This is a genomic window from Enterococcus sp. 125944, from assembly GCF_051909435.1.
GTDB lineage: Bacteria > Bacillota > Bacilli > Lactobacillales > Enterococcaceae > Enterococcus_D > Enterococcus_D gallinarum.
In genome coordinates this window covers 1-57,671 of the sequence record NZ_JBQASY010000011.1, presented here as the reverse complement: position 1 = coordinate 57,671, position 57,671 = coordinate 1, and the positions used below count along the sequence as shown (strand labels likewise).

Below are 57,671 nucleotides of genomic sequence, written 5' to 3'. Positions count from 1 at the left end.
TTGCTCTAGCTTATAACTTATTTACCAACATGGATTTCTATGAGTTTGAGGATGGGAAGAAATACTACATTTCTCCTTTGGAAATATTTTCTGGAGTTGATGAGGTGGGTTACAAGCTTGCGAAAAATGCGATCGATGTGAGACTGAAGTTTTATTAGTTTTGGAAGTACATTTATAAAAAACTAAAGGGCCATTGTTATTCTTAAATAACTTTGAAAAATAGTGTGTTTTCTCAAATTTTTTAATTATCTCAAACATTTGAAAAGGTGTAATTTTTTATGGAAAAAAAATATATAAAATTGATAGTAGCATTAGCAGGTGTTTTAACAGTAGTTTTAGCAGCTTTTTTCTTTTTTAGACCAAGTGGTTTCACTGGGTATTATGAAGGAGAAGACGATTTTGGAAATAATTATAGCCTATCAGTAAAAGATGATGAAGTAACACTACCGAATGATGGAGAAATCTCAACTCACAAGGGGGAATATAACGATATTGATAATTCAAATAAGAAATACCTGCTTGTAGATGACAAGCATATCAAACTCGACATGGGGGAAAATTTGGATGGATCAGATACATATACGATGTTTGTATCAGACAAGAATAGTGGTGATACTAGTCAAGTGATACTAAAGAAGGTAAGCAAGAAAGATAGTATGATTGGGTCTAATTAAATAGTAAAGTAGCTTGGCTTTCATAAAATATTTTATCAAGAAATAAAAATAAGAGACTCAGACTGTTTGGGTGTCTTATTTTTATTTATATCCACAAATTCTTTAACAGGCTCTTTTTAATTTAGCTATTTCTCTTTTGGATTTTAAATTATTATCTCAAAAGAGAATAGTAGATTTAACTTATAAATTATTTTACAATTTTTAGTTTAATTTTGAAATTATAGCGCTTTCATGTTATGATGACAGTGTAAAAATACTGTATTGAGAGTTGAGTAAATATGAGTAGAAAAGGTAAATGGATTTCTTGCTTTGTAATGGTCCTTTTTGGAATTACTTCATTTAACACTTTGGGTCAATCGGTTAGCGCTTCGGAAAATGTCATTGTTAGTAGTAGCGATAGAGAAATAACCGAGCCAAAAATCATAGAATTTGGGGAGCAAGGTGGTATCCAAGCTCGTGTTCAGGTTTTTAAGTTCAGTATATTATTTCCTCCTGGACAATATCCTTCAGCTGTATACTCAACTCATATGTACATTGGTCATTTAGAACGTGTAAGCTATGTCGGCGGAGCTCAGTATATCGGACATTATTCAACTGGAATCTGAGAAGGAGTCTGAGAATATGAATAACTTTGATCTATGGAAATGGGTTGCAGGAAAAAGGACAGATAAAGAACCCAACTATTCCAAAAAAAATTGGTTGTATGTAGGTTTAATGTTACTGCTGTTCATATTGATTGTCCTATCTTATTATTTCATTTCCGTATTATGGTAGATTCTAGATCTTTTGAATGAGTGTAACATGGATATTATAAAAATGAATAAATAGCAAAAAGCCTCTTGCATGTTCAAGAGGTTTTTAATTTACTAATTACTTGCAGCCAAATCTTGGTAGTACCTAATGAGTGTGCCAACCAAGTTGTAATTAAATTGTTCAAGTCAGTGTTTTAATCTGATTAAAATTTAGTTCCGGCGTATTACAAATTCTTATTAGGACATCAGAGTATACCTTGCTAGTCTGTTTTTCCTGTCATTTTTCTTTTTAAATGGCAATAATTTTATTTTCTAGATGGTAAAAAATCTATGTAATTTCGTGTAGTGATAAAAATATTTTTCGCTTTATTTGCAAAAAGATCAATCCCAATAAACGAGGATTGATCCTTTTTTCTAGTTAATATATTTCTTTAAAATAACCTCATCACCGTTTGTTTCACCAGTTAAAGTAAATCCAAATTTCTTATATAAGCGTAATGCATTGTCGTTATCTGATTTTGTCGATAAAGTAATGACTGGAACGGATTTGCTTCTAAACTGTTCAACAATGATTTCCAATGCTTTTGTTCCGTATCCCTTATTTTGATACGACTTATCAATGGTAAATTGCCATAGCCAATATCGATCTTCATCATTGGGAATCGATTGATCAAACACAAGCGCAGCGTAGCCAATGACTTCATTATTCAAACAAATGAAATAAGGTTCTGCATATTCAGTCATAAAAGCGGATTGAATTGCCTCTGGGATTGATAAAACTAAATTTGAATGTACCTGTTCACTGGTAACAACTACATTATTTCCTAAGAAAGAATTCTTTTCATCCACTGGAAGTAAATGAATCCAGTCTTCAGTTTCATTTGTAAGTTTTTTTTGAAGTTCAATTTCAACAGAATTTGTTTCTATTTGATTTACGTTATAGATGTTTATTATCTTATCGAAACCCGTGGATTTCCAAAATTTTAAACCTACGTAGTTATTGGTCGATACAACAAGCTCTGCTTTTTTTAGTTGTTTTTCAGCATAAAGATTCTCCAATTCTCTTATAGCAAGTTTACCAAATCCACAGTTTCTATATCTCTTACTTATATAGAAATGAAGAATATACATACTTGATGGATAGTCTTCAAATACCCATAAATACCCAATTATCGTATTTAAATAAAAAATACTCAAACAATGACAATCGTCATTCGAAAGTTCAGGGATTATGCTTTCGATATTTTCTAGAGGGGGTATGGGATCACGACCTTCCACATTGTTGAAATGTGGCTTTGCCTCTTCAAAGATGCAATTGAGAGCATTTTTTTCAACGGCTATTGAAGGTTTTAATGTTATTAAGCTCATAAATTTTTTCTCCTTATTAAATAATATGAAATTATTTAACAAAAAAAGTTGGTCTGCCCATATAGTTATCCTCCGTGTTCTTCTTTTAATTAATTCTACAGTACTTTCCCTTTTTTGAAACCCCTTTCTATATTGTGGGTTAGTGTCCAGAAAATCACGTATATAGACAAATTAGGAATGCAGTACCTGTGAACATGGGGCGTTGGATTAGAGAGCAATTGCAAAAATATTTTAGCAAGTAAGTCAACTATTAGAAAAAATAGCTGAGAGGATAAAAACAGTGAGAATTACAACATATGCGGCGATCATTGTGGAAGATTTTTTAAAGACTTAGAGTTACAATAATGTAAGAAGCTTATTTGTACAATCAGGATATAATAATAATGTATTAAAACACTATTATTATATCGGGAGTGATGAGTCAATGAAAACAGATCTAAGTAAATACTTATTATCAATTGTTGCTGCAGGGACTTTTTTAGTATGTTCTACTTCTGTGGCAGTAGCTGCAGAAAGTCAAAATGTTATTGAAGAAGAAAGTTTATACGCTACAGATGCTGGTATGCCAGATGATTTTGAAAATATGGAAAACATTGATCAAGTAATCTCAGAAATTGATTCCTTTTATATGCGAAACGAGAATCCATTTTTACGGGCAGCTGCGGGAACGAAGTGGGCCGAAGGACAAAAAGTATGGGATGGCGAAGTAGGTTATTGGGTTACTAGTTATTTTTGGGTTAAAGGAAGCGCTATGTCCCCTTATTTTGTTGTTGGTCAAGCTCAAAGAAAAGCTGTGATTGCTAAATATGGAAGTGTTAACAACAAAACTTCCTACAAGATGAAAACGAAGCAGCATATTACACTAAAAGGTAAATGGAGCTACAAGACTGTTTCAGCTAGTGCCGTTTGTTACGGTCGATAAAGAAAGTAGGGAAAATCATGAAAGATATCATAGTAATTTTAATTGCGCTTATTTCGATTGGTTTTGCAGCATGGGGAACAGTTGTTGAAGGCAATTGGATGAAAGATCAAATAAAAAAGAATAATGACAAGAAGCATTAAAGAATATCTTTCTTAAAAAAAGACACATTAATCTGTGTCTTTTATTTTCTCTATTTCTTTTGACAATTCTTTAAAGGGGTCAGAAACTTAAAAATTTCTGACCTGTTATATGATGATATTTTAAATGTTACATAGCGAATTTTATCAATATTCTTCAGTAGTTTTAGTATTTAGCTGTTCTTCCCTCAATAACAGATGGAATCTAAAACTGGTTTGAGTGATTGTCCTAAGATAGATAAACTATACTCTACTTTTGGAGATACTTGTGGAAACTCTTTTCGAATAATCAGCTTATCTTGTTCAATTTCTTTTAAAGTATCTATTAACTGTTTAAATGAAATCTTACCAATTCTACGTTTTAATTCATTGTATGGAAGGGAAGATTGGTCCATGGATAGGGCGTACAATATTAACGTTGTTTGCTAATTATTTATAATGAATTAAAAAGAATTTAGTCTAACAAAGATTCGTTTTTTCTTATTAATAAAAGTGCTAAATATGCAAACAAAAACACATAGGATTATGTAGTGTTCCCCCCTAAAAAGTTAAATCAAAAATCTAACTATTAGGGGGGAGATACATTAAACTACTTTACCCACGTATTTTTTTCACTTATTTTATTTAAAATGATTTACAATCATTGTATGTTGCTGATTTAATTACGTTATTTTTCAATCCAAGTACCATTTGTTAAACGAACACGTTTGATTTCATATGCCGCACTGATATTACTTGGATTACCCAGAATCATACCAATTTGAATACCATTACTAGGATCAGTATAGATACGACGTCGAAAAGTTACTTCAACTAATTGGTAATCTTTATTTGATTTCATAAAACTTTCTACTTGTTCGATTGCTTTACGTCCTGCGGTTAACGCATTTTTTTCATCATTTGCTGCCCCTTCGTCAATAATGTCGATCATTGAAACGCAAAGGTTTGCGAGCGTGACGTAAGGAGCGCTCGTTGTTATTCCTGCTAGAAAGAAAATTTTCTTTACACCTGCGTCTGCTAACATAGAAAGTGTATTTGATGTAAAGAAGTCAAGGGTTGTTTGATACGAGCTTTTTGGTTGTAACATACGATCAAGAAATGCTTGTTGAAAAGTTCGCATGCTCTCTAAATTTGCTGTTGTTAATTGATAGGTAGTCCATGATTCTGAACGAAATGCCATTTTTGTTCTCTCCTTTAAATTTAATATCAAATTTTGTATTGATCAATATTTATTTGATATGCTTATTATGGAGGAGATAGAAGGACATTATATTTTTTGTAAACTATAATTGATAAATTCTTTCAGGATTGAGGTTTATGACCAAAGTTACATTGATTTCTCTAAGAACTCCAGGATTTCTTTTTCCATACAATCTAGTCCAAGCTGCTTTGTAGTTTCAATAATTGGTTGTACCGGTTTTCCTGTTGTAATAGCTTCTAAAATTTTAAATTTATATAATTGTGAAACTGAAATGTCTTGTATCCTTTTATTAACTAAGGTAGACAGAAATCCGGTATATTTTTTTGCTAAAACATATGATTTTATTTCCAAGAAAAAGTATGACATGTTAGTATAAAACGAAATTATTTCTATGTCGTACTCGGGGATATGTTGAATAGAATTAATATATTTTTGTGTAATAGCAATCATATTGCTTACAAAATGATAATCGAAGAAACGCAAGTAATTATTGAATAAAGCAAATTCATAATGAAAAAATTCGTTCTTTTCAAACAGGTATTTCTTAATAGATTCTATATTGCTAAAGTTTTCATTTTTCTTTTCTAGGTAATGAGTATAGAAAAAATCTTTACTGTCGCCCTTTTTTGGTTTTATTATTTTAAGATGAAACATTTTTTTTTACAAGTTATATCAGAGTTGATCAGGATAGAAAATTCTTTATAAGAAACATTCATTCTGTCTAAAATTTCAAAAAGGAAATTGCTACTTATAAATGCTTGCCCACTTTCGACTTTGTAATAGTGCTGAGGAGATATCAAATCATCGGTTAAATACTTCACGGTAAGTTTTTTACCTTTTCTAATTCTATACAAGGTGTTTCCAATTATATGTTCATACATATTAATTATTGCCTCCCATAACATACTAAGAAACAAAGACTAGCAGAAGCTAATCTTTGTTTCTTTCTTTTATAATCTTCAACAATTCTTCGATCGATGATTGCAGACTAAGCATAGTTTTTTCTAATTTAGTTATTAGAAATATTGACAAAACAATTGGAAAACCTATATTTGCAATCATATCGCTTATCACTCCAAGCTATCCATAAAATTACCTCCCAATAATTTGTTGACCAAAAGGATCGATTTCAGTATACATATAAATTACCTCCTTGTTTCTTGAAAAAATATTAAGATTTTATGGACAAAAAAACTTAAAGTATCAGCTATAATTGATAGTGTCGCTGTAATTACATAAATGTATTTAGATAAGTCTCAGAGTGATATATAATAGACGAAAATAAATCATGGATGGTATTAAGTAAAATGAATAAAAATAAATTTAAAGATCATATTCTCCTTCCGCTTGTAGCAGTTAGTGGGTTGTTTTTTCTAGCGTATTCTGCCCGTTTATCACCTTCGGAACTAAAATATTTCACCGTTTGGACTTTCTTTTTATACTTGCTAGTAGCAATAGTTTTGGTTAGGATAGTGGACATATTACTGACGTTGCTTATAAAAATGATTAAAGCCCATAGAAAAAAATAAATTAACCTAGAATAAAAATTTGGATTTACGTTAACTGGTGAGACAAACGGTGATGAGGTGATCTTAAAGAAATATATAAACTATTCTGGTCGGTCAGATATGTTGAGCAAAATTAAAACTTGAACAACAGAATATGTAGGATGAAATTGTTAAAAAGAGTGTTCAGAAAATGACTAATTTCTGGACACTCTTTTTTAGATACCATAATTGATATGTATTACTCTATTTTTGTGTTCATAAACTCGCAACTAAATCATTGTTCAATTAAAATTTGGATTTACGAGTATTAGAAAATATTGGATGTGGTCAGAAACTTAAATAGTTTTTGACACATGATTAAATTCGCGATATAATAGGCTTGAGAGTGTTTCATAAACTTATGTCATAAAGTTAAGGGGATTTTACATGATTTTAGAGAATAAATTGGGTTTGACCAATCAAGTTGAGTTGGCCAAGGCTGAAGAAAAACTCAGCAAGCAAAAAGCAAAGGAATTATACGATTCGGGGAAAATAAATGGAATCGAAGTTGGCACGTTTAAAGGCTTATCTGAAATTCATGATTTTCTCTTTTCAGAAATTTACGATTTTGCAGGAAAAATTCGAACGGTCAATATTGCAAAAGGAAATTTTCGATTCGCACCGGTCATGTACCTGGAACATTCGTTAAAGCATATTGATCAGATGCCGCAAACTTCTTTTGACGAGATTATAAAAAAATATGTGGAAATGAATATCGCTCACCCCTTTCGTGAAGGAAATGGACGAAGCACTAGAATTTGGCTGGATCTCATTTTGAAAGAAGAGTTGCAAAAAGTTGTCGACTGGAACTTAATAGATAAATCAGACTATCTTTCCGCAATGGAGCGCAGTCCAATAAATGACTTAGAAATACGCTATTTAATTTCTAATGCTCTGACTGATAAAATTGATGATCGCGAGTTATATATGAAAGGAATCGATGTCAGCTATTTTTATGAAGGCTATTCTGAGTATACAATAGATGACTTGTAAGAGCAGGTGGATCAAATGACAAAATATGGCTATGCACGTGTTTCAACTGCTTCTCAAAGTACGAAAGAACAAATTCAACAGTTGCTTGAGAACGGTGTAGATAAGAAAAATATCTTTTCAGAAAGATTTACAGGGACGAAACGGGATCGGCCAAAGTTTAATCAGCTGTTGGCCGGTCTGAAGTCTGGAGACGAAATTGTCGTCACTAAACTTGATCGGTTCGCCCGTAACACACGGGAAGCTTTAGAAATCATTGAGCCGTTGCTCGATGATAACGTTACAATCAAGGTTTTGAATTTAGGGACGATTGAAAATACATCGATGGGGAGAATGATCGTTCGTACCTTGTTGAGTGTTGCTGAAATGGAACGTGACATGATCATAGAACGTACTCAAGAAGGAAAGATGTTTGCAAAAAAGAATAATCCGAACTTTAAAGAAGGACGTCCGAAAGCTACAATCACTCCAAAGAAACGCCATGCATATGAACTTCTTATTTCAGGTAAATCGTATAAAGAAGTTGAATCCATAACCGGTTTCAGTCGTAGTACGCTTTTCAGAATAAAGAAAAAAATTGAAGAGAGAAATTAGATGGAGATAAAAATTATAATTAGAAAAGCAATTTTTTGAAAATATATCAAACGCATGAAAGACAAGAAAAGAGAGAGCAATCCGCCTATGAGAAGGCGGTTTTTTTGTACCTCTTTGTCACATTCACACAAAAAAGACCTTGTAATTGCTATAATGAGGAATAAGCAGTGATGTTTATTTAAATATCATTACAAAGATTTTTTTGGCGGTGATTATTTGAGTGTAGGGATTACAGTAAAAAATCCATATGAAACAGAGAAAGGCTGGCTTAATGATGAACGGTTATGGACTGGATCGGGGGGATTGATATGAATCTTGCAACAGAGGAGAACGATATGGAGTTAACGATTCCGAGCTACAAGGATCTTTTTGAAGTAACACAACGCAGACTACGTAGACTTAGGAAAAGGGCAATTAAAAAAAGTGGAACGCTTGATGCTTGTGATGAGTTTATGTTTCAGATAGTAGGAAATATTAATCTCCGATTCAATTCTATGTGCTTGTTAATAGAGAATAATAATTGGGATGGCCTTTTCGCCTTCCAAAGAACAATATTTGAGTTACAGCTAGCTTTTGAAGTTTACATGAATTCAAAGGATAAAACTAAATTGGTTGAATTATATAAAAAAAAGGGAGATTTTGAAATTGCATTTAAATGGAATAAGTATATATCTGCAATTGATATCAACGAAGTTCCAATGTTTCCTAAAGAATATGGAAAATGGGTTAGTGATTGGCAATTTAGTACAACTCAGGCCTTAAAGCAATCTACGAAAAATAGAACCACAGATACGTGGTATGAACAAGCAACAAATAGATCAACTAAAGATCTAAGCTATGAATATCTTTCGGAATTAGATTACTATATTAGCTATGATGAACCTTCTAGTTGGATTCACCCTCAGAGTCTGGAGGAAAATCTAGACATGAATTTTAATCAAAGGTTAGAAGAAAAAAATCTTTGTATGCTATCAATAATGGTGAAAAGAGATCTTCAGTGGCTTATGAATAATATTTATAGAATTCAAAAATATTTAAAAATTGAAAAAAGTGTCAAAATTGCGGAATACTTCAATAAAATATGTCTATTTAATGATCAAATGCAATCTTTTCTTAATGAAATGCTAAATGAACGATGAATGACTTAGACTTGTGTTGCGCGTTATTGAAGATTCAAGCCTTCAAGTCGAACGTTTTCTAGCATCCCTTCTTCGTTGATTTACGTGCCATTGCATGTTAAAATTTAGTTGCAAATGGATTATTGGACATGAAAACACTACCAAACCCCAGAGAGGTCGGATTCTCTGGGGTTTCATTTTGTGGGCTGATGTCGCCTTAGTTTCTTTACTTCTTGTCTCGATTATTCAGCCAATACTCGAAGATGGCTACTAGCAAGCCGACAAGAAGGGGGCAAATGAAGAATTGAATCATGAAAACACCTCCCTCCAGTCGCAAGACTGTCGGATAGGCGACTATTAATTTTGACATACTAAAAAATTGCACTAGATTGATTAATCTAGTATGCGACTCAAATTAGTTTACAGTATTGATAAAGTGAGCAAAATAATCATGATTTCCTCTATTTGACCACACTATGAACGCGGATTGTGATAGGATAAACTTGCAGAGTTAGACTTGAGTTGCGCATTACTGAAGCTTCACGCAACGCTTTTTGGGGGGATTAAGCATGGATTGAAAAAGTATTTTTGATAAAGGCTGGCAGCTAGCTTCATTTGAGCAAAGAGCAAGATACAATAATCTGATGTCCTCCTCCCCTGCTATTGACTGGACCTACAAGGAAAAGAAATACTTACTTTGGATGTGTCAATTCGATATAGATACCTTTGAGACTTTCGAAGTGATACTGGATAAAATTAAACGGAGCAAGGACGAAGGAGCGAATTTATAAAAGGTCTGCTCTTTTTTATTTTATAACTTTGGCTCAATATGGTTTTAGTATTTGAACCATTCTAAGAAAAATTGGGATAATGATTAAATTTATTATTTATGTAATGGATGAAAATTAGGCATTTTGTAATTAGATAAAAAAATATTATAACGACACTTATTTAAATAAAAAATAAATTGTTTCAATAGATATATCGTATAATTTAAATATATTCATTATTTATGTATTAATAAATTTAAATAATATTCTTTTGAGAATGTGACACAATCTGATTCTGTCACATTCGTTAAAATCGCTCCATCCTTAGAGCCTCTAAGAGAAAATTACTTTTCTTTTAGAGGCTTTTTTCTATAGCTTGTTTAAATGTGACTTATTATCTGTTATAATCGTATTAAGTAACATTTGGGAGGCGGCTAAAAATGAAGAGCGTGGAACCGATTCGCGACAAAAAAAAGATCGATGCCATGAAGGCCATTTTGGCTTCCGGAAAATATGGGCAACGAAATTTGGTGCTTTTTTCGATTGGGATCAATACAGCATATCGAATCTCTGATTTAAGACAGTTAAAATTAAGTGATGTATTAGAAATTTCCCGTGGACGGGTGATTGTCAAAGAACGTCTGGCCATGAAGGAACAAAAAACGGCCAAACACAATTCGGTCTTCATTTCGAACAAATTACGAAGAGTGATTCTCGATTATGTTCAATCGGAATTTCCTGAACAGCTGCAAGTACATGATTTCAGTAATTATTTGTTTCCAAGTCGAAAAGGAGCAGATACGCCTTTGACCCGACAAAGCCTTTGGCGGATCATTCATGAAGCAGGAACGGCGGTTGGTTTAAAAGAAATTGGGCCCCATTCGATGCGGAAGACCTTTGGCTATTTTTTGTACAAGCAAGGGACCAAAACAGAGATCATTCAGTCGCTGCTCAACCATTCTTCGCAACGGGAGACCTTACGCTATATTGGGATCACCCAGGAAGACAAAGATACCGCCGTAAAGAGTTTGGATCTATGACAGAATAATGCCCTATATAATAGAAGGAAAAATTCAAGAGGTGAGAAAATGAACGAAGAAAAGCGGTCTAAATTCCCCGATAAATACCACTTATCTCGCAAAGAGTCTGTGTATTTATTGAAGAAAAACATTGTAGAACTGGTGTATAGTGCGGGAAAATTTGAAGGACTGAATACAACGCTATTACAAACAGAAGAGATTATTAAGTATAATCGGGCCAATAATGTGACTGTAGATGATGTCCTGACCGTCGTTAACTTAAAAAGAGGCTTTGAAATGCTTTTAAATGACGTACAGGAGCCACTAGTAGAGACAAGTAAGCGGATTAATCGGATAGTTGCAGCGGAGGAATCAAAATTGGTGGAGTAGAAATGTCTACTATTCAATGGAGATATATTTCACCAATGCTAACAAAAGTACAGGTAAATAATCAATACATAAAATAAGATAAGATATATCTGATGCGGAAAAATTATTGGACTATTTCTATTTATCTCGAAGAATCAAATATTAGGAGATGTTAATAGGAGAACTGTTTTACAATACTTATAGAATAAGAAATTTATGTATCTCGATTATATTTTTGTACTTTCCAAATCAAAAGTTACCTCTATTATATTGGAGGTAAACATAAAAAAACTAAATTTGAAATGGGGAACTGTTATGAGAATTGCACACATTTCGGATGTACACTATCATCCGAGTCAAAAAAATTTCGATTTAGAAATATTATGCCCACTCATAAAAGATTTAGAAAAGCAGAATCAAGAGAAGCCGATCGACTTAATATGTTATACTGGAGACTTAATTGATAAGGGTGGATTTGATACGCTTAATCCTATGGTAATATCAGAATGTTTTCAAGAGTTTGAAAAAAATTTTGTAACACCCATTCTAGAGAGCCTTAATTTAGACAAGGCGCACTTCTTGTTTGTTCCAGGTAATCACGATATTGATAGAAAAAAAATCAATCCGATTTTTGAAAATGGATTAGTTATGGCCTTGAATTCCGAAGATAGTATTCAAAATTATATGAGGAACCCGAGTCAATTACATTTGGACAGAATAGAGGCGTATAAGAATTTTGAAAGATCTTTTTTTGCAGATAATATTGGATATAAAGGAAATGAATTTGGATATGGATATAGTGTAGAGACTTCAGATGGAAGTATAGGTGTAGCAGGTATAAATAGTTCTTGGAGGTGCAATGACGATACAGATGAAGGTAAACTAATTGTTGGCTTACAACAATTAGACTCTATAAAACAGTCTTTAAATAGTGATAACAAAGCATATGATTTAAAAATTGCTTTAATGCATCATTCTTTTGATTTTCTTTTAGATGCTGAAAAGCGTAGCATTCAAAATGAAATTATGATGGACTATGATTTACTTTTGATTGGACATGATCATTCAACAAATGCTCAGCAAAGTAATAATAGCTATGGAACATCCTTAGTGGTATCACAGGCACCATCAAATTGGACTGTTAACATGAGGTCTCAAAGTCTTGCACATCATAACGGATATACAATAATTGACTATAATAAATTAGAAGCAACTCTAACGCTTTCATTCCGAAGATATAACAGGAATAATAGAATGTTTGTACCAGATACAATGAAAGGTATGGATGGGACAGGATCAACAATTTTTACTTTTGATAGATCTTTAAATGAGGAATGGAAAAGAATAAAAGAAAGTATTATTGATAATCTTTTAGATTTTACAACTGAGATTCAGAAAGTAATGGTCAGTTTTGGAACAGACTCTGACTCACCTAAAGAAATAGATGACATTTTTGTTGCTCCCAGACTAGAGATTAGAAATCATGATAAAATTAATAATGATATTCGAAATTCTACGAAAAAAGAAAATTGGACGATCAAAGATTTAGTGGAATCAGAAGAAAACTATATATTATTTGGTCCCAAAGAAATAGGCAAGACTACTATACTCTATAAAATATACAAGTATATTTTCAACCAATTAGATGAAAAAAGAGTTATACCAGTGTTTTTGGATATGGATAACAACAAAGTTAATTTTAATAAAGAAATTGCAACATTTTTAGCTCTATCGAATTCTAAAACTACTAATTTGATTAATAATTATAAATTAGTTTTACTTATAGACAATATTAAAATTGATGGCTCTGAGCAAAGTAAAACTTCTTTAGAACATATCTCTAATTTTATAAAAGAACATCCTAATATCAGGGTAATCGGAACTACAACATCATATGGAGATTTTGAATCGTCAGGAAAAATGTATCAAAATGAGAGTTTATCATCTTTTACTAAAATAAATATTGAATACTTTGGTACACGTGAAATAAGGGATTTAATGAGTAAATGGTTGGTTAATGACAAATCATCAAAAAAAGAAATAAGTGATTTAGTTAGGAACTTTCATAGCTTAAATATCCCTTCTACACCATTATCTGTGTCTCTATATTTGTGGATATATGAAAAACAAAGTGATTTTAGACCTGTTAATAATGCAAATTTAGTTAGAAATTTTATTGAAAAGTCTTTTGAAAAACATTCAATGAATGAAATATATTTAAGTGAATTTGATTATACTAATAAAGAAAGTCTTTTAGCTTGTATAGCATTCAATATGCTTAATCAAAAAGATAGAAACTATAGAATCAGCAAGCAAAAAGTTATATCTGTTATAAAAAATGAAATTCAGAGGAAAAAAATGACAGTCGCTCAGGTTGACTCAGATTTAGAATTTAGTGAATGGATTTTAAAGCACTACGAAGATAAAGGAATACTTATTTCTGAAATGGATAACAATACTCATTACTATCGTTTTAAGTTGAAATGTTTCTTTGATTACTTTTTGGCTGTTTATATGAGAATTGATCCTGAATTCAAAATGAGAGTATTTTCTCCGGAGTACTTAATATATGAAGATGAAATCGAATATTATGCAGGACTTAATAGGCATGAAAGATTTGTTTTAGACTTTGTTTATGGTGAAATGATTGAAACCTTTAGGAATTTAATTAATGGAAAAGATAAAGGTATATTTGAGCAAATAATTTTAGAAAGTAAAATTGATTTTGCTTCATATTTTAATAAGTATAAAGCAAATAGAAGTCTAGTTGATTTGATTAATCTTACAGATGTTGGTGAGCAAGAATTAGATGATATATTGAAAAAGAATAAAATTACAGATGAAAAGAAAGACCTACAAAATGATGGACTATTAAATGAACCCAATAATACTTATGATAGAGGTGAAATCGAAACAAAAAATAAAATTGATGAAATTCCACCGATAGAAAGACTTCAAAAGTCTTGGATGATTTGCGCCAGAGTGCTTAAAAATCTTGATGAATTATCAGACGGAGAATTCAAACTAAAAGCTTTTAAAGCTACAGTATATTGTTCAATATTAACACTATTATTACTACACAAGCAGTCAGAAATAATAATAGATAACGATGATGAAAATGAAGAAATAATAGAATTAGCAAATTTTTTTGTTAGGTTCGGTCTATTACTACACGAAAGTATTTTTAATACAGTTATGGGAACTAATAAAATTAATGGTTTGGTTGACGAGTATATTTCTTCTTTTATTAATAATGATCCTAAAAATAATATTATGATCGTTGATCCAATAGAAGAGTTATTTACAATATTATTTTATGCCGACAACAAAGGTGTTAATTCTTTGAGTTATTTGAATTATGCTATAAAGAACTTGGACGGAACCTTTTATACGGATATTCTTTTTTTAAAACTAAATATTCTTCATTCTGAAACAGAATCTTCTACTAAATTAGAAAGCAGTTACAAAGATTTAATTTCGCAACTAATGAAAAAACGTAGTAAGGGAAACCATGTTGTAATACAGTCTAAACAAGTTTCTAAACAACAAAAAATAAATGAAGAAATGGATAGAAAGAAGAGGTTAATTGAAATGAAAAATAAAAAGTAGGTCAAGCGCCTACTTTTTATTTAATTAACATAAAATATTTGAGTAATAAGGATATACGGTGTATACTTATTCTGGGGAGTTGATAATATGAACATAAAAAAAAGGAAAATTAGAGAAGTAGGTAACTCAATAGTGGTCACTTTGTCAAAAGAGATTTTATTACAAAAAGGTTTGAAACCTGGAGATACTATTTTTATTGATGAAGATAAAATGATGGATGCAATTGTGAAGGAAGAAAGAAATTTAAATCTTGAAATTGATATGTATGTGAATCAGGCTCTATCAGAATATGATGAAGCATTCAAGGAATTAGTTGACAGATGATGTATTTGAGCGAAAAAGATATTGTAAAATTGAATGTTATTCAAATAAAAAAATATTCACCAAAAGAAACAGTTGGTGTCATTGATAAAAACGCTTTGAGTATGGCTGTAAATCAACCAAAACAGCATATTTTTGGAAAAGATCTCTATCCTGATGTGTTCAGCAAAGCAGCAGTTCTCTTAATAAATCTAATAAAAAAGCATCCATTTCACAATGCTAACAAACGTACAGCATTTTTAGCTGCATATGTTTTTCTTAAGCTAAATGGCTATTCACTAAAAATGGAAAATCGGGAAGTTGTAGAATTTGTAGTAAAAATTGCTACGTATCAGGGTGAGTTTGATGACTTAAAAGAGACAACAACTGATATACTAAAAAATAATTCCACAAAGATTGATAGAAAAAAATAGAAGCAAACTAGCAGTTTAGTCCATTCTGAAGCTTTAGTTTGCTTTATATTTTAGTTTACATAAGATATATTATACAAATTTAATTGTTTTTGTAGCTGGTACATCAATATTTTTAAAAATAGATGTTTATTTATGTAAACTATAAAAAGTGGATATTTGGTTACTGGCAAAGATTAAAATATATAAATTCGTATAGATTTTCCTCTTCTGGAAATTTTCTAAACGGTTTGCTATAGTATTATTAGATTTGCATAATTAGACTTTGCGCTCCCATTGATGAAGTTTTGGGTAGCACTCTTTGTTGGAGGACTACAAATGGAAAGAAAAAAAGATATTTGAGAAACGCTGGCAACTAGCTTCAAGTGAGCAAAGAGCGAGATACAATGATTTGTTGACCTCCTACCCTGCGATCGATTGGACTTATAAGGAAAAGAAATACTTACTTTGGTTGTGCCAGCTTGATATAGGTACCTTTGAAACTTTCGAAGTGATTCTAGAAAAAATTAAACATGATGGTAGCAAAAAAGCAAATCATTTGGAATGAAATGCTTTTTTATTTAAGAATGCTTATATTATGTTTGAAAGGTTTTACAAAAAAATATATCCATTAATATCTAAAATAGATAATACATTATTTTATTCTTGACTTTAGTCAGTTTCGTTCGCGTAGCGTACGAAACAAAAAAACTGCGCGTTTCTACGCGTGGACGAAATAGCTTTAGCGATAAAAAAATCCTTTCGATATACTAATAGTGGCTACCAACCGCATATCAGATCGAAAGGATTTTTTTATGTCTAACGACGATAAAAGTTTAGCACATACGAGATGGAATTGTAAGGTTCACATCGTCTTCACTCCGAAGTATCGAAGAAAAGTGATTTATGGAAAATTAAGAGTAAGTATTGGCCAGATATTAAGAAAATTGTGTGAGATGAAAGACGTTGAAATCATTGAAGCTCATGCAATGCCTGACCACATTCAACTATTAATAAGAATACCGCCAAAGATTAGTATTTCTAGTTTTATGGGCTACTTAAAAGGACGAAGTGCAACCTTAATCCATGAAAAACATGCGAATTTGAAATATAAGTATGGGAATAAAAGCTTTTGGTCCAAAGGATACTACGTAAGTACGGTTGGGTTAAATCAAAAAACAATTGAGAAATATATTAGAGAACAAGAAGCAGATGATAGAATAAGGGATAGTATAAGTAAACAAGAGTATGTAGATCCATTTAAATAGTTAAAAAGAGATAGGGCTGTGAGCGGTGGTGGTCATTTTAAAAGCCCCTTTTAAGGGGCTAGCGAGTGGTGAGCCCTTCTAGGGCTTTTTACTGCGTTGATACACTTCGTAATTGTACTTTATAAAAAAGTTATAGGAGGTGTAGTTTTTTTGAAGCTGAATTTAGCTTTCATTAAGGACACTTCATTAAGGAGATGCTTCATTAAATTTTTACAATGATACCCTTTTCAAAAAGGCTTATTTTTTACCTTATCCGACAATTCTGTTATTCTAAAAAATAAGAACTGTTTTGCAAGGAGGTCATTTAGTGAAAAAAAAAGTTTTATTCAAGCCGACAGTTCTGCAATTGCTCGTTATTTTCTGTGTAAGTATGCTGCTATTGTTGCCGCAATTGTTCGGTCGTGGCTTGATTTTAGGTTCGGACGCCGTCTTTCATTTTAATCGTTTTTATGAGACGAGCCAGCAAATCAAAGAAGGAAACTATCAATACTTTCTTTCCATTTATGGTTTTCAGCAATCTGGTCGGATCGTCAATGCATTGTATGGACCATTTTTTGCCTATTTTCAAGGATTATTAGTTTTGATCAGTCGTTCTTGGTTCCAATACCAACTCTTATCAAATGGATTGCTGTACCTTTTGGCAGGAACATCAATGTACACGTTACTGCGAAAATTGAAAGTTTCGGGCTGGTTATCTCTAGGCATGGGCATCCTTTTTATGACCACGTATTCGATCCAATATTGGGTCGAACGACAAGGGTTTTCGGCTTGGGGAGCAGCAATATTGCCTTTTTGTTTCATTCCATTGATTGATATGACGCGCTTTCAACGGATCCGTCCGTTTGCTGTGGGCGTGTCAGTAGCTGCGCTGTTTCAAATCCATGTTTTTTCGAGTATTTTATTGGTTTTGATCTATATCCCTTTCTTTTTGCGCACTTTTTTGAAAAGCCAAGGTAAAAAGCGGCTCTTGCTTCATTTATTCGCCGCCATTGGAATTTTTCTGCTGTTGACTGCCAATATTTGGCTGGCAATGCTTGATCTTTATCAAAGCAATCAGTTACTGCCACCATTCGTCAATCACCACATGGAGCGAAATACGATTACGGGTACCAGCAGTTACTGGTGGACATCGCCCTACCTTTTTCCATTGGTCTGTGGGCTATTTTTTGCCGGAGCTTTAAAAAAATGGCAAGAGATCCCCAATGGATTGAAGCTGTTGACTGTCGTTGCCGGCATTTTTTTCCTGTTATCGTCTAACTATTTGCCATGGCAATGGTTATCTAGTCTCGAAAATCCATTGATTGAACTGATTCAATTTCCGTTTCGCTTTTTTGTTCCTGCGACAGTGCTGATTCTTGCAGGATTGTGTCTTTTGCGGCCCTATTTAGCGGATAGCCGTCTGAATCGGCCGATTTGGCTGATTTTGCTTTTAGTTGTCAGTGTGGGCCAGATTATGTTTCAAACCAGTACTAAGATGAGTGAGTGGCAATCCAGCGATTCCGCGGTGAAAATCAGAAACCACTCCTATCTGTTTGTTTCTGATCAGCAGACGCTGAAAGAGGCTTATTTCAGTCCAGACAAAGCGAAGGCACTGGTGCTGTTCCAACGGTCAACCCCCGATTATGTTCCCATCTATCGTGACACAAAGGAAAATAAATACGATGCTTACGGGGAACAAATCATCAAGCAGAATACGATAGTGCAAAAAGCGGTTGTTAATGGACAGTTGATTTTGCGCTGGCAAGGAGAAGATTCTAGCTGGAAGGCGTTGCCGGTCATCAATTACCAACGAACGACCTTACAGCTTAACGGACAGCCATTGAAGCGTTCTGACATCAAAGTGAGTACGATAGGGGCAGTGACTGTTAAGCAACAGACAGGGCTCAACGAGCTGATCGTGGATTATGATGCGCCGTGGTATTTTGACTGGGGACTGTGGTTGACAATGGCTGCATGGGTCTTATTGGCTCTCGGTTTTCTTTGGAAAAAACGGCAGCTGTTTGCTGCAGTTAGACGCCAAAAATGATCAAGAGAACGGTTGTCGGCGGCTTTTTTGTAGACAGCAATGAATGATTAACGGACTTAAACGAAAAAGAAGCAGCTGTGGTGTGCAACACTTTAGCTGCTTCTTTTTCGTTTAAGATTTTTTAAGTAAAAAATTTTTGAAAAATTAGTTGCGTGCGCAACTAATTATCTTTATACTGAACCTACTGTATTTACCTTACTGTATGTAAAGGAGAAAAATTATGGAGTCAATCATTCGTTCAATCAACCACATTGCCCGTTTAGCCGCATTGTACCGGGAAAGGGAACTAAAAAAATATGGGTTAGGTCCCATGCATCATACGTACATTTTAAATGTCTGTCGTAACCCTGGGATCAGTCAAGAAGCTTTAGGTCAGTTGATTTTTGTCAATAAAAGCAATGTTGCTCGCCAGTTAGCAGTCTTAGAAGAAAAAGGGTATGTTCGTCGGCAAACGAGCAGTTTGGATGGGCGGCGACTGCTCGTTTATCCAACCGATAAAGCGTTGGCGATGCAACCTATCCTCCAACAATTGTTGAAGCAGTGGAACGAGCAAGTCTTAGAAGGGTTTTCTGAAGCAGAACAGCAAAAATTGCTGGCAGATCTACAACTAGTAAAAGAAAACTCACAGCGTGCTTTAAAGAAAGAAGATGAGGTTCAGTGAAGTTACTAAAAAAATATTTGCACCCGTATATTGGGCGTATGTCTCTCGGGGTCAGTATCAAGTTTTTTGGGTCTTTGATGGATCTGCTGTTGCCATGGATCCTAGCCTATATCATTGATACGATCATTCCTACAAAAAATGTTTCCGCCATTTTCTTGTGGGGCGGTGTGATGCTGCTGTGTTCTGTGATTGCTGTTGTAACCAATATTCTTGCCAATCGGATGGCTTCCAGTGTTGCCAGAGATGCTACTGGCAGCATACGTCATGATCTTTTTGCCAAAGTGGCCTATTTATCGATTCCGCAGATCGAACAAGTCGGTATCCCTTCGCTAGTTTCGCGGTTGACTACGGATACTTACAATATTCATCAAACGGTAGGCATGATCCAACGACTTGGCATTCGGGCGCCGATCCTCTTATTAGGTGGAGTGTTGATCACAGCAACCTTAGATCCGGTGCTGACACTCGTATTAGTTGGAGTTTTACCATTCACATTAGGTGCCGCCGTTATTATTTCTAAGCGAGGGATTCCTTTGTTTGCCCAATTGCAAAAGCGAGTAGACACGCTAGTTCGCACCGTCCGGGAAAATGTGACGGGTGCTCGTGTGATCAAAGCATTATCGAAAGCAGACTATGAAAAACAACGATTTCAGCGAGTCAATCAGTCAGTCGTTGCGGCAGAAACAAGGGCGAACCGGACGATGGCTGCCACACCACCTTTAATGGATTTTTTTCTGAATGCGGGATTGACATTGGTGATTTTAGTGAGTGCTTATCGGGTGAATGCCGGGTTGACGCAGCCAGGGGTGATTATTGCTTTTCTCACCTACTTTACGATTATTCTCAATGCGATGTTAAGCATCACGCGAATTTTCGTGATCGTCTCAAAAGGTTTGGCTTCCGCAGACCGTATTCAAGCTGTACTGCGCCTGCCGCAGGATATGAAGGTCGTTCCCCTTCCGGCAAGAGATGAAGAAGCACACATTGTATTTGACCACGTTTCCTTTACTTATCCTGATGGTACGTCCGTTCTGAAGGAAATCGATTTTTCTCTAGTCAAGGGACAGACGTTAGGAATCATCGGAGCTACCGGCAGTGGTAAATCAACGATTGTACGCTTACTGCTGCGTTTATACGATCCGACCAATGGACAGATCCGCATCAATGGCCGTGATATCCGCTCACTGGATCCCGAAGAGCTGCACCAATATTTTGGCATTGTTTTGCAAAAAGACATCCTTTTTGCTGATACGATCGAAGAAAATATTGATTTTGGGCGCCGCTTTTCAAAAGAACAAATCGAAGAAGCTGCCGCTAGGGCACAAGCAAAGGAATTTATCCAGCAGTTGCCACAACAACTGGCCTATGAACTTCATGCGAAAGGAAGCAATCTAAGCGGTGGTCAAAAGCAACGAGTCCTCCTATCCCGTGCATTAGCTGGTGAACCACAAATTTTAGTCCTAGATGATTCAGCCAGTGCATTGGATTATCAGACAGACGCCAAACTACGCCAAGTACTTAAACAACAATTTGCGGACACAACGACGATTTTGATTGCACAACGAATCAGTTCGATCCAGCATGCAGATAAGATTCTTGTGTTGGAAAATGGCCGCATGAGTGGATTCGGCGATCATGCCACATTACTGGCGACGAATACCATCTATCAGGAAATCTATCATGGACAGACAGGAGGGAAAATCAATGCCTAGCAAGACAGTCGCCGAAAAACCAAAAGAGACGAAAAAAACTGTGAAGCGTCTCTGGCACTATTTGTATGAAACGAAATGGCTTCTTCTATTATCAGCAGTTTTAATGATGGCTAGCAATCTGTTTTCCTTAGTAGGTCCACTGCTTTCCGGTTATGCCATCGATGCGATTCAGCCAGGACCAGGAAAAGTCATTTTTCACCGGGTCTTCTTTTATTGCGGATGGATGATTGTTTTTTATCTTTGTTCAGCGGTGTTAAGTTATCTGATCTCATTATTGATGATCCGTCTGAGTCAACGTGTCGTCCAGTCCATGCGCAAAGCGATTTTCGACAAAATTTCTGAATTGCCGATCGGCTACTTTGATCGTGTCCAAACAGGCGATATCATTAGTCGAATCAGTTATGATGTCGATACGATCAATACATCATTAGCTAGTGATGCCATCCAAGTGCTGAGTAGTTTAGTCACCATTATTGGTTCGTTTATTATGATGTTGCTGATCTCTCCAGTGCTCGTTTTGATTTTTGTAGTGACAGTGCCTGCCTCGGTTCTATTGACTCGTTATTTAATGAAGAAATTTCAGCCATTATTTCGGCGTCGTTCGCGAAAGCTAGGGGAATTGAACGGATTTGTAGAAGAAATTCTTTCGGGTCAGCAAACGATTAAGATCTATAACCAAGAAGAACCGATCATTGAACGATTTGATGAAAAAAATCAGGCCGCAGTTTCCTCTTATTACAATGCAGAATATTATGGTAGCATGACGGGCCCGTCCATCAACTTTATCAACAATGTTTCGTTGTCACTGATCAGTGTCTTTGGCGCACTGCTATTTTTATTCGGTCGTCTCTCTTTAGGAAGCGTCTCCTCCTTCGTGTTGTACTCTCGTAAATTTTCTGGACCGATCAATGAGCTGGCCAATATCTTTAGCGATTTGCAATCCGCATTGGCAGCAGCAGAACGGATCTTTCGCTTGTTGGATGAAGAACCGGAAGTCTCCGATGTTCCTGATGCCTATGAGTTTACAGAAGTAACCGGGTGTATCCAATTGGATCATGTCTCCTTTGGGTATCAAAAGGATCGCATGATCATTAAGGACCTATCGCTGGACGTTGCCCCAGGCAGTTTAGTCGCTATCGTTGGTCCAACCGGGGCAGGTAAGACCACGATCGTGAATCTCTTGATGCGTTTTTATGATCCGGATCAAGGAGTGATTCGTTTAGATGGACAGGACATCAAAAAAGCGACGCGCAGCAGCTTGCGCAAAAGCTATGCGATGGTGCTGCAGGATACTTGGTTATTTACTGGAACTGTCTTTGACAACCTGGCTTACGGTAAAGCATCCGCGACTCTTGCTGAGGTAGAGGCAGCGGCTAAAGCAGCCCATGTCCATGAGTTCATTCAACAATTGCCAAAAGGGTATGACACACTGATCACAGAAGATGGTGGCGGGATTTCGCAAGGACAAAAGCAGCTTTTGACCATTGCTCGTGCGATGCTTTTGGATGCGGATCTCTTGATTTTAGATGAAGCCACATCAAATGTCGATACCCAGACCGAGGGGTTGATCCAAACGGCAATGACTGAGCTGATGAAAGGCAAAACGTCCTTTGTGATCGCTCATCGTCTCTCCACTATCCGTCACGCAGATGTGATTTTAGTGGTCCAAAACGGTAATATCGTCGAACAAGGGACTCATGATGAATTATTAGCTAGAGCAGGTGCGTATGCAGCCCTTTACCAAGCACAGTTTGATGAATAAACGACGAATAGCTAGGATCTATGAAGTAGCAGCTTAACAACTGGACTAGAGATCTAAGCATAGTAGCAGAACAATCGGTATTGCATCTAGTTGCAACGAAGATTTATTGAATCTCAGAATTACACAATGACTAGGATAGGCAGTTTGTTGCAGGCCTCTCGTCGCAGCTGCTTCTTTTTCAAGCAAGCAGTTACAAAATTATGCAGCGTTTCCATGACAAACCGCTTTTTTATCGGTATACTTAGAAAGGAAACATTCTGAATTATCGAAAGAAAGAAGGGAACCTGTGTGTTTCATAAACAATTAAAAGATTTCCCCAAAGATTTCTTATGGGGCTCTGCGTCTGCAGCGTACCAAGTCGAAGGGGCTTGGCAAGAAGATGGGAAAGGCGCATCAGTATGGGATGATTTTGTGCGCATTCCTGGAAAAACATTTAAAGGAACGAATGGGGATGTCGCAGTCGATCATTACCATCGATTCAAAGAAGATGTGGCATTGATGAAAGAACAAGGGTTGAAAACCTACCGCTTTTCTGTCGCTTGGACACGGATTTTTCCAGAAGGCCGAGGAGAAGTCAATCAAGCAGGGCTAGATTTCTATTTGGCTTTGATCGATGAATTGCTTGCAGCAGGAATTGAACCAATGGTTACGCTCTATCATTGGGACTTGCCTAAAGCGTTGCAAGAAGCTTACGGTGGTTGGGAATCTCGCCAAATCATTGAAGACTTTACAAATTATGCTGCGACACTTTTCGAAGCATTTCGCGGCAAAGTCAAATACTGGGTCAGTCTGAATGAACAAAATGTGTTTACCTCATTAGGTTATTTATTGGCTGCTCATCCGCCAGGTGTCACTGATCCAAAGCGGATGTATGAAGTGAATCACATTGCCAACTTAGCCAATGCTTCTGTAATCAATACATTTCATGAGATGGAGATTCCGGGTAAAATCGGACCTAGTTTTGCTTACACGCCAAACTACCCGATCGACAGTGATCCCAAAAATATTTTGGCAGCAGAAAATGCGGAAGATTTGATGGCGCATTATTGGATGGATGTCTACCTATGGGGCGAATATCCGATCGCAGCAATGAACTTCTTGAAAGAACAGGGGATCGCGCCAACGATTGAGCCAGGAGATATGGAACTGTTGCGTTCGGCAAAACCGGATTTCTTAGGGATTAATTATTACCAAACTGCCACTAACGCAGCAAATCCGTTAGATGGGGTAGGCGCTGGTAAAATGAATACAACTGGAGAAAAAGGCAGTTCAGAAGAAACAGGAACACCTGGTATGTTCAAAAAAGTCGAAAATCCATTTGTTGATCGTACCAATTGGGATTGGGAAATTGATCCTCAAGGGTTGCGAGTGGCGTTACGCCGTATCACTAGCCGCTATCGGATCCCAGTGATGATCACTGAAAATGGACTTGGCGAATATGACAAGTTGACAGACGATCATCAGATTCATGATCAATACCGCATCGATTATCTGTCAAGCCATGTTCATGCAATCAAAGAAGCAATCAGTGATGGTGCAGAGGTGCTAGGTTACTGTACTTGGTCATTTACTGATTTATTAAGCTGGTTGAATGGCTACCAAAAACGTTATGGTTTCGTTTATATCGATCAAGACGAAAATCAAGACGGTAGTTTGACCCGTTATAAAAAAGACAGCTTCTATTGGTATCAAGAAGTGATCAAGACCAATGGACAAAATAGTTAATTCATAGCAAAATAAAAAGTACGTTTCTAAAAAAGAAGCGTACTTTTTTTGTAGAATGAAAATCGTTGACAAATGTAAACAGTGGAGGTAAAGTAGAAGAGTAGAGATTACAGTTGTAATCAAAAGGTAGTCTCTTTCGCTTATTTGAGGAACCCAGTACGATATTTCATTAAGGAGGAATAAAAATGGCTGAAGGAAACTATGCAATCGAAGGAATGACCTGTGCCTCTTGTGCTCAGACGGTCGAGAAGGCCGTCAGCAAAGTCACAGGTATCGAAGAAGCCTCCGTCAATTTGGCGACGGAAAAACTTCACGTTCGCTACGATGAAACTCAGGTAGATGAACAACTCTTAGCAAAAACAGTAGCCGATGCCGGCTACTCTCTTATAGGAAATCAGCAGCAAGCAACATTCCAGATTGAAGGGATGACCTGTGCTTCTTGTGCCCAGACGGTTGAAAAAGCCGTGAACAAACTTGCAGGTGTTCAAGCGGCTACTGTCAATTTAGCCACGGAAAAATTGACAGTTCGTTACGACAAGCAGCAACTTAATACAGCTACCATTGAAGAGGCAGTAGCTAAAGCAGGATATCAAGCTTTTGGCGAAAAAACTGCGGAGCCGCAATCGGCAAAGAAAGACCCAATTCAAAAGTTATGGCAACGATTTTGGTTGTCTGCCATTTTTACCGTGCCATTATTTTATTTAGCAATGGGCGAAATGATCGGTCTGCCGCTCCCTTCCTTTTTGAACCCTATGACACAGCCTGTAGCATTTGTTAGTACACAATTGTTCCTTGTGCTCCCTGTCATGATTTTTGGCGGTGCTTTTTTTAGCAATGGCTTCAAAGCGTTGTTCAAAGGGCATCCTAATATGGACTCTCTGGTGGCGTTAGGAACCAGTGCGGCTTTTTTATATAGTTTGTATGGAACGGTCATGGTTTATTTAGGAGAGACGCATTTCGCGATGCATTTATACTATGAATCAGCTGCGGTGATCCTCACATTAATCACACTAGGCAAATACCTTGAATCCGTATCAAAAGGCAAGACCTCTGAAGCTATCAAGAAATTATTGGATTTAGCACCAAAAACTGCTCGGATCTTAAAAAATGATTCAGAAATGGAAGTGCCAGTCGAGCAAGTCGTGGCTGGCGATATTGTGATTGTTCGTCCCGGTGAAAAAATTCCTGTCGACGGACAACTGATAGTAGGACATTCAGCAGTTGATGAGTCAATGATCACTGGAGAGAGCCTTCCGGTGGAGAAACAACCTGGTGATTCAGTTGTTGGAGCGAGTATCAATAAAACGGGTACGTTTCGCTATCAGGCGACAAAAGTTGGCAAGGATACCACTCTGGCACAGATCATCCAGCTAGTGGAAGATGCCCAAGGTTCGAAAGCCCCAATTGCACGATTAGCTGACAAAGTTTCGGGTGTTTTTGTTCCGATCGTGATTGGCTTAGCGTTACTAGCAGGACTGGCATGGTTTTTCTTCGGACAAGAGTCGTGGATCTTTGCACTGACGATCACTATTTCGGTATTAGTCATTGCCTGCCCCTGTGCCTTAGGATTAGCAACACCAACGGCAATCATGGTGGGAACTGGGAAAGGCGCCGAGAATGGTGTATTAATCAAAAGCGGTGATGCATTAGAAACGACTCGCAACATCACAACGATCGTTTTTGACAAAACCGGGACGATCACAGAAGGGAAACCAGTTGTGACAGATCTTTTACCTTATGGCGAACATACGAAAGAAATGGTCTTGCAGCTAGCAGCTTCTGCAGAAGATGGATCGGAGCATCCACTGGGAGAAGCTATCGTAGCCGCTGCCAAACAACAGAAATTAACATTTTCTTCAGTTAGTCATTTCCAAGCCGTCCCTGGTCATGGAATCACGGGAAGATTGGATGGAAAAGACGTGCTGTTAGGAAATAAAAAGTTGATGGATCAAAAACAAATAGATGTCTCATCTGTAATTGCATCTGCCGAAGGCTTAGCAAAACAAGGGAAAACACCAATGTATGTTGCCATGGACGGCGCATTGATTGGGTTGATTGCTGTGGCCGATACGGTGAAAACAAGCAGCGCACAAGCCATTGAACGTCTGCATCAAATGGGCATCAAAGTGGCGATGATCACAGGGGATAATTCGCGAACAGCACAAGCCATTGCTGATCAAGTAGGTATCGATGAAGTCATTAGTGATGTGTTGCCAGAAGATAAGGCGGCTAAAGTGGCAGAACTGCAGCAAACTGGACAAAAAGTTGCCATGGTAGGTGACGGAATCAATGATGCACCAGCTTTAGCCAAAGCAGACGTCGGTATCGCCATTGGCTCAGGAACGGATGTCGCCATTGAATCTGCAGATATCGTGTTGATGCGTAGTGACTTGATGGATGTGCCGACTGCAGTGGAATTGAGTCGAGCAACCATCAAGAATATCAAAGAAAATCTTTTCTGGGCATTTGCTTATAATGTTTTGGGAATCCCTGTTGCCATGGGATTACTGCATCTTTTTGGCGGACCGCTTTTGAATCCGATGATTGCAGGGGCAGCCATGAGTTTTAGTTCAGTTTCCGTCTTATTGAATGCGCTACGTTTAAAACGGTTCACTCCAGTCAGTAAACGAGCAGCAAGAAACCAATAACAAAATAGAGAAGAAAGAAGGATCATTATGAAAAAAACATATCAAGTCGACGGCATGAAATGCGAAGGCTGTGCAAAAACGGTACGAGAAACACTTGCTCAAGTAGTCGGTGTTACCGAAGTTACAGTTGATTTGAACAAGAAAACTGCGACCGTCACAGGCGATGCCTCAGATCAAACGGTGACAGCTGCGTTAAAAGATACGCCTTATCGTTTACTTACTATCTGATAAACATCGAGAAGAGAGCAAGTAAAGCAATGGATCAAAAATAAAAACAGTCAAAGCGAGCAGTGAACAAGACTAATACACCCAAAAACCGAAAAATCTTTTCTCTATATTTTGGTTGTTCTTTTGTCTAGTTTTACTGCGCCGCTTTGGCTGTTTATTATCGTTGAACGTCTAAATAGGAATATACCCGCGTATCATAACGGTTGCGACTGCGGGAGTATTCGATCGGTGAGCCATTTTTTTGGTAAACGATTTGTTGAATTTCTAATACTGGATCGGTTGGATCGCAAGCCAGATATTTCTGATCATATAACGAGCTTTTATCCGCAGAAATCGTCCGATAAGCACCGACAAATTGAATGCCTAGTTCTTCTTTTACATACTGATAGATAGAAGTTTCCAAGTGAGAACGTTTTAGATTAGGAACTAAATGGACCGGCATGTACGTATGCTCCAGAATAAATGGTTTGCCTTCTAAAATTCGCAGACGAATGATCTTATAGACGGGTTGTTCTTCTGTCAGCATCAGTTTTTCTTGGATCTCCTTGTTCGGAAAAGCCACTTGAAAATCAATGACTTCACTAGTCAATGGCCGATTTGCTTTGCGCATTTCAGTGGATAAGCCGACATATTCCGTTAATGTTGTCGTATCTCGATCCACGAAAGGATGATTCAAAATCTTAGTTCCAGCTCCTCGCTGAGAATAGACAAGTCCTTCCATAGAGAGAATCCCGATCGCTTTTTTGATGGTCATGCGGCTCACTTGGAACTCTTCAACGAGATCTATTTGATTAGGTAATAAACTATCTGGAGGATAAGTTTTATTTCTGATTCTTGTTCTTAAAATATTGGCAATTTCTTGATATTTTGGCATCTCCTCACCTCGCAAAGAGTATAGCTGAAAAAAGCGATTTCGACAATCCGAATCGGCAGCCTTTTTTTAAAATAAAAGACTGACAGGTTGATTGACCTGCCAGTCTTTTTGTTTTAACTGATTGAAGCTTCTTGTTGACGATCCAAAATACGCAAGAATGGATACCAGATCACACCAACAAGCACTACATCAATGACTTGTAGCAAGCCACCTAACCAAGAGTTGGTTGCTAACACACCGCTAGCGATCACTGGCACGGTCCAAGGTACGGACACACCAGTTGGTGCTGGAACTAGACCAGCTGCCATCACAAGGTAATTGAAGGTTGTCACCACTAGGGGTGCTACTACCCAAGGAATCAAAATCGTTGCATTCAGTACGATCGGCATTCCGAAAATAGCAGGTTCATTTACATTGAAGATACCAGGAGCAAGAGCCAAACGACCAACATCGCGGTATTGTTTTTTCTTTAGGACAAAAGCCATCAAAATCACAACAGCTAGCGTCATTCCAGAACCCCCTAAACCTACCGTGAAAGTTTCCATGAATGGTTTCGTCACGATATGGGGTAAAGCTTCGCCATTTTGATAGGCTTCTAAATTATCCAACATCAATGTGTTCCAGATAGGATCCATGACAGAGTTGACAATGATTTGCCCATGAAGACCAAAGAACCATAAGAACTGAACCAAGAACAGTGCCAATAGTGTAGCAGGTAAGCTGCTGCCAAGACCTGTTAACGGTTTTTGAATCAATTCATAGATTACATCATGAAGGTTCGCATGGAAGACGCCGGTCATGATCGCATTGATCATCAAAAAGATGGTTAGCGTAACGATCGCTGGAATCAAAGCAGCAAATGACTTCGTTACTGCAGGTGGCACCCCATCAGGCATTTTGATTTGCCAACCGCGTTTTGTGACGCGACAATAAATCTCAGCAGCTAAGAAGGCAGCGATCATTCCGATGAACATACCTTTGGCACCTAAGCGATCAAGAGATAGCACGCCAGTAATAGTTTCACCTGATTCTGTAGTCATGAAAAATGGTGTTAGAATCAAAAAGCTTGCAAAAGATACAGCGCCTCCAAAGATCCCTTCAACATCATAAGACTTAGACAAATAATAGCCGATACCAAAAGTAACAAAAACTGTCATGATGCTCATTGTTGCATTTTGTCCATTACCGAACAGGGTACTTAGAGTGCCTTTCGTTGCATCATTGAAAAAAGGCAGATTGTTGATAACCACTACGATTGAACCAAACATCGTAATGGGAAAAGAAAGCATGAACGCATCTCGTAATACAGTGAGGTAGCGGTTTTGCCCTAACGCATTGGCTAGCGGCAAGATTTTTTCAGATATTTTATCCATAAAACCGTTCATTAAAAATCACTCCTAACAACTTTTTGCAATCGATTACAATTCATAATGTATCATGTTTTATTTTAAATGTCTATACATTATCCAATAAAAAGATTGATTTTTGGTAGTGCTTCCTTTATGATTACGGTATCAAGCATGAATAGGGAGTGTAAAAAAGATGACGTATCAATTTCCAGAAGGATTCTGGTGGGGTTCTGCTGCCAGCGGTCCTCAGACAGAAGGAACTTTTCCAGGAGACAAAAAAGGACCCAGTATTTGGGATTACTGGTATGAGCAAGAACCAGAAAAATTCTTTGACCGTGTAGGCCCCGAAAAAACATCCCAAGTCTATAAGCGGTATAAAGAAGATATTCAACTAATGAAAGAAACAGGACACAATACATTTCGGACATCGATCCAGTGGAGTCGCTTGATTCCAGCAGGAACTGGCGAAGTTAATCAAGAAGCTGTGGCTTTTTATCATGATTATTTCGATGAATTGATTGCAAATGGGATTGAACCTTTCGTCAACTTGTATCATTTTGATATGCCGATGGCCTTGCAGGAAAAAGGCGGTTGGTTAAGTCGTGAGACAGTTGAGGCTTACGTCGTTTTTGCCAAAACTTGTTTTGAATTGTTTGGTACAAAAGTCAAAAAATGGTTCACTCATAATGAACCAATCGTTCCGATAGAAGGTGGCTATCTCTATCAGTTCCACTATCCAAACGAAATCAACATGAAGCATGCTGTTCAAGCCGGTTTCCATGAAACCTTAGCGAGCGCGAAAGCAATCAAGGAATATCATGCGCTAGAATTGGGTGGAGAGATAGGGATTATCTTGAATCTGACACCTAGCTATCCGAGAGATGAAGCAAACCCGGAGGATGTTAAAGCAGCCCAAATCGCCGATGCCTTCTTCAACCGTTCCTTTTTGGATCCAGCAGTTAAAGGGACATTTCCTGAAGAATTAGTCACGATCATCAAAGAATTAGACATGATACCGGAACATGAAGCAGAAGATTTAGTGATCATCCAAGAAAACACGATTGACTTATTAGGCATCAATTACTATCAGCCACGTCGTATTATGACAAAAGAAACACCGATCGACCACACGAATGGTCCATTACCAGATGATTATTTTGATAATTATGATAAACCTGACAAAAAAATGAACCCTTATCGTGGATGGGAGATCTATGAAAAAGGGATTTATGATATCTTGACCAATACCCGTGAGAATTATGGCAATATCAAATGCTACATTTCTGAAAATGGCATGGGCGTTGAAGGGGAAGAACGTTTTGTCAACGATGAAGGGATCATTGAGGACGATTATCGAATCGAATTCGTTAAAGAACACTTGAAGTATGTTCATCAAGCGATCCAAGAGGGTACCAACTGTGTTGGCTACCATATGTGGACATGTATGGATAACTGGTCTTGGACGAACGCATATAAAAATCGTTATGGCTTCATCTCAGTTGACTTGAATCATGATGCCAAGCGCACAATTAAAAAGTCTGGTCGCTGGTACAAAGAGGTTTCTGACAATAACGGCTTTTGATTCAAAACACAGTGAAGATTGCTTCACTGTGTTTTTTTTATTGTCAAAAAATGGTGCTGTCTATAGCAAAAGAATAGGACTGTATAATCCATGCTCAGTTTTATAACTAAAAAGACTAGACTTATAAATGTAAGCGTGGTATTCTATAGAGGAAATCGGTTTCACTAAATTATAGGATGGTTTTTGAAAGGAGAAAAAAATGAATAAGTTTATCGCGTTTATGGAGAAGCATTTTATTCCTATTGCTTCCAAAATCGGTTCACAACGTCATCTAGTTGCGATTCGTGACGGTTTTATCGTAACGATGCCATTGATGATCTTGGGATCTTTTGGGGTATTGATCAATAATTTGCCTATTCCAGCTTATATTGATTTTATGAACGGTATTTTTGGTGAAGGCACCTGGCAAGCATTTGGCAATAATTTATCTGCAGGTACATTTTCTATTTTAGCTTTATTGATTGCATTCACAGTTTCTTATAACTTGGCCAAGAGCTATGACCAAGATGCATTAGGAGCAGGAGCAATTTCAGTTGCCAGTTTTTTTGCATTAGGTGCAATGGCCACAGATGCTGATGGTTTGCTGACAGCTGCGGGTCTTGGTTCACAAGGATTATTTTTGGCATTGATCGTTGCTATTATTTCTCCTGAGATCTTCCGTCGTTTGGCAGGCAATCCTCGTCTAGTGATCAACATGCCTGATGGTGTACCACCTGCAGTTTCTCGTTCTTTTGCAGCGCTGTTCCCAGCAATGATCACTATTTCGATTTTTGCATTGTTCACAGCAATCTTCCAAGCATTTGGTGTATCAAGTTTGGTTCTATCTTTCTATGAGCTTGTGCAACAACCATTCATGGGATTGGCAAACTCTTATCCAGCTGCATTGCTACTAGGGTTCATTTCTGCTTTCCTTTGGTTCTTTGGTTTGCATGGTGCAAATATCATCGATCCATTTATGCAAACGATTAACATTCCAGCTATCGAAGCGAATACGAAAGCGCTTGAAGCAGGAGACAAATTGCCGTATATTGTAAATAAGCCGTTTTTTGATTCATTTGTTAATATAGGTGGTACCGGTGCAACATTAGGCTTATTGATCGCAATTTTCTTGGTTGCTCGTCATCATAAAGCCTATATGACTGTAGCGAAATTATCATTGGCTCCAGGGGTATTTATGATCAATGAACCAGTGATGTTTGGATTGCCAGTCGTGTTGAATCCAATTTTGTTCATCCCTTATGTTTTGACACCACTTGTATTAGTTTCAACTGCATATTTTGCCACAGCAACAGGACTGGTACCAGCATGTACCGTTATTGCGCCTTGGACAACACCACCGATCATTGGTGGGATCTTATCAACACAAAGCATTGCTGGCGGAATCTTAGCTGCAGTTAATTTGATTATCTCGATCGTGATCTATCTTCCATTCGTGAAGATGGCACAGATCCAAGAAAATCGTCGTCTGAAAGAAATCTAACCGATCAAAATTAGGCTGGGACATAAGTCAGAACAAGACGAAACTACCCGAACGAATGAAAATGACAATCCTGTTGCTTTAGTTGCTAGTTGGTGGCTAAAGCAACAGGATGGGTAGTCGTCTTTGTTGCTTATGCCGCAGTCTTTTTTAATTAATAGGATGTGAGGTGAATGTTGTGCCAAAGTATGTTGAGATAGCAGATGTCCTTCGAAAAAGAATCAAAGATGGAACTTATCCCAAAGAGAGCTTTCTGCCGCATCAAACGGAGTTAGTAAAAGAATTTGGTGTCAGTCGGATGACCATTAAGAATGCCATCAATATTTTGATCATGGAGGGACTGTTGCTTTCGAAACGAGGATCTGGGACGAAAGTGTTGAACCATTCTTTTTGGGATCGTGACACGTCTTCTGTAAACGAATACAAAGGACTTAGTTACCAGATGAAAATGCAAAAAAGAGATTTACAAAGTCAGGTAATTACCTTCGAAGTCTGTTTCCCAGATAGCAGAGTACAAGAGATGTTGAAGGTCGCTGCGGAAGAGCCGGTGTATCATGTGATTCGTTTGCGAATATTAGATGGGCAACCTTATATTTTGGAACATTCGTTTATGCCAGTAGATTTAGTGACGGGATTAACGAAAGAAATCTTGCATCGATCGGTATATGATTATTTGTTAGAAGAGTTGAATTATAAGTTTGCCGGTGCTTATCGGACATTTCAAGCAGCGAAAAGTGATGAGTATGATCGTCAATATTTGAAGTGTCAATCGGATGATCCAGTTTTGGAATTAGAGCAGATTATTTATTTAGAATCGGGAAGACCGATCGATTATTCAAGAAGCCGAAATCGGTATGATGTTCGCGGGTATTCCATGTTAGACATGAAACCAGATCTTTTAAATCATCGAAAACCATAACGACCAAAGTGCTCGCTGCTTTGGTTTTTTTGTTTTTGATGGCCGAATGGTTTGTTTTCGTATAGATTCTGAGAATCAGGTATACTAATAGTACGAAGATAGATACAAGCAGTTTTCAATGATTGCTTAAGGAGTGAAGAAAAGTATGAACCTGCTGTTTGCGATTGACGATACGTTTGTAGAACAATTAAAAACAACCCTCTATTCAATTTGGTTGCACACATCGGCAAGCCGATTGGATGCATTTGTTTTACAAGAGAAGGAACTTGCTCAGACAGAGGAATTGAATCAATTTTGTCATGGACTGGGAATTGTCTACCATCCAGTCATTATCGGTACAGGATCTATTTTTAAACAAGCCCCTGTCAGTGATCGTTATCCAGAGTCGATCTATTACCGGTTATTGGCCCAAAATTATTTGCCGAAAGATCTAGATAAGGTCTTATATTTAGACGCAGACATATTGTGTATCAACGATTTGCAGCCGCTATATGAATTACCGCTTGAAGATCATCTTTATGCGGCAGCAAGCCATTCAAAATTAACAGAGGTTACGACAGTCATCAATAAAGTGCGTCTCAAAAATTATGAGTCTGAAGGATATTTCAATTCGGGCGTTTTGCTGATGAATCTGACTCAGTTACGTCAAGAAGTAAAAGAAAAAGAAATTGCGGCATTTATTCAGAAGAATCAATTGAATTTATTTTTACCGGATCAAGATATTCTAAATGGGCTGTATGGGGATCGGATCTTGGGAATTCCAGACCAACTATATAATTATGATGTAAGAAAAAACCGTACATATGAAACGATCAGCCTAGGACACTGGGACTTAGACTGGGTCATCAATCATACTGTATTGCTGCATTTTTGTGGTAAAGACAAGCCTTGGAAGAAAGGGTACAAGAGCCGTTATGGTTCGCTTTATAAATATGTTGCCCAACAACAAAGCAAGTATAGCAGGTCGTTATTAGACAACTAGAGCTGAAATCGACCAACGATCTCTTTGAGACGAGCATTACTTTTTTGAAATGAAGGTAGGAATGATACCATAATATTAGAAACTAAAGCAAAAGCAGCAAACCGTTGCTAGATTCATTTAACCGAGTAGCGGAAGAAAAGTGGAGAACGAAAGGGAGCGATAGAAATGAAATTTTTGCTTTGGCTTGTTTGTGTGGTAGGAATCGAGATTACTGGGATCATTTCCAGCTTGTTCGCGGGTGATATTGCTGCGACGTATGCCCAAATGGACAAACCGTTTTTGGCACCTCCAGGAGGGATTATTGGTATCGTTTGGACGATTTTATATGCCTTTATGGGGACAGCTTTGTTTTTACTCATCATTGCGAAAGTAAATCCAGCATTTAAGAAACAAGCCTATATCTTCTTTGGTATCCAGCAAGTGTTGAACTTTTTGTGGAGTATTGTCTTTTTTGGCTGGAATCTTTATTGGGTAGGAACAGTGGTTATCGTCTTATTGGTTTTGACAGTCATCGTCTGTATGTTTTTATTTGCCCGAATCGATAAAAGAGCCACCTATCTTTTTGTACCTTATCTGATTTGGTGTCTCTATGCGGGGTATTTAACTATCGGATTAACACTATTAAATAGTTGATAGTAACAAAAAACAAGCGCAGAAATCTGCGCTTGTTTTTTGTTATAAATATTCTTCTGTCAACTCCATGAAGGTATCGATATCTTGTAAGACCCGATCGATTCCGGCTTGCCAGAAATCAGGTTTTGTCAGATCAACGCCTAAATGTTTTTGGGCCAATTCTTCCGTCGGCATAGAAGCTGTGTCTTGTAACAAAGCAATATATTCTTCTTCAAAACTCGTCCCTTTTTGGTTGGCATAAGCATAGATTCCCATGCTGAAAAGATAGCCAAATGTGTAAGGAAAGTTATAGAAAGGAACATCATCAATAAAGAAATGTAGTTTTGCCGCCCAGAAATGTGGGTGATAGCTAGCTAATCCATCGGCGTAACTTTCTTTTTGTGCAGCCACCATCATTTCTGTGATTTGTTCAGCAGAAACCAGCCCTTTTTGCCGTGCTTGGTAAAAATTGTTTTCAAAAATAAAGCGGGCATGGATATTCATGAACATGGCAATGGCATTTTGCATTTTGGCATCTAACAAATTGATTTTTTCTTCTTTTGTTTTTGCTTCTTTCAATGTTGCATCAGCAACGATTAGTTCGGCAAAGGTACTTGCAGTTTCAGCCACATTCATCGCATAATCCTGATTAAGCTGCGGCAAGTCCCAAAGAACACTACTATGGAAAGCATGACCTAACTCATGCGCCAAAGTGGCTACCTCATTGACGGAATTACTATAAGTCATGAAAATACGTGATTCTCTTGTTTCAGGCAGACTTGTACAATAACCGCCAGGACGTTTGCCAGGACGATCTTCTGCTTCGATCCAACTTTTTTCAAAGGCTTCTTGCGCAAAATCAGCCATTTTGGGACTGAATTTTTTAAAGTTTTCTAAAATGAAAGCAGCTGCTTCATCGAATGTATAGGTACGTTCCTTCATTTCACCTAAAATGATCGGAGCATCTTGATCCTGCCACTCCATTTTTTCTTTTCCGAATAATTGGGCTTTTCGTGTCAAAAAGTCCACGATCGGTTGTTTGTTCTTCTGGATCGTTCCCCACATTGCGTCTAATGTCGCTTTTTGCAGGCGATTATACTCGAGAGGCTCCTTCAGATAGTCATCTACACCGTGCAGTTTGTAATTGGAGAGACGGAATCCATCCAGATGATTCAATGTATCGGCAAATAAACCTTCTTTTTCTCCCCAAGCTTTTTCCCACTCCGCAAATAGTTGAGCACGAACTTCAGGATCTGGGTCACCCATCATTTTGTTGAAAGCTTGACCAGCTGAAAGAGTAATCGTTGTTCCATCCGACCGGGTAAATGGAATCGCAATCGAAGCAACAATCGTATCATAATGCTGACTCCAAGCATTTAGTCCGTCTAAAGAAAGTGTGTTAATAATCGTTTCTTCTGCTTCCGACAAAAGCTCCTTGCCGTCGCGACGAATTTCGCTCAAACGAAAGGCGATAGTCGCAAAGGGTTCTTCTTTCAAAAGTGTCTCCCAGTCTTCATCAGAAATTTCTGTCAATTTTTTCGAAAAAACTGTTTCGGCTGCTTGTAGCATTGGCAATTTGGCATAGAGATCGCCCGAAAGTAATTTTGCCTGATTGTCATTAACGTTGGCAGATAGCAATGCATTGATAAAGCTGCTGCACTGAGAAAATCCTTTACTGATTGTTTCGGACAATGATAATAATTCAGCTAATTCCTCTGGTTGAGAGGCATTGTCGGGTTGCCACGCATCTACTTTTGTGCGATAAGTTTTGATTTGTGCATCTAGTTGGGACATTCGTTCTTGCAGTTGGGTAGACGTGCTGCCGCCTGAAAAAATCGAATCAAGGTCCCAGTTGAGAGAATAAGTCATCTTGGGTGTTGCTCCTTTCGTTTATCAGATGGTAATAAGTATAGCACACCCTTCGAAAAGTAGTTGCAGAGAATACTGAAAATGGTAAGATTAGAAAATGAGGAGCTGAGATGATGAAAAAAATGTGGAAAGAACCAAATTTTTATTTCACGATTGCGGTAGCTGTGATGGTGATTTTATTTATTAGTTCGTCACAAACTTATGAACAACAATCACAAGTCGGTTTGCTTTCTCGCCTGTTAAAAGAAGAGCCATTGAAAGAATGGTTGAGCAAATTCGCTTTCTCTTATGCAGGATCTGAAATCAGTATTGCCGAAAAAGGTTATTTTTCTTTTGTGGAATTTTTTATTCGTAAAGGGGCTCATTTCTTTACTTACTTTGTATTAGGAGGTAGCTTATTTCTATCATTGAGCTATCGAAAAATTCCCTATTGGCTGTCAGCTTTCTTTGGCTGGTTGGCAGCAACAGGGTATGCAGGGATGGATGAGTACCATCAAATGTTGACCGGTGGCCGTACACCTTTGTTCCAAGATGTCATGCTCGATTCAGCTGGAGCACTGACAGCTGTCTTGCTTAGTTGGGGGATTCTTAGTTGGCAAAAGCGAGGCAAGAAAAGAAAATAAGATTAGTTTTTTAACAGCAACCATAACTAAAATGCAATCAATCAGCTAGAAATAGTAAAGTAAAGATAGAGGCGGAAAAGATGCAAGCAGATCACAGCAGTAAAATAAATGATCCGAATAGACGACAACCGGATATCGTGGTGCATGAAAGTCTACCAGTAGGAGTTGCCTTAGCAATGGCAGGGGGATTCTTAGACGCATATACTTATCTCTTTCATGGAGAAGTGTTTGCCAGTATGCAATCAGGAAATGTCATTTTGTTAGGAATCAATTTGGCATCTGGAGAGTTTGGACAGGCTGCCAGATATTTACCGCCAATTTTGCTGTTTTTGATAGGGATCATAGTGACTAATGGCTTGCAGCATCGTTTCCCAACAGGTGGTAGAATTGTTTGGCAAAATGTAGCCCTCTTCTTTGAAGCACTCGGTATTTTTCTTTTAGGATTTTTTGCTCAGACATTGCCAAATGTCTTTGTGGATTCTGGACTTTCTTTTTTTGCAGCCATCCAATATGCTTCTTATCGCAGATTAGCTGGAATGCCCTATGCAACGACGATGACGACCGGAAATTTGCGTTCAATGGCGGATTATCTTTATCAGCGTTTCTTCAAAAAAGATGCTACTGTAGATTATAAGATCAAGTATATCGCGATGATCATCGGAGGATTTTTCTTCGGGGCAGTCAGCAGCAGTTTATTAGGTATGTTTCTTTTTCACCGAACGATTTGGGTCGTATCGGGCATATTACTTTTTGTACTGACGATTACGATCAGAAACCAGAATCGGGTATAAAAAAAGGACGGAGAAATAATTCTCCGTCCTTTTTGGATTATATAGATTAAATAACGATAACAGGCGTTCCTACTTCTACCATACCAAATAATTCTTTCATCACACCTGGTGGAGTATTGACACATCCGTGAGACCCGCGGGTCTTCCATAAATCGCCACCATATTCTGGTTGCCAATCTGAATCATGAATCCCAACGCCGGTCCAATCAATAGGCATCCAGTAGTCAACAGGAGAAGAATAATCTTCGCCGGTCAATGTAGCATTCCGCTCTTTGTTCCAAACGTAAAATACACCTGTAGGAGTGGGTGATTTAGGTTTTCCAGAAATGATGTCTGTTTCAAGAGCGACTGCACCGTCTTTGTAATACCACATATGTTGATTTTTTAAATCAACTTCGATATAAGTGTTTCCAAACAGTGGACCACTTGGATCTGCACTACCCAAGACCACTGGGGAACGAGTAAAGTCTTCTCCAGTCTTTAAGGCTTCGATCAATGCACTTGTTTCAGAATCAGTTTGGATCGTCCAACTTAGTGTCCCAGCTGGTACGGATACCTCGCCTTGTTTCGTGCTTTTGAACGTAGAAGCATTGGTGCTTGTGTTGTATTGGTTCCCTAGGTCTGCTACATAATTCCGTACTTTTTCTTCATCAATCGTGGTTTTTCCATCTTTATAAGAGAGCCAATCCATGATTGTTGCGGTCGGAATCTGGAAAGTTGAGCCATTGATGGAATAATTAGCATTTACTTGAGCAATTTTATTCAATGATTCCATTTCTTTTGCTAGTTCTTTGTCATCAGAAGTAACGCTAGGTTTCTTTTGATACGCAGTCAAATCCAATTCACTTTCGCCGCTAGTAATTGCTTTTTGTAAATCCGCGACAGTTTGTTCGACGTCAATGGCATCACCAACAACTTCTGGTTCAATCGAGAAGCCATCATCTCCTTTTTTCAATGTGGCATCTTTAGAAGCGGTCCGACCTTCATTTAAGGTTTCCAAAGCCTCTTTGATTGTGGCTGTTTCACTTGTCAACTTTTGTTGATCAACAGAAACGGTACCTAGTTTTTTATCTTCTGCAGCAGATACATAGGCCATTCCCCATGTCCACTGGTTTTGTTCATCTTTCAAATCTTCCAATTCTTTTGTAAAATCCGTTTGCAAACCAAATTGAGCCAAATTGATGGTTTTCCAATCCGTATTGCCTTCTTTGATTGTAAAAGACTGTTTGCTATAACGGTCATGCAACAAATCATTGGCTTCAGCGACCGTTTTATTGCTGATGTCAATATCATCGATCGAGGTATTTGGCAAGAAACGGTCTTGATAATATGTACTTCGATAAGTGTATCCGCCCGCAATCACGACTAGAACGGCAGCGATAGCGATCAGAACGATCTTTTTCGTCTTACTCTGAGTATGTGTGTGTTTGTTGGATCGTGTCATTTAAAGGCTCCTTTTATGATGATTTAAAAATGATAGATCGGCTAAATCATACCATATTCTACAAGAAAAGCGAATTGATTAAGTGAAAGTTCCATGAAAAAATAGAGAATTCTTAAATTATAAAAAGAGTCTGCTCATAGGACAGCAACCAAGAAGTGATTCAACGAAAGCTGCTGTGTGATAAAAGCACAGCAGCTTTACGCAATATTCTTTGGATCAAAGTACACGAAGCATCTTGATTCAAAGGATCTCTTTCTTGTTCGGTCTTATGTTACAGACTCTTGTAAGTGGCTTATAGCAATCGTTTTATTGATTGTCTTCCGCATCTAGTTTCGCAAAAGCTTCATCTAGAATGTCTTTCAATTGTTTTGCAGAAGCAGTCATTCGATCTTGTTCTCCATCCGTCAATGGAATTTCAATTACTTTTTGGATTCCTTGGGCATTAATGATAGCAGGGGCACCGATATAAATATCTTTTAAGCCGTATTCGCCATTCATAAAGACAGAAAGCGGCAGTACTGCATTTTCATCATCCAAAATGGCACGAGTAATACGAGCCAAGGCAACAGCGATACCATAGAAAGTAGCACCTTTTTTCTCAATGATTGTGTAAGCTGCATCACGAACACTGAAGAACAAGTTAACCATTGCTTCTTCATCAATATCGGGGTTGTTTTTGACCCATTCATAAATTTGCAATCCGGCAACATTTGCATGAGACCAAACTGGGAATTCTGAATCGCCATGTTCTCCTAAAATATAAGCATGGACATTACGTGCATCAACATCGATCAACTCAGCTAATGCTTGACGGAAACGAGCAGAATCTAGTGAAGTTCCTGAACCGATTACGCGCTCTTTTGGAAAACCTGAGAATTTCCATGTTGAGTAGGTAAGAATATCTACTGGATTTGCAGCGACAAGGAAGATACCGTTAAATCCTGAATCAACGATTTGTGTAACTACTTCACGATTGATTTTTAAGTTTTTGTGGACTAGATCCAAGCGAGTTTCGCCAGGTTTTTGTGGCGCACCAGCTGTGATCACCACGACATCGGCGTCATGTGCATCTGCATAAGTGGCAGCATAGATTTTTTTGGGTGAGGTAAATGCTAACGCATGAGATAAGTCGATAGCATCTCCTTCTGTTTTTGCTGTATTTATATCAATGATCCCTATTTCTTGAGCAATATTTTGAGTGACTAACGCAAATGCATAACTGGAACCAACCGCACCGTCTCCAACAAGGATTATCTTTTGGTGATCTTTTTTATTTGTCTTAGCAGTCATTTGTGTATCATTCCTTCCGCATATTTGTTTTACTAGGTAACATCCTAACACTTTCAAGCGATTTTGTCATGTGATTTGCTCAACAATGTTACAGATATTTTTGCTGTTTCATTTGTAAATGCTTTCTTTGTTATCCTGTAGGAATTAGGATAAATCAAGGTTTCTAATGATTTTTTTAAGAAAGAGAAATTCTGAGCAAAGGAAAGACACGGTAACAGTCCGTTATGTGTTATAATCGTAGTGAACGTTTTTACTGGGCAGAATTGTCGTGCCCAGTATTTTGTGGTGGTAATTTTTTTGAAAAAATGGAGCGGATCAAAAAATGAAAATGATTATAGGTCTGGGAAATCCAGGCAAAAAATACGAAAAAACAAAACACAATGTTGGGTTTATGGTAGTCGATGCGTTAGCGGAGAAATACCAAGCTACTTTTAAATCATCAGCTTTTGAAGCAGAAATTGCTGAATTTTTTATGAACGGTGAAAAAATCATGTTGGTCAAACCTCAGACTTTCATGAATGAATCGGGCCGGGCAGTAGGGCCTTTAATGACTTATTATGGAGTTTATCCTGAAGAGATCGTGGTTATCTATGATGATCTTGATTTAGCGTTAGGCAAAATTCGTTTGCGGCAAAAAGGCAGTGCGGGGGGGCATAACGGGATGAAAAGCTTGATTTCCCATCTTGGTACATCTGTATTTGATCGCATCAAAGTAGGGATCGATCGACCACAGCCAGGCCGGACAGTGGTCGATCACGTTCTAAGTCCTTTTGCTAAAGAAGACCAGCCGATGATTCTGCAAAGCTTGGATAAAGCAGCAGCAGCAAGTATCGATTACTTGACCACCGGTGATTTTCTTGCCACAATGAATCGATTTAATTAAGGAGGACCTGTATGGATCTGATTGAACTAATAAATAAGGTGCCGCAAGTCGCTGCCTGGCACCAACAATTAACGGATCACGCATCTCGACAGCTATTGACTGGCTTAGCAGGTTCCGCAAAAACATTAGCTTTTGCCGGAGCTTATCAGAAATTTGATCGGCAAGTCATTGTTGTTACACCAAATCTTTATTATACCAATCAAGTTGCCGAAGATTTGCGGAATATTATTGACGACGTGTATGTCTTTCCGGTGGATGAAGTGTTGTCGGCCGAAATGGCGTTTGCTTCACCAGAAGCTCGAGCGGAGCGAGTGACAGCATTGAATGCTGTCGCTACCGGAAAAAAAGGAATTTACGTCATGCCGATCGCTGCATTGCGGAAATATCTGCCTGCTAAAGATACTTGGCTGAACTACCAATTTTCTTGGCATGTGGGGGATGAGATCAATTTAGATCAGTTGCCGCAGCAATTGGTATTGATGGGGTATGAGCGGCAATCAATGATTGGCAAACCTGGTGAATTTAGTATTCGTGGAAGCATTTTGGATATTTATCCTTTGAAAGCTGAATATCCGGTGCGGATCGAGCTTTTCGATGTGGAGATCGACTCGATGCGCTCTTTTGACGTGGAAACACAGCGTTCAGTAGAAACGTTGTCAGAAGTAACGATTGTTCCCACAACAGAATTAGTGTTTTCGCCAGCTGATTTAGCTCATGGACAAAAAGTTCTGCAAGAGTTGCTGAAGAAACGGCTCGCTGTAGTGAAAGAGACCACAGATAAAAACTTTTTAGAAGATTATTTTGGTCAATTAGCATCGGCTTGGCAAAGTGGCATACCTGACGAGAATGCTCGTTATTATGCGGATCTTTTGTATCAGCAACCGACGAGCATTTTGGATTATTTTTCAAAAGATGCACTGCTGATGATCGATGATTATGCTCGTATTATGGAGACAAACCGCGAGATTGAACGAGAAGAAGCTGAGTGGCATACACAAAAAATTGCAGAACTTCGCGTTTTTTCTGAGCAATCTTTCGGGCAAGATGTCCAGCAGCTGATTCAAAAAGAACAATTTTCTACAAGTTTCTTCTCGCTTTTTCAAAAGGGGATGGGAAATCTTCGTTTTCAAGCGATCCACAATTTTCAATATCGACCAATGCAACAATTTTTCAGCCAAATGGGTTTGCTGAAAGTTGAAGTAGATCGCTGGGAGAAACAACAACAAACGGTTGTCTTTTTAGTAAGTGATTCAGAACGAGCAAAAAAATTGGAACAAGATTTTCGTGATCACTCCATTTACGCAGTACAAACCACAGCAGATCGACTTTTTACAGGTCGAACGCAAATCGTTGTAGAAACACTGCAAAGCGGGTTTGAAATGCCCCAAGATAAGTTGGTCATTGTCACAGAAAAGGAAATCTTCCAAAAAATCAACAAGAAACGTACGCGGCGTCAAAACGTGACCAATGCGGAGCGATTGAAGAGTTACAATGAATTAAAAGCCGGCGACTATGTCGTCCATGCGAATCACGGGATTGGTAAATACATTGGTATGGAAACGCTGGAAGTAGATGGTGTACACCAAGACTACATGACCATCCTCTACCAAAATGATGATAAGCTGTTTATTCCAGTTACCCAGTTGAATCTGATTCAAAAATATGTTGCCTCTGAATCTAAAACGCCAAAGATCAATAAATTAGGCGGCAGTGAGTGGGCGAAAACGAAACGAAAAGTTTCAGCAAAAATCGAGGACATTGCAGATGATCTCATTCTTTTATACGCAAAACGCGAATCGGAGAAAGGTTACGCGTTTCAGCCTGATGATGGCTATCAAAAAGAATTTGAAGATGCCTTTCCTTACTCTGAGACAGATGATCAATTACGCAGCACTGCGGAGATCAAACGTGATATGGAAAAAGAAAAACCAATGGATCGCTTATTAGTCGGAGATGTTGGCTTTGGGAAGACAGAAGTGGCATTGCGGGCGGCTTTCAAGGCCATCAAAGAGAGTAAGCAAGTAGCCTTTCTGGTGCCGACAACGATTTTAGCACAACAGCATTATGAAACAATGCTGGATCGCTTTGAAGGGTTTCCAGTCAATGTCGGTTTGTTAAGCCGTTTTCGAACGAAGAAACAGCAAACGGAAACGATCGAGCAAGTGAAAAAGGGCCAAATTGATATTTTAGTTGGCACGCATCGCCTGCTGTCTAAAGATGTAGAGTTTGCAGATCTGGGATTATTGGTGATCGATGAGGAACAGCGTTTTGGCGTCAAACACAAAGAGCGCTTGAAACAATTACGCTCGCAAGTCGATGTTCTTACATTGACGGCTACCCCGATTCCCCGGACACTGCATATGTCCATGTTGGGGGTGCGGGATCTTTCTGTGATTGAAACGCCACCGGAAAATCGCTATCCTATTCAAACTTATGTGATGGAAATGAATCCAGGTGCAGTTCGAGAAGCTATTTTGCGGGAGATGGCACGGGGAGGACAAGTTTTTTATCTCTATAATCGAGTAGATACGATTGAACGTAAAGTCGAAGAGCTCCAAGCGTTAGTTCCAGATGCGCGTATTGGGTATGCCCATGGGCAGATGACAGAAATCCAGCTAGAAAACACATTGTTTGATTTTATCGAAGGACAATACGATGTGTTGGTGACAACCACGATCATCGAAACTGGGGTCGACATTCCGAACGCCAATACATTATTTGTAGAAAATGCGGATTACATGGGCTTGTCTACTCTTTATCAATTGCGAGGTCGTGTCGGTCGAAGCAATCGTGTTGCGTATGCTTATTTTATGTACGAACAGCAAAAAATTTTGAACGAAGTCAGTGAAAAGCGGCTCCAGGCAATCAAAGACTTTACAGAATTAGGTTCCGGATTTAAAATCGCGATGCGTGATCTTTCGATTCGAGGTGCAGGAAATCTCTTGGGGGCGCAACAGCACGGATTTATTGATGCTGTTGGGTTTGATATGTACTCTCAAATGCTGTCAGAATCCGTGGCGCGTAAACAAGGGAAAAATACACAAGCGGAGAAAACAACGGTTGAGATCGACCTTGGCATTGATGCGTATCTGCCAACTTCTTATATAGAAGATGAACGGCAAAAAATTGAAATTTATAAACGCATCCGTGAACTGGATTCTCAAGAAGCGGTGGATGAGCTGCAGGATGATCTGCTTGATCGCTTTGGAGAATATCCGGTCGAAGTGGCTCACCTATTAACTGTCGGAGAAATCAAAATGAATGGGGATCGGGCATTGTTAGATACGATCCGTAAACAGCAGCAAACAGTGATCCTAACGTTAAGTAAAGTTGGCACCAAAAACTATTCTGTCGAACAGCTGTTTGAAGCGTTGAAAGCGACCAAGCTTAAAGCGACGATGGGTGTCGATCACGAGCAGATGACGATCAAACTTCAGATTCCTGCTGTGATGAAAGAAAGCACTTGGCTGTTAGAGATTCAAGATTTTGTCAAAGCGCTACGGGAACAAAAATACGTGTTACAAGAAAATTAGTTATAAAGGGGCGGAGAAGATGCCAAAGTCACAATTAAAACGGACGATGGAAGGAGCATTTATTTTAACGATTGCTTCTTTCATTGCCAAGGTGTTAAGTGCGGTTTACCGCGTCCCTTTCCAAAACTTAGTTGGTGACGAAGGGTTTTACGTCTATCAGCAAGTCTATCCAATCTATGGATTAGCTATGACATTGGCTTTATCTGGGTTGCCGCAATTTATTTCGCGCGTGATCGCCGAACAACCTGATCCTCAGAAGCAGCGTGCCCAGATCCAAGTCATCTATCCGTATGTTTTTTGGACAGCGATTGGACTATGGGCAACGACGTTTTTCTTTGCCGATGTTATCGCTCGGGTCATGGGAGACGCAGGACTGGCATCTTTGATCCGCGTGGTATCATTTACATTCCTCTTTGTACCACCCCTGACTTTTTATCGTGGGAGTTTCCAAGGAAATTTACAGATGGTACCGACGGCAGTTTCCCAAGTAGTAGAACAGCTCCTTCGAGTCGGAGTGATTTTAGTAGCGGCCAGTTTTTTTCATCTCTTCTCATGGGATGTTTATCAGACTGGGACTTTGGCAATGTCCGGCGCATTGATTGGCGGACTTGCAGCGTGGGGGATTTTAAGCTATTATAGTCGGAAAATCACCGGTCGGTCGTTAGCGATCCCCACAAAAACTATGCCTACCGCACATGCTCCTTCCTTGCGTCGCCGTTTTTTGATTGAAGGGGGACTGTTGACTATTTACAGCGGTTTTTTGATTTTGTTTCAGTTGGCAGATTCCTTTTTGATGACGAACTCACTTGAAGCCAACGGTTTGACGGAACAAAGTGCCCGCATTGCAAAAGGGATCTATGACCGAGGACAGCCATTGGTTCAGTTAGGTCTCGTGGTAGCGATGGCTCTAAGTTCGACTTTCTTGCCAACATTGACGAAATATCTGACAGTCAAAAATCAGCATTTGTTTGAAAAATCAGCTAAGATGTACTTGCGGTTGACTTTAGGGATTGCCAGTGCTTCTGCAGTTGGCTTGGCTATCCTGCTTCCTTATATCAACTTCGCTCTTTTTAAAGATGGTGCCGGCAACAGTGCGTTGGTCTTATTTGTTTTTGCGGTCGCTTTGATGGCTGCAATCCAAGCGTATCAAAGCATCCAACAAAGCCGGAACCAATTCCGTGTAGGGATTTATGCAGCAGGATGCGGCCTTTTGCTTAAAGGTTTGCTGACGTGGCCCTTGACCTATCTTTTAGGAACAACTGGTGCAAGTTTGAGTACCCTTTTAGGTTTGATCGGTACTTTAATCTATTTTGTGTTTTCTGAGAAAAAAGCATTGAACAGCTTTTGGACAGAGCAAGGGTATGGCAAAAAACTCCTGCTTTGTTTAGGGATCATGGCTTGCGCACTGTTTTTATATTATGGTGTGATCACTCTGTTGAGTGGAGGTCCAGTGACGAAAAGACTGCAAGCGCTGATTTTTTGCCTTGGAGGGGTCTTTTTTGGCGGGACAGTTTTCATTATAATGGCTCTCAAAGTTAAATTATTAACGATTCGAGAATGGCTGCTCGTTCCGTTTGGAAAAAAATTGTTGAAATTAAGAGGTGGAAAAAATGAGATTAGATAAATTTTTAAAAATATCCCGGATTATCAAACGTAGATCTGTTGCAAAAGAAGTAGCAGATAAAGGGCGTATCCAAATCAATGGCAAATTGGCAAAATCCAGCAGTGATATCAAAGTTGGCGATACGGTGCGTATTCAGTTTGGAAATAAAGTATTAGAAATAAAAGTACAAGAATTGCACGAATCAACTAAAAAAGAAGATGCAGCTAAAATGTACGAGATCCTCAAAGAAGAACGTATCTCAGAAAATGCTTGATTTTTGTCCCATTTTCAGTTAGACAACTTTTGTGGATGTTGGTATAATGGAAAAAACAATCACAGTGACAGGAGCGAGGTCAGCATGGATAAAGAGCCAAACAAACAAATAGAACTATTGCAGACCGAGTATGCCAAAGAGCAATTTGCCAAGTTCGAAAAAGAACGACGACAAGTGGTCTTTCGTCGACGTCGACTTGTAGCTGTTTTTGTTGCAGCGCTAGTGATTTTTGCAATCGTAGGTATTCAAATGTTCAATGATCAAATGCGTCTGCAAAAATTACAAGAGTATAAAGCAGAAACAGTAGCAAAACAAGAAGCAGCGGACAAAAAAGTGACACAACTTAAGCGAGATGTGGCACTGTTGCAAGATGACGAATACGTTGCAAAATTAGCTCGCAGTAGATTCTTTTATTCAAAGAAAAATGAAAAGATCTACCCTGTCTTGCCGGATGCTTCTGATTCAAAAACAGAAACAAGCGGTGATGAGGCAAATGCTAGTGATACAAAGACAAGTGATTCGGAATAAACAAGGTCATACCTACTCATCGCAGTAGTTGAAATGATTAAATGGGTAAAAATTAGGAGGAACATTTTTTATATGTCAATCGAAGTTGGAGCGAAACTAAAGGGCAAAGTGTCTGGTATTACAAATTTTGGTGCGTTCATTGATCTTGGTGAGGGGAAAACTGGTTTGGTACATATCAGCGAAGTATCAAATGGGTTTGTGAAAGACATTCATGACGTGTTGTCTATTGGCGATGAAGTAACCGTTGTTGTGACGGCAATCGGCAATGATGGAAAAATCGGGCTATCGATCCGTAAAGCAGAAGCAAAGCCGGAAGAAAAACGTGATTTTCCTAAAAAAGAATTCAATCGGTCAAGTCCGAAGAAATCTTTTTCACGCAATCAACCGACGAACGTAAATAAACAAGACTTCGATTCATTGATGAGTTCTTTTCTAAAAGATAGTGATGATCGTTTATCTTCATTACGACGTAATACGGAAGGTAAACGCGGCGGCCGTGGCGGTCGACGTAACTAAACAGGATGAGCAAGTTGTCAAAAGAATTTGTGACGTAACGATAAGTATTTCAAAAAATATCCGAACTATATCCGATTACTCCTACCATGTAGTAGGCTTTCGCCGTGGAGCACGGCGTTTTGGAATCGGCATAGTTCGGATATTTCTCTTTCTTAGCAATAGACAGTCATTTTTAGTTTGAAGTTAAGTATAGAAGCAAGAGACACGGAGGGATAGAATGCTTAAGCAAAAAGTCTATCATGCAATCAAAGCCGATGGATGGGTAGAGGATGCTACTTGTTTGCTTGCTGTTTCGACAGGCGTGGATTCAATGGTTTTACTCCATGTGATCGAAGAGTTGTTTCAGCAAGGAACATTTGGCGTGGCTCATGTCAATCATAATCTGCGGGAAGCTTCAGACGACGAAGCAGCGTTTCTGAAGGACTATTGTCAAACGCGCGGGATTCCATATTATGAACGAGTTTGGCAAGATCCGCCCCAAAATGGCATCGAAGCGGCCGCTAGAGAGTTCCGCTATCATTTTTTTGCAGAAACGATGACTCTTCAGAGTTATGATTGGTTATTAACCGCTCATCATGCAGATGACCAGATGGAAACGATGCTGATGAAGATGGTCCGAGAGGGACGCTTGCAAAACGCTTCGGGAATCAAGCGCAAGCAACCTTTTGGTAACGGTTATTTGATCCGTCCCTTCCTAACGATCGCCAAAGAGGAGATTAGAGACTATGCAAGAAGGAGAGGGATCGCTTATTTCGAAGATGAAACGAATCAGCAAACGCTGTTTCAAAGAAATCGTCTGCGTCATCAAGCGGTCCCTCTGCTGAAAGCAGAGAACCCGAGAGCTCTTGATCATTTTCAGCAGCTTTCTCAAGAGATGATCTATGCTGACCAATTGATCAAAAAGCAGCAATCAGATTGGCTCGCCACGATACTTCATGAGGAAGCTGAAGGCTATTTTTTAAACTTGGATGAATTGGCTGCGTTTACCGCAGCAGAACGCTATTACTTTTTTGAAGGTTTGCTACAGAAAGTTTCCCATGATAAAGGAATCTCGTACAATACTAAACAACGAGAGCAGTTGCTGTATCTGCTAGAACATAATCCCAGTCAGTGGATAATCGATTTAAATCAAGACTGGCAGATTGTTCGAGTTTATGATCAGTTGAAAGTCACTGCTGTTAAAAAAGGCTCTCACCTCCAAACGCAGGTAGATGAGACGCATTTTGTTCTAAAAAAAGGTGAAAGTTTCTTTTTGTCGGACCATGAATGGATCGGCTACATTCCAAGTGACGCCCAAGTTCCAGAAAAAGTCATGGATTGGTCAGAGATTTCACAAATTTTACCGATACAATATCCTGCGACAGTTTTTTTGCGGAAGCGAAAACCAGGGGATCGGTTACAGCTGAAACCAGGTCTTACGAAAAAAATCAGGCGTTTCTTTATCGATGAGAAGATTTCGAATGAAAAGCGTGCTGCTAGTTGGGTCCTGACAGACGCTCAAGAGAATGTATTGGCACTTTTGCCTTATCTATTTTCCTATTTGAGTATTGAGCAAGAAACTGATAAAATACACTACATACTTCTTTATAAATATCGGAAGTAAGAGTTGGAAGGAGAACTTTATGTTAGACAAAGATATTGAGAAAATTTTGATTACTCGTGAAGAGATCCAAAATCGTTGTTCTGAACTAGGTAAAGAACTGACGGAAATCTACAAAGATAAGAATCCATTGGTTGTTGGCGTATTAAAAGGAGCTGTTCCTTTTATGGCAGACATCGTCCGAGAAATGGACTGTCATTTGGAATTGGACTTTATGGATGTTTCTAGTTATGGAAACGCGACAATTTCTTCTGGCGAAGTGAAGATTTTGAAAGATTTGGATACAAATGTCGAAGGCCGAGATATGCTGATCGTAGAAGATATTATTGATAGCGGTCGCACATTAGCCTATCTAGTAGACCTATTTAAATATCGCAAAGCAAAGTCGGTTAAAATCGTGACATTGCTAGACAAACCAGAAGGACGTGTGGTGAAAATCGATGCCGACTATATTGGCTTTGATGTACCGAACGAATTTGTGGTCGGCTATGGATTGGATTACGCGGAACAATACCGTAACCTCCCTTATGTGGGTGTCTTAAAACCAAGCGTTTATCAATCAAATTAGTGACTGATCTAAATCAGTTGTGATACAATTAAATGGTCAGGATTGATAAAACAAAATAGCCAAGGAGGTACGCATGAATAAGAAAAATAACGGTATGATCAAAAATACCTTATATTATGTACTTGTCTTGTTAGCAATGGTCATGGTCGTCTATTTCATTTTTGGAAATGGCAATCAGCAAACGCCAACAATCGAGTACTCAACATTTACGGAGCAGCTGAAAGACGGAAAGGTCAAACAGTTTACTGTTCAGCCTGCTAACGGTGTTTACCGGATCGTCGGTGAATACAATACCGAACAAACCGTCAGCAATGACAATGGGCTTTCCGTACTAGGAAGCACGCAAGCAAGTACGACACGTTTTACAACGATCATTTTGCCGAATGACTCGACATTGAGCGAGGTTACGACATTAGCGAAGGATCAAGGGGTTAAAACAACGATCGAAGAAGAATCGAACAGTGGTGTTTGGTTATCGTTGCTGATTAGTTTCTTGCCAATCGTAATCATCATTTTCTTCTTCTATATGATGATGAGCCAGCAAGGCGGCGGTGGCGGCGGTGGCGGCCGTGTCATGAACTTTGGAAAATCCAAAGCGAAAGAGGCCGACAAAAAAGCCAATCGCGTTCGTTTCTCTGATGTAGCGGGTGCTGAAGAAGAGAAACAAGAATTAGTCGAAGTGGTCGAATTTTTGAAAGATCCACGACGCTTTGTCGAATTAGGTGCGAGAATCCCAGCTGGTGTGCTGCTAGAAGGACCTCCAGGGACAGGGAAAACATTGCTAGCAAAAGCGGTTGCCGGAGAAGCTGGCGTTCCGTTTTACTCTATCTCAGGCTCAGACTTTGTGGAAATGTTTGTCGGGGTCGGAGCGAGCCGTGTCCGGGATCTATTTGAAACAGCCAAGAAAAACGCACCGGCCATCATCTTTATCGATGAAATCGATGCGGTTGGGCGCCAACGTGGTGCCGGCATGGGTGGTGGACATGATGAACGTGAGCAAACGTTGAATCAGTTATTAGTTGAAATGGATGGATTTGATGGCAATGAAGGAGTTATTGTTATTGCAGCAACCAACCGTTCCGACGTGTTAGACCCAGCCTTGTTACGTCCAGGTCGTTTTGACCGACAAATTCTTGTTGGCCGTCCGGATGTTAAAGGCCGTGAAGCTATTTTACGAGTTCACGCACGGAACAAACCGTTGTCGGATGATGTGGATTTGAAAGTCGTAGCACAACAAACACCTGGTTTTGCTGGTGCTGATTTAGAGAATGTCTTAAATGAAGCTGCGCTAGTCGCTGCCCGTCGCAATAAAAAGAAAATCGATGCCTCTGATATTGATGAAGCAGAAGATCGGGTAATCGCAGGACCTGCGAAGAAAGATCGTGTCATCAATAAAAAAGAACGCGAAATGGTTGCTTACCATGAAGCGGGTCATACGATCGTCGGTTTAGTCTTAAGCCGTGCGCGGGTCGTTCACAAAGTAACGATCATCCCTCGGGGCCGTGCTGGCGGTTACATGATCGCATTACCTAAAGAAGATCAATTCTTAATGACGAAAGAAGATATGTTTGAACAAATCGTCGGATTGCTTGGTGGACGGACAGCAGAAGAAATCATTTTCGGCGTTCAATCAACCGGAGCATCCAATGACTTTGAACAAGCAACAGCTTTAGCTAGAAGTATGGTCACAGAATATGGTATGAGCGACAAACTAGGTCCAGTTCAGTATGAAGGCAATCATCAGGTCTTCGTCGGTCGTGATTATGGTCAAACCAAAGCTTACTCAGAACAAGTTGCTTTCGAGATCGATCAGGAAGTACGCCGTATCTTGATGGAGGCACATCAAAAAGCACATGAGATCATCGAAGAACATCGTGCGCAACATAAATTGATTGCCGAAAAACTGCTTGAATATGAAACATTGGATGCAAAAGCAATCAAGTCATTGTTTGAAGAAGGCAAAATGCCTGCTGGAACTGAGAATTCAGAATATCCAAGCGAAAAAGCTCAAACTTTTGAAGAAGCAAAACGCGCTTTAGAAGAGAAAGATGCTGAAAAGCAAGCCGCTGAGAAAAAAGATTTTGATCAGCAAGTAGACGAACTTCGTCACAATAATGAAAACCACGAAGCTTCATCTCAAGATAAAACAGAGGACGGTCAAGAGTAGTCGTTCAATTATCAATAGGTGATTAGCTATCGTAAAGTCTAGGGACTGTGTCATAAGTCAAAACAAGAGAACAGATTCGAATGAGGTTCGGACCAGTTGCTTGTTTTACGGCTTGTGCCGCAGTCCTTTCTTGTTAACAAATCGAGAAATAAACCGACAGAAAACATTGGCTTTTCTCTAAAATGGTGGCATTCAGTTGAAAAAAAAACAAGTTCCTAGTATGATTCACTAATGAACGAAATAAAGGAGCATAAACAATGGAAGATTACTTAGTAAAAGCATTAGCTTATGATGGTTTTGTTCGTGCCTATGCAGTGTCTGCAACAAAAACTGTTAGTGAAGCACAACAACGTCATGATACTTGGAATACAGCATCAGCAGCGCTAGGCCGCGCTATGGTTGGAAGCCTGCTTTTGGGTAGCACGTTAAAGGGTGATGACAAATTAACGGTCAAAATCCAAGGAAACGGACCCGCTGGAGCAATCATTATTGATAGCAATGGTCGTGGAGATGTCAAAGGGTACATAAAAAATCCGCATATCAGCTTGCCGCTAAACGGACAAGGAAAGTTGGATGTGCGAGGAGCAGTAGGAGATCAAGGAATCTTTACTGTAATCAAAGATTTAGGGTTGAAAGAACCGTTTTCTGGACAAACACCTATTGTCTCTGGAGAATTGGGAGAAGACTTCACTTATTACTTAGCAGTTTCTGAACAGATCCCTTCGGCCGTTGGATTGAGTGTGTTAGTTGATACCGATGATTCTATTCGAACAGCCGGTGGTTTCTTACTGCAGATCATGCCGGGAGCAGATGAAACGGTTATTGATTCAATCGAGAACCGCCTGCAAGAATTACCACGAGTGTCATCATTGCTGGATGAAGGGAAATCGCCTGAAGAAATTTTGACGGTATTGTTGAATGACACCAAAGTCGAAGTGTTAGAAAAAATGCCTGTTCAATTTCGATGTGATTGTAGCAAAGAAAAATTTGCGACAGCGATCATTACATTAGGCGCGGATGAAATACAAGAAATGATGGATGAAGATCATGGTGCAGAAGCTGTTTGTTCATTCTGCGGTAATAAATACCATTTCGATGAACAAGAACTTGCTGGATTAAAGAAAGAAGCTGAGGCATAGAAGATGGCGATACACAGCTGGAAAATCGGTAATGTCGAAATCCCTAATCGAGTTGTCGTTGCGCCTATGGCAGGAATAACCAATGCGGCGTTTCGCGTAACGGTCAAAGAATTTGGCGCAGGCTTAGTCGTCTGTGAAATGATCAGTGATCGGGGAATCCAACTACGAAACAAAAAAACATTAGAAATGCTTTATATAGATGAAACAGAACATCCTTTAAGCTTGCAAATTTTTGGTGGGAATAAAGAGTCTTTGGTCGAAGCGGCTCAATTTGTCTCAGAAAATACAGCAGCAGATATTATTGACATCAATATGGGTTGTCCGGTAAATAAAATCATTAAAGCGGAGGCTGGTGCAAAGTGGCTATTGGATCCAGACAAAGTCTACGAAATGGTGCATGCAGTAGCTACGGCAATTGATAAACCGGTCACAGTCAAAATGCGGATCGGTTGGGATGATGAACATATTTTCGCTGTCCAAAATGCGCAAGCTGCTGAAGCGGCAGGTGCAGCGGCGATTGGGATGCATGGCCGCACGAGGGTCCAAATGTATGAAGGAGCGGCTAATTGGTCGGTATTAAGAGAGGTGAAGCAAGCAATTTCGATCCCTTTTATGGGGAACGGAGATGTTCGGACACCAGAAGATGCCAAACGAATGCTGGAAGAAGTCGGCGCAGATGCTGTCATGATCGGACGAGCAGCATTGGGGAATCCGTGGATGATCCATCGTACAAAACATTATCTTGAAACGGGAGAGCTGATCGCCGAACCTACTCCACGGGAGAAGATCGCTACAGCCAAACTTCATTTGGAAAGGCTTGCTGATTTAAAAGGTGAATTTGTTGCTTCCCGAGAGTTTCGGCAGCATGCTGCCTACTACTTAAAAGGCATTTCACGGGCAGCTAAAGTCAAAGCGGCAATCAACCAGACAGAGAATAAGCAAGCGATTATTGATCTGTTAGATGCATTTGTAGAAAAGACAGAAAAACAACCTGTCGGAAATACTCCTGAGTAAAGTAAAATCAAGTCGATCTTGAACTTCGGCTTGATTTTTTGTGGCATCATTGGCATTATGAGAAGGAAACCCAAGTTAAGAATGGAGGAAAACTCGTGACAGAGGAACGACAAAAACAAGAAGAATTAAATGATCAAATGTTGGTTCGCCGTGAAAAGATGGAAAAATTACGGGAAGAAGGCATTGATCCCTTTGGCAAGCGCTTTGAACGTACGCATAATTCTGCCGAGTTGCATGAGTTATTTGATCAACGAACAAAAGAAGAGTTAACAGAGATGAATCTTTCTGCAAGTGTTGCTGGACGAATGGTGACGAAACGTGGTAAAGGGAAAGCTGGCTTTGCACATTTGCAAGATCGGGATGGTCAGATTCAAATTTATGTCCGCAAAGATCAAGTAGGTGACGAACCATATGAAGGATTTAAGCATGCTGACTTAGGTGATTTCTTTGGTGTCTCAGGGGAGATCATGAAAACTGATACGGGGGAAGTAACGATCAAAGCAAAAGAAATCGTTATTTTGTCTAAAGCGTTACGCCCACTTCCGGATAAATACCATGGTCTGACCAACATCGAGCAACGTTACCGTCAACGTTATCTGGATTTGATCAGTAATAAAGATAGCTTTGACCGATTCATGAAACGCAGCCAGATCATCAGTGAGATTCGTCGCTATTTGGATGGTCATGGCTACATTGAAGTGGAAACGCCTGTTTTGCATAATCAAGCGGGTGGGGCAGCAGCTCGTCCATTTATCACTCATCACAATGCGTTAGATATTGATCTATACTTGCGAATCGCGCTTGAGTTGCACTTGAAACGATTGATCGTAGGTGGTATGGAGAAAGTCTACGAAATCGGCCGGGTCTTCCGTAATGAGGGGATTGATACTACCCATAATCCAGAATTTACTATGTTAGAAGCTTATACAGCCTATACAGATTTCAAAGATGTTATGGATCTAACTGAGGGAATTATCCGCAATGCAGCAGAGAAAGTTTTAGATTCTGCTGTGATTACTTATGATGGACAAGAAGTCGACTTGGCGAGTGATTTTGCCCGTGTGCATATGGTCGATGCTATCAAACAACAAACGGGTGTCGATTTTTGGAAAGAGATGACAATCGAAGAAGCACATGCTTTAGCAAAAGAACACCAAGTGGAAGTCACTCCAACGATGACAGTAGGACATGTTATCAATGAATTCTTTGAAACGTTTGTTGAAGAAACCTTACAGCAACCGACCTTTGTTTATGGACATCCGGTAGAAGTCTCACCTCTAGCGAAGAAGAATCCAGAGGACCCTCGATTTACAGATCGTTTTGAACTATTTATCGTAGGCCGGGAGTTTGCTAATGCTTTTACCGAATTAAATGATCCAATTGATCAAAGACAACGGTTTGAAGCACAAGAAAAAGAACGACAAGAAGGAAACGATGAAGCTCATGGAGTCGATGAAGACTTCCTTGAAGCGCTAGAATACGGCATGCCGCCAACCGGTGGTTTAGGGATCGGGATCGATCGTCTAGTCATGCTGTTGACAGATGCACAATCGATTCGCGATGTGCTGTTATTCCCAACAATGCGTTGATAATTCATAAAGAGAGACACACGGGTGTTTACTTGTGTGTTTCTTTTTTTACCAGTAGTTCCCTCCAAAATGACTAACAAGAAAAAAACAAGGGAGAAACTCACTGCTAAATGGAACGAAAACGAATTAAAAACGAACGATGAATTCATTGGATTGTAAGAATGAACGCCTTTGAGAAATTACGAAAATAAGAGAGAAAGTTATTGACCTGACAGCATTTAGTTGGTATATTATTACATGTGCCAAATGACAAAAATCATTTCTAAAAGAAAATGAAAAAAGTTGTTGACGCCAGAACCAACAGATGATATTATAACGAAGTCGCAAATTTAAGAAATCAATTTGATGCTGATGCAGCAACAAAAAAGATTGAAAAAGTTGTTGACAAATAACAATTCATTTGTTATTCTAATGGAGTCGCTGATGACGCACAGGAAGTTGTTGAATAAACACTTTTGAAAAAAACTTTTAAAAAAGAGTTGACATTCACTTGTTGATCTGATATGATTTAAAAGTTGCTAACGCAGCGCAGTAGACCTTTGAAAACTGAACAAAGCAAGCAAACGAACCAATGTGTAGGGCGCTTCATTTATGAAGCAAAATACATGCAAGCAATAGCTAGCAAAGTTAATTTT

Annotated in this window: 52 protein-coding genes and 1 pseudogene (1 of these 53 running past the window's edge); 42 read left to right on the top strand and 11 right to left on the bottom strand. The window is 38.7% G+C overall.

All coding sequences use genetic code 11. The features are described 5' to 3' along the window. The 3 genes from ACTFWY_RS10815 to ACTFWY_RS10805 form a co-directional block, all read left to right on the top strand. A protein-coding gene (locus ACTFWY_RS10815) for a DUF6075 family protein (RefSeq protein ID WP_113848978.1) crosses the window boundary here: on the top strand, positions 1–158 show its final stretch. It extends 229 nt beyond the left edge of the window; 158 of the gene's 387 nt are visible here — the last part of the coding sequence; the start codon falls outside the window, past its left edge; the stop codon is at positions 156–158. 120 nt (positions 159–278) lie between these two features. Then, positions 279–674: a hypothetical protein gene (locus tag ACTFWY_RS10810; RefSeq protein WP_171917804.1), complete on the top strand. Its 396-nt coding sequence runs from the start codon at positions 279–281 to the stop codon at positions 672–674. Between the two features lie 278 nt (positions 675–952). Beyond that, positions 953–1,279 (top strand): hypothetical protein, encoded by a 327-nt coding sequence (locus ACTFWY_RS10805; protein ID WP_103300677.1) that lies wholly within the window; start codon positions 953–955, stop codon positions 1,277–1,279. 561 nt (positions 1,280–1,840) lie between these two features. On the opposite strand, the gene ACTFWY_RS10800 is transcribed toward ACTFWY_RS10805, so the two are convergent. Then, positions 1,841–2,794 (bottom strand): GNAT family N-acetyltransferase, encoded by a 954-nt coding sequence (locus ACTFWY_RS10800; RefSeq protein ID WP_409535890.1) that lies wholly within the window; start codon positions 2,792–2,794, stop codon positions 1,841–1,843. A 424-nt stretch (positions 2,795–3,218) separates the two neighbouring features. Between ACTFWY_RS10800 and ACTFWY_RS10795 the strand changes: the two genes are divergently transcribed. Then, positions 3,219–3,716 carry a hypothetical protein gene (locus ACTFWY_RS10795; protein ID WP_409535889.1) on the top strand — a complete coding sequence of 166 codons (498 nt, stop codon included), beginning with the start codon at positions 3,219–3,221 and terminating at the stop codon, positions 3,714–3,716. Positions 3,717–3,733: 17 nt separating this feature from the next. Next, a complete protein-coding gene (locus ACTFWY_RS10790; RefSeq protein WP_255199839.1) occupies positions 3,734–3,856 on the top strand; it encodes a hypothetical protein in 123 nt (40 codons plus the stop codon). Positions 3,857–4,041: 185 nt separating this feature from the next. Here the strand turns inward: ACTFWY_RS10790 and ACTFWY_RS10785 are convergent, their stop codons facing one another. From ACTFWY_RS10785 to ACTFWY_RS10770, 4 genes are all read right to left on the bottom strand, one after another. Continuing rightward, positions 4,042–4,263: a winged helix-turn-helix transcriptional regulator gene (locus ACTFWY_RS10785; protein WP_376715990.1), complete on the bottom strand. Its 222-nt coding sequence runs from the start codon at positions 4,261–4,263 to the stop codon at positions 4,042–4,044. A 257-nt stretch (positions 4,264–4,520) separates the two neighbouring features. Then, entirely contained in the window at positions 4,521–5,033 is a 513-nt protein-coding gene (locus ACTFWY_RS10780; RefSeq protein WP_311828347.1) for a hypothetical protein, read from the bottom strand. A 147-nt stretch (positions 5,034–5,180) separates the two neighbouring features. Next, positions 5,181–5,708 (bottom strand): hypothetical protein, encoded by a 528-nt coding sequence (locus ACTFWY_RS10775; RefSeq protein ID WP_103300672.1) that lies wholly within the window; start codon positions 5,706–5,708, stop codon positions 5,181–5,183. 276 nt (positions 5,709–5,984) lie between these two features. Continuing rightward, positions 5,985–6,116: a YvrJ family protein gene (locus tag ACTFWY_RS10770; RefSeq protein WP_103300670.1), complete on the bottom strand. Its 132-nt coding sequence runs from the start codon at positions 6,114–6,116 to the stop codon at positions 5,985–5,987. Between the two features lie 872 nt (positions 6,117–6,988). On the opposite strand from ACTFWY_RS10770, the gene fic reads away from it, so the two are divergent. The 3 genes from fic (at position 6,989) to ACTFWY_RS10755 (ending at position 9,324) form a co-directional block, all read left to right on the top strand. Next, on the top strand, positions 6,989–7,594 hold the full coding sequence (gene fic, locus ACTFWY_RS10765; protein WP_409535888.1) for a protein adenylyltransferase Fic: 606 nt from the start codon (positions 6,989–6,991) through the stop codon (positions 7,592–7,594). Positions 7,595–7,609: 15 nt separating this feature from the next. Beyond that, a complete protein-coding gene (locus ACTFWY_RS10760; protein WP_409535887.1) occupies positions 7,610–8,185 on the top strand; it encodes a recombinase family protein in 576 nt (191 codons plus the stop codon). Positions 8,186–8,493: 308 nt separating this feature from the next. Beyond that, a complete protein-coding gene (locus ACTFWY_RS10755; RefSeq protein ID WP_439926937.1) occupies positions 8,494–9,324 on the top strand; it encodes a DUF5677 domain-containing protein in 831 nt (276 codons plus the stop codon). A 205-nt stretch (positions 9,325–9,529) separates the two neighbouring features. Here ACTFWY_RS10755 and ACTFWY_RS10750 read toward each other — a convergent pair whose 3' ends face one another. Continuing rightward, positions 9,530–9,616: a type I toxin-antitoxin system Fst family toxin gene (locus ACTFWY_RS10750; RefSeq protein WP_113848974.1), complete on the bottom strand. Its 87-nt coding sequence runs from the start codon at positions 9,614–9,616 to the stop codon at positions 9,530–9,532. 271 nt (positions 9,617–9,887) lie between these two features. Between ACTFWY_RS10750 and ACTFWY_RS10745 the strand changes: the two genes are divergently transcribed. The 15 genes and pseudogenes from ACTFWY_RS10745 (at position 9,888) to ACTFWY_RS10675 (ending at position 27,810) form a co-directional block, all read left to right on the top strand. Next, positions 9,888–10,094 (top strand): hypothetical protein, encoded by a 207-nt coding sequence (locus ACTFWY_RS10745; RefSeq protein WP_409535937.1) that lies wholly within the window; start codon positions 9,888–9,890, stop codon positions 10,092–10,094. A 419-nt stretch (positions 10,095–10,513) separates the two neighbouring features. Continuing rightward, complete coding sequence (locus ACTFWY_RS10740; RefSeq protein WP_138372291.1) at positions 10,514–11,113, top strand: tyrosine-type recombinase/integrase; 600 nt, start codon at positions 10,514–10,516, stop codon at positions 11,111–11,113. A gap of 48 nt (positions 11,114–11,161) precedes the next feature. Next, positions 11,162–11,653: pseudogene (locus tag ACTFWY_RS10735) on the top strand (hypothetical protein); the annotation flags it as partial. A 123-nt stretch (positions 11,654–11,776) separates the two neighbouring features. After that, the gene (locus tag ACTFWY_RS10730) at positions 11,777–15,070 is read left to right on the top strand and encodes a metallophosphoesterase (RefSeq protein ID WP_439926936.1); all 3,294 of its coding nucleotides are present in this window, start codon (positions 11,777–11,779) and stop codon (positions 15,068–15,070) included. A gap of 87 nt (positions 15,071–15,157) precedes the next feature. Beyond that, on the top strand, positions 15,158–15,394 hold the full coding sequence (locus ACTFWY_RS10725) for an AbrB/MazE/SpoVT family DNA-binding domain-containing protein (protein ID WP_439926935.1): 237 nt from the start codon (positions 15,158–15,160) through the stop codon (positions 15,392–15,394). After that, positions 15,391–15,804 carry a type II toxin-antitoxin system death-on-curing family toxin gene (locus ACTFWY_RS10720; protein WP_409535928.1) on the top strand — a complete coding sequence of 138 codons (414 nt, stop codon included), beginning with the start codon at positions 15,391–15,393 and terminating at the stop codon, positions 15,802–15,804. The genes ACTFWY_RS10725 and ACTFWY_RS10720 overlap by 4 nt, the downstream gene beginning before the upstream one ends. Positions 15,805–16,105: 301 nt before the next feature. Further along, positions 16,106–16,348, top strand: coding sequence for a hypothetical protein (locus ACTFWY_RS10715; RefSeq protein ID WP_409535929.1), 243 nt, complete (start codon positions 16,106–16,108; stop codon positions 16,346–16,348). 247 nt (positions 16,349–16,595) lie between these two features. Continuing rightward, the gene (gene tnpA, locus ACTFWY_RS10710) at positions 16,596–17,048 is read left to right on the top strand and encodes an IS200/IS605 family transposase (protein WP_103300663.1); all 453 of its coding nucleotides are present in this window, start codon (positions 16,596–16,598) and stop codon (positions 17,046–17,048) included. A gap of 307 nt (positions 17,049–17,355) precedes the next feature. Beyond that, the gene (locus ACTFWY_RS10705; RefSeq protein WP_409535930.1) at positions 17,356–19,074 is read left to right on the top strand and encodes a hypothetical protein; all 1,719 of its coding nucleotides are present in this window, start codon (positions 17,356–17,358) and stop codon (positions 19,072–19,074) included. A gap of 220 nt (positions 19,075–19,294) precedes the next feature. Beyond that, positions 19,295–19,735 carry a MarR family winged helix-turn-helix transcriptional regulator gene (locus tag ACTFWY_RS10700; RefSeq protein WP_156248247.1) on the top strand — a complete coding sequence of 147 codons (441 nt, stop codon included), beginning with the start codon at positions 19,295–19,297 and terminating at the stop codon, positions 19,733–19,735. Continuing rightward, complete coding sequence (locus ACTFWY_RS10695) at positions 19,732–21,447, top strand: ABC transporter ATP-binding protein (protein WP_409535931.1); 1,716 nt, start codon at positions 19,732–19,734, stop codon at positions 21,445–21,447. Before ACTFWY_RS10700 ends, ACTFWY_RS10695 begins: the two co-directional genes overlap by 4 nt. Further along, the gene (locus ACTFWY_RS10690) at positions 21,440–23,209 is read left to right on the top strand and encodes an ABC transporter ATP-binding protein (RefSeq protein ID WP_409535932.1); all 1,770 of its coding nucleotides are present in this window, start codon (positions 21,440–21,442) and stop codon (positions 23,207–23,209) included. The genes ACTFWY_RS10695 and ACTFWY_RS10690 overlap by 8 nt, the downstream gene beginning before the upstream one ends. Before the next feature lie 288 nt (positions 23,210–23,497). Further along, positions 23,498–24,934 carry a glycoside hydrolase family 1 protein gene (locus ACTFWY_RS10685; RefSeq protein WP_060813651.1) on the top strand — a complete coding sequence of 479 codons (1,437 nt, stop codon included), beginning with the start codon at positions 23,498–23,500 and terminating at the stop codon, positions 24,932–24,934. Between the two features lie 185 nt (positions 24,935–25,119). Next, entirely contained in the window at positions 25,120–27,582 is a 2,463-nt protein-coding gene (locus tag ACTFWY_RS10680; protein WP_287036357.1) for a heavy metal translocating P-type ATPase, read from the top strand. Between the two features lie 27 nt (positions 27,583–27,609). Beyond that, positions 27,610–27,810, top strand: coding sequence for a heavy-metal-associated domain-containing protein (locus ACTFWY_RS10675; protein ID WP_103300656.1), 201 nt, complete (start codon positions 27,610–27,612; stop codon positions 27,808–27,810). Positions 27,811–27,967: 157 nt separating this feature from the next. On the opposite strand, the gene ACTFWY_RS10670 is transcribed toward ACTFWY_RS10675, so the two are convergent. Next, entirely contained in the window at positions 27,968–28,684 is a 717-nt protein-coding gene (locus ACTFWY_RS10670) for a GntR family transcriptional regulator (protein WP_060813648.1), read from the bottom strand. Between the two features lie 113 nt (positions 28,685–28,797). Continuing rightward, positions 28,798–30,069, bottom strand: coding sequence for a PTS cellobiose transporter subunit IIC (celB, locus tag ACTFWY_RS10665; protein ID WP_103300655.1), 1,272 nt, complete (start codon positions 30,067–30,069; stop codon positions 28,798–28,800). A gap of 157 nt (positions 30,070–30,226) precedes the next feature. Between celB and ACTFWY_RS10660 the strand changes: the two genes are divergently transcribed. The 5 genes from ACTFWY_RS10660 to ACTFWY_RS10640 all read left to right on the top strand — a co-directional run bounded on the left by ACTFWY_RS10660 (position 30,227) and on the right by ACTFWY_RS10640 (position 35,626). Continuing rightward, entirely contained in the window at positions 30,227–31,615 is a 1,389-nt protein-coding gene (locus ACTFWY_RS10660; RefSeq protein WP_409535933.1) for a glycoside hydrolase family 1 protein, read from the top strand. Positions 31,616–31,814: 199 nt separating this feature from the next. Next, positions 31,815–33,095, top strand: coding sequence for a PTS sugar transporter subunit IIC (locus ACTFWY_RS10655; protein WP_409535934.1), 1,281 nt, complete (start codon positions 31,815–31,817; stop codon positions 33,093–33,095). Positions 33,096–33,270: 175 nt separating this feature from the next. Beyond that, the gene (locus ACTFWY_RS10650) at positions 33,271–34,011 is read left to right on the top strand and encodes a GntR family transcriptional regulator (RefSeq protein WP_003129115.1); all 741 of its coding nucleotides are present in this window, start codon (positions 33,271–33,273) and stop codon (positions 34,009–34,011) included. A gap of 145 nt (positions 34,012–34,156) precedes the next feature. Then, the gene (locus ACTFWY_RS10645) at positions 34,157–34,993 is read left to right on the top strand and encodes a glycosyltransferase family 8 protein (protein ID WP_113848969.1); all 837 of its coding nucleotides are present in this window, start codon (positions 34,157–34,159) and stop codon (positions 34,991–34,993) included. A 165-nt stretch (positions 34,994–35,158) separates the two neighbouring features. Then, positions 35,159–35,626: a TspO/MBR family protein gene (locus tag ACTFWY_RS10640; protein ID WP_060815440.1), complete on the top strand. Its 468-nt coding sequence runs from the start codon at positions 35,159–35,161 to the stop codon at positions 35,624–35,626. Between the two features lie 42 nt (positions 35,627–35,668). On the opposite strand, the gene ACTFWY_RS10635 is transcribed toward ACTFWY_RS10640, so the two are convergent. After that, a complete protein-coding gene (locus ACTFWY_RS10635) occupies positions 35,669–37,474 on the bottom strand; it encodes a M3 family oligoendopeptidase (RefSeq protein WP_409535935.1) in 1,806 nt (601 codons plus the stop codon). 113 nt (positions 37,475–37,587) lie between these two features. Between ACTFWY_RS10635 and ACTFWY_RS10630 the strand changes: the two genes are divergently transcribed. Next, entirely contained in the window at positions 37,588–38,097 is a 510-nt protein-coding gene (locus ACTFWY_RS10630) for a VanZ family protein (RefSeq protein ID WP_003129119.1), read from the top strand. A gap of 80 nt (positions 38,098–38,177) precedes the next feature. Next, a complete protein-coding gene (locus ACTFWY_RS10625) occupies positions 38,178–38,888 on the top strand; it encodes a YoaK family protein (RefSeq protein ID WP_003129120.1) in 711 nt (236 codons plus the stop codon). 46 nt (positions 38,889–38,934) lie between these two features. Here ACTFWY_RS10625 and ACTFWY_RS10620 read toward each other — a convergent pair whose 3' ends face one another. Together ACTFWY_RS10620 and ACTFWY_RS10615 are read right to left on the bottom strand one after the other, a co-directional pair. After that, complete coding sequence (locus ACTFWY_RS10620; protein WP_113848968.1) at positions 38,935–40,332, bottom strand: L,D-transpeptidase family protein; 1,398 nt, start codon at positions 40,330–40,332, stop codon at positions 38,935–38,937. Positions 40,333–40,638: 306 nt separating this feature from the next. Further along, positions 40,639–41,622 carry an L-lactate dehydrogenase gene (locus ACTFWY_RS10615; protein WP_060815444.1) on the bottom strand — a complete coding sequence of 328 codons (984 nt, stop codon included), beginning with the start codon at positions 41,620–41,622 and terminating at the stop codon, positions 40,639–40,641. Positions 41,623–41,944: 322 nt separating this feature from the next. Here ACTFWY_RS10615 and pth point away from each other — a divergent pair, with 322 nt between their 5' ends. From pth to lysS, 12 genes are all read left to right on the top strand, one after another. Beyond that, on the top strand, positions 41,945–42,505 hold the full coding sequence (gene pth, locus ACTFWY_RS10610; protein ID WP_003129124.1) for an aminoacyl-tRNA hydrolase: 561 nt from the start codon (positions 41,945–41,947) through the stop codon (positions 42,503–42,505). Positions 42,506–42,516: 11 nt separating this feature from the next. Continuing rightward, positions 42,517–46,038 (top strand): transcription-repair coupling factor, encoded by a 3,522-nt coding sequence (mfd, locus tag ACTFWY_RS10605; RefSeq protein WP_003129125.1) that lies wholly within the window; start codon positions 42,517–42,519, stop codon positions 46,036–46,038. 19 nt (positions 46,039–46,057) lie between these two features. Next, on the top strand, positions 46,058–47,662 hold the full coding sequence (locus tag ACTFWY_RS10600; RefSeq protein ID WP_311828340.1) for a putative polysaccharide biosynthesis protein: 1,605 nt from the start codon (positions 46,058–46,060) through the stop codon (positions 47,660–47,662). Then, positions 47,649–47,915 (top strand): RNA-binding S4 domain-containing protein, encoded by a 267-nt coding sequence (locus tag ACTFWY_RS10595; RefSeq protein ID WP_005472932.1) that lies wholly within the window; start codon positions 47,649–47,651, stop codon positions 47,913–47,915. Before ACTFWY_RS10600 ends, ACTFWY_RS10595 begins: the two co-directional genes overlap by 14 nt. Before the next feature lie 84 nt (positions 47,916–47,999). Continuing rightward, a complete protein-coding gene (locus ACTFWY_RS10590; RefSeq protein WP_003129129.1) occupies positions 48,000–48,443 on the top strand; it encodes an FtsB family cell division protein in 444 nt (147 codons plus the stop codon). Positions 48,444–48,515: 72 nt separating this feature from the next. After that, positions 48,516–48,959, top strand: coding sequence for a S1 domain-containing RNA-binding protein (locus ACTFWY_RS10585; RefSeq protein ID WP_005472931.1), 444 nt, complete (start codon positions 48,516–48,518; stop codon positions 48,957–48,959). 217 nt (positions 48,960–49,176) lie between these two features. Beyond that, on the top strand, positions 49,177–50,562 hold the full coding sequence (tilS, locus tag ACTFWY_RS10580; RefSeq protein ID WP_311828339.1) for a tRNA lysidine(34) synthetase TilS: 1,386 nt from the start codon (positions 49,177–49,179) through the stop codon (positions 50,560–50,562). Between the two features lie 19 nt (positions 50,563–50,581). Continuing rightward, positions 50,582–51,127, top strand: a complete 546-nt coding sequence (gene hpt / locus ACTFWY_RS10575) for a hypoxanthine phosphoribosyltransferase (RefSeq protein ID WP_003129132.1) — start codon at positions 50,582–50,584, stop codon at positions 51,125–51,127. Positions 51,128–51,200: 73 nt separating this feature from the next. After that, positions 51,201–53,294 (top strand): ATP-dependent zinc metalloprotease FtsH, encoded by a 2,094-nt coding sequence (gene ftsH, locus ACTFWY_RS10570; protein WP_311828338.1) that lies wholly within the window; start codon positions 51,201–51,203, stop codon positions 53,292–53,294. A 257-nt stretch (positions 53,295–53,551) separates the two neighbouring features. After that, entirely contained in the window at positions 53,552–54,433 is an 882-nt protein-coding gene (gene hslO / locus ACTFWY_RS10565) for an Hsp33 family molecular chaperone HslO (protein WP_060815449.1), read from the top strand. 3 nt (positions 54,434–54,436) lie between these two features. After that, positions 54,437–55,447 (top strand): tRNA dihydrouridine synthase DusB, encoded by a 1,011-nt coding sequence (gene dusB / locus ACTFWY_RS10560; RefSeq protein WP_003129136.1) that lies wholly within the window; start codon positions 54,437–54,439, stop codon positions 55,445–55,447. A gap of 95 nt (positions 55,448–55,542) precedes the next feature. Beyond that, positions 55,543–57,036 (top strand): lysine--tRNA ligase, encoded by a 1,494-nt coding sequence (lysS, locus tag ACTFWY_RS10555; RefSeq protein ID WP_081131809.1) that lies wholly within the window; start codon positions 55,543–55,545, stop codon positions 57,034–57,036. Positions 57,037–57,671: the final 635 nt, after the last annotated feature.

Excerpts from the sequence above, each read along its gene's own strand:
- hslO (WP_060815449.1), top strand. The coding sequence starts at position 53,552 with ATGGAAGATTACTTAGTAAAAGCATTAGCTTATGATGGTTTTGTTCGT.
- pth (WP_003129124.1), top strand. The coding sequence starts at position 41,945 with ATGAAAATGATTATAGGTCTGGGAAATCCAGGCAAAAAATACGAAAAA.
- ACTFWY_RS10725 (WP_439926935.1), top strand. The coding sequence starts at position 15,158 with ATGAACATAAAAAAAAGGAAAATTAGAGAAGTAGGTAACTCAATAGTG.
- tnpA (WP_103300663.1), top strand. The coding sequence starts at position 16,596 with ATGTCTAACGACGATAAAAGTTTAGCACATACGAGATGGAATTGTAAG.
- ACTFWY_RS10795 (WP_409535889.1), top strand. The coding sequence starts at position 3,219 with ATGAAAACAGATCTAAGTAAATACTTATTATCAATTGTTGCTGCAGGG.
- hpt (WP_003129132.1), top strand. The coding sequence starts at position 50,582 with ATGTTAGACAAAGATATTGAGAAAATTTTGATTACTCGTGAAGAGATC.
- ACTFWY_RS10755 (WP_439926937.1), top strand. The coding sequence starts at position 8,494 with ATGAATCTTGCAACAGAGGAGAACGATATGGAGTTAACGATTCCGAGC.
- ACTFWY_RS10585 (WP_005472931.1), top strand. The coding sequence starts at position 48,516 with ATGTCAATCGAAGTTGGAGCGAAACTAAAGGGCAAAGTGTCTGGTATT.
- ACTFWY_RS10645 (WP_113848969.1), top strand. The coding sequence starts at position 34,157 with ATGAACCTGCTGTTTGCGATTGACGATACGTTTGTAGAACAATTAAAA.
- ACTFWY_RS10740 (WP_138372291.1), top strand. The coding sequence starts at position 10,514 with ATGAAGAGCGTGGAACCGATTCGCGACAAAAAAAAGATCGATGCCATG.
- ACTFWY_RS10675 (WP_103300656.1), top strand. The coding sequence starts at position 27,610 with ATGAAAAAAACATATCAAGTCGACGGCATGAAATGCGAAGGCTGTGCA.
- ACTFWY_RS10770 (WP_103300670.1), bottom strand. The coding sequence starts at position 6,116 with ATGATTGCAAATATAGGTTTTCCAATTGTTTTGTCAATATTTCTAATA.
- ACTFWY_RS10595 (WP_005472932.1), top strand. The coding sequence starts at position 47,649 with ATGAGATTAGATAAATTTTTAAAAATATCCCGGATTATCAAACGTAGA.
- ACTFWY_RS10590 (WP_003129129.1), top strand. The coding sequence starts at position 48,000 with ATGGATAAAGAGCCAAACAAACAAATAGAACTATTGCAGACCGAGTAT.
- ACTFWY_RS10730 (WP_439926936.1), top strand. The coding sequence starts at position 11,777 with ATGAGAATTGCACACATTTCGGATGTACACTATCATCCGAGTCAAAAA.
- ACTFWY_RS10760 (WP_409535887.1), top strand. The coding sequence starts at position 7,610 with ATGACAAAATATGGCTATGCACGTGTTTCAACTGCTTCTCAAAGTACG.
- ACTFWY_RS10635 (WP_409535935.1), bottom strand. The coding sequence starts at position 37,474 with ATGACTTATTCTCTCAACTGGGACCTTGATTCGATTTTTTCAGGCGGC.
- ACTFWY_RS10780 (WP_311828347.1), bottom strand. The coding sequence starts at position 5,033 with ATGGCATTTCGTTCAGAATCATGGACTACCTATCAATTAACAACAGCA.
- ACTFWY_RS10670 (WP_060813648.1), bottom strand. The coding sequence starts at position 28,684 with ATGCCAAAATATCAAGAAATTGCCAATATTTTAAGAACAAGAATCAGA.
- ACTFWY_RS10620 (WP_113848968.1), bottom strand. The coding sequence starts at position 40,332 with ATGACACGATCCAACAAACACACACATACTCAGAGTAAGACGAAAAAG.
- ACTFWY_RS10680 (WP_287036357.1), top strand. The coding sequence starts at position 25,120 with ATGGCTGAAGGAAACTATGCAATCGAAGGAATGACCTGTGCCTCTTGT.
- mfd (WP_003129125.1), top strand. The coding sequence starts at position 42,517 with ATGGATCTGATTGAACTAATAAATAAGGTGCCGCAAGTCGCTGCCTGG.
- tilS (WP_311828339.1), top strand. The coding sequence starts at position 49,177 with ATGCTTAAGCAAAAAGTCTATCATGCAATCAAAGCCGATGGATGGGTA.
- ACTFWY_RS10750 (WP_113848974.1), bottom strand. The coding sequence starts at position 9,616 with ATGATTCAATTCTTCATTTGCCCCCTTCTTGTCGGCTTGCTAGTAGCC.
- ACTFWY_RS10625 (WP_003129120.1), top strand. The coding sequence starts at position 38,178 with ATGCAAGCAGATCACAGCAGTAAAATAAATGATCCGAATAGACGACAA.
- ACTFWY_RS10640 (WP_060815440.1), top strand. The coding sequence starts at position 35,159 with ATGAAATTTTTGCTTTGGCTTGTTTGTGTGGTAGGAATCGAGATTACT.
- ACTFWY_RS10655 (WP_409535934.1), top strand. The coding sequence starts at position 31,815 with ATGAATAAGTTTATCGCGTTTATGGAGAAGCATTTTATTCCTATTGCT.
- ACTFWY_RS10615 (WP_060815444.1), bottom strand. The coding sequence starts at position 41,622 with ATGACTGCTAAGACAAATAAAAAAGATCACCAAAAGATAATCCTTGTT.
- ACTFWY_RS10810 (WP_171917804.1), top strand. The coding sequence starts at position 279 with ATGGAAAAAAAATATATAAAATTGATAGTAGCATTAGCAGGTGTTTTA.
- ACTFWY_RS10800 (WP_409535890.1), bottom strand. The coding sequence starts at position 2,794 with ATGAGCTTAATAACATTAAAACCTTCAATAGCCGTTGAAAAAAATGCT.
- ACTFWY_RS10775 (WP_103300672.1), bottom strand. The coding sequence starts at position 5,708 with ATGTTTCATCTTAAAATAATAAAACCAAAAAAGGGCGACAGTAAAGAT.
- ACTFWY_RS10700 (WP_156248247.1), top strand. The coding sequence starts at position 19,295 with ATGGAGTCAATCATTCGTTCAATCAACCACATTGCCCGTTTAGCCGCA.
- ftsH (WP_311828338.1), top strand. The coding sequence starts at position 51,201 with ATGAATAAGAAAAATAACGGTATGATCAAAAATACCTTATATTATGTA.
- fic (WP_409535888.1), top strand. The coding sequence starts at position 6,989 with ATGATTTTAGAGAATAAATTGGGTTTGACCAATCAAGTTGAGTTGGCC.
- ACTFWY_RS10790 (WP_255199839.1), top strand. The coding sequence starts at position 3,734 with ATGAAAGATATCATAGTAATTTTAATTGCGCTTATTTCGATTGGTTTT.
- ACTFWY_RS10630 (WP_003129119.1), top strand. The coding sequence starts at position 37,588 with ATGAAAAAAATGTGGAAAGAACCAAATTTTTATTTCACGATTGCGGTA.
- ACTFWY_RS10600 (WP_311828340.1), top strand. The coding sequence starts at position 46,058 with ATGCCAAAGTCACAATTAAAACGGACGATGGAAGGAGCATTTATTTTA.
- celB (WP_103300655.1), bottom strand. The coding sequence starts at position 30,069 with ATGAACGGTTTTATGGATAAAATATCTGAAAAAATCTTGCCGCTAGCC.
- ACTFWY_RS10690 (WP_409535932.1), top strand. The coding sequence starts at position 21,440 with ATGCCTAGCAAGACAGTCGCCGAAAAACCAAAAGAGACGAAAAAAACT.
- dusB (WP_003129136.1), top strand. The coding sequence starts at position 54,437 with ATGGCGATACACAGCTGGAAAATCGGTAATGTCGAAATCCCTAATCGA.
- ACTFWY_RS10660 (WP_409535933.1), top strand. The coding sequence starts at position 30,227 with ATGACGTATCAATTTCCAGAAGGATTCTGGTGGGGTTCTGCTGCCAGC.
- ACTFWY_RS10720 (WP_409535928.1), top strand. The coding sequence starts at position 15,391 with ATGATGTATTTGAGCGAAAAAGATATTGTAAAATTGAATGTTATTCAA.
- ACTFWY_RS10805 (WP_103300677.1), top strand. The coding sequence starts at position 953 with ATGAGTAGAAAAGGTAAATGGATTTCTTGCTTTGTAATGGTCCTTTTT.